Below are 57,671 nucleotides of genomic sequence, written 5' to 3' on the forward strand. Positions count from 1 at the left end.
GAATTGATCACGATAGGCCGCCAGGGTTGGCGCGACCGCTGCGTTCTGCTCGGTGCGGGTCATTTGCAGCAGGCGCTTTTCGATAATGCCGTCCAGTGCAGGCTCGGCCGCGAAGTGCACGGTATCGATATTCACCAGCGGACAATCGGGGTTGGAACAGCCGGGTTTCAGGGTTTCCGAGGCGTCGCGGGTGGTTTCCAGCGGCGTGCGGTAGTTGGGCTGGAACAGGTTGGCGCAGGCACCCAGGGTCAGGGCGATGGCGGCCACGGAGGCAATTTTGAAAAGCGACATGGGCGTCCTTTCTGAAACAGGGGAAGGCAAAAAGTTATCCGCTTCGACTCTCGCCGAGGCAGTCAGTTCGCCACTAAGCTAATTAGAGTGGGTTTCGCCGCCACCGTCCATCCCGCTGACGGTAAAGGGGCTGCATCAATCATCACCGGCGCGTTAGGATGGCGCGAAGTCGAGGTTGCCGGTCACCACAAGGCACCTCGTATCGGGATTTGCAGTAAGAGAGGATGCTCATGACAGATTTTGCCAACGCCACTCCGGCCAACGTCGACGTCGTAAAGCGCGAGCGCTGCTACGAGGGCTTCTACAAGCTCGACCGTTTGCACCTGCGCCATGAGCTGTTCGCCGGCGGCATGAGCCGCGAGATCAACCGCGAAGTCTTCGTGCGCCACGATGCCGTGTGCCTGCTGCCGTACGATCCGCAGCGTGACGAAGTGGTGCTGCTCGAGCAGTTTCGCGTCGGGGCCATGGGCAAGACCGACAACCCGTGGCTGGTTGAGCTGGTCGCCGGTCTGATCGACAAAGTTGAAGTGCCGGAAGAAGTTGCTCACCGCGAGGCACAGGAGGAAGCTGGACTGGACATCAAGGCCCTGTGGCCGATGACCAAATATTTTCCGTCGCCGGGCGGCAGCAACGAATTCGTGCATTTGTACCTGGGGCACTGCAGCACCGACGGCGTAGGCGGCCTGCACGGGCTGGAGGAAGAAGCAGAAGATATCCGCGTTACGGTCTGGGCCTTTGAAGATGCCTTGCAGGCCGTCCGTGACGGACGCATTGCCAATGCGGCGAGCATCATCGCCTTGCAATGGCTGGCGCTGAACCGCGCCGAAGTGAGGGGGTTATGGTCGTAAACAAGCTGCGCGATCGTTATCGAGTTGACCTTGCGGGGCTGCAAGCCGCCTGCGAGGCCAACTACGCGCGCCTGATGCGACTGGTGCCGGACATGCGCAACGACCCCGAAGCGCGGCGCATCGCCGTGACTCAGGGCGAGCAGATGCTCGGCGTGCTGGCCCTCGAAGTGCTGCAGACCTGCCCGTACACCACCACTTTGCAGGTGCGCCAGGAGCACAGTCTGCCGTGGTTGCCGGTGCCGCAACTGGAGGTGCAGGTCTATCACGATGCGCGCATGGCCGAGGTGATCAGCGCCGAACATGCACGACGCTTTCGTGGCATCTATCCTTACCCGAACGCCGCGATGCATCAGCCGGATGAAAAGGCCCAGCTCAATCTGTTCCTGGGGGAATGGCTGAGCCATTGCCTGGCCCTGGGGCACGAGTACGAAGTCGTACGCTAGTTGTGAACTGCGTCCGGTTCGCCGGTTTCCCCTTTGCGCCATCCCCCAGCATAATTGCGGCACTCAACCGATTCCGTGCTCTTGCCCTGGGAGAACGCCTTGCCGAGCGTATCCACATTGACCACCGCCGATCCGGCGTTGCTGGTGCAGTTATCCGACAGTCACCTGTTCGCCGAGGCGGACGGCACGCTGCTGGGCATGAACACCCGCGAGAGTCTGCAAAAGGTCATTGAACTGGTGCTCAGGCAGCAGCCGCGGATTGACCTGATGCTGGCCACGGGTGATTTGTCACAGGACGGAACACTTGAGTCGTATCAACTGTTTCGCCAGATGACCGCGCAGATCGATGCGCCGGCGCGCTGGATTCCCGGCAATCACGATGAACCGCAAATCATGGCTCAGGCCGCGGTGCAAAGTGCGTTGCTGGAATCGGTGGTCGATGTCGGTAACTGGCGCGTGACCTTGCTCGATTCGGCGGTGCCGGGCTCGGTGCCGGGTTATCTGCAGGATGATCAGTTGCAGTTGCTGGCCCGTTCGTTGAGCGAAGCGCCGGAGCGCCATCATCTGGTGTGTTTCCATCATCATCCGGTGCCGGTGGGTTGTGCCTGGGCGGACCCGATCGGTTTGCGCAATCCCGAAGCATTCTTCGACGTGCTCGATCGTTTTCCACAGGCGCGCGCGGTGCTGTGGGGGCATGTACATCAGGAAATCGACCGCGAACGCAACGGCGTGCGGCTGATGGCCTCACCGTCGACCTGCATCCAGTTCGAACCGGGCAGTCACGACTTCAAGGTCGGCGAACAGGCCCCGGGGTATCGCTGGTTGCGGCTGTTGCCGGACGGGCGGCTGGAAACCGGTGTCGAGCGCGTGACTGACTTCGAATTCACCGTCGATTACGGTTCCAACGGTTACTGAAGACCACGGCGCGGCTTTCGCGAGCAGGCTCGCTCCCACATGGGATTTACGCGCAACACAGATCCAATGTGGGAGCGAGCCTGCTCGCGAAGGTGTCCTTACAAACACCCACGACTTCCCTGACTCCCTGTAAACTCCGCTATCTTTCGCCGACACTCAGGGAGCTCAAATGTCCGGTTCGATCCTCTATATCCACGGTTTCAACAGCGCGCCGGCCTCGAAAAAGGCCTGTCAGCTGGTCGAGGTGATGGAACGGCTGGGTTTGAGCGAGCAATTGCGTGTCCCGGCGCTGCATCACCACCCGCGTGAAGCCATCGGTCAGTTGCAGCAGGCGATTGCCGAGCTGGGCCGGCCGTTGCTGGTGGGAAGCTCACTCGGCGGCTACTATGCGACTCACTTGGCTGAGCGCCACGGCTTGAAAGCCCTGCTGGTCAACCCGGCGGTCAGCCCGCACCGGATGTTCGATGGCTACCTGGGCACGCAGAAAAACCTGTATACCGATGAGACCTGGGAACTGACCCATGACCATGTGACGGCCCTGGCCGAGCTGGAAGTGCCGGCACCCGTGGATGCGCAGCGCTATCAGGTGTGGTTGCAGACCGGCGATGAAACACTGGATTATCGCCTCGCCCAGCAGTATTACCGGGCCTGCGCCTTGCGCATTCAGGCCGGCGGCGACCATGGTTTCCAAGGGTTTGCCGGACAATTGCCGGCGTTGCTGAGTTTTGCCGGCATTGGCGCCGATTTGTACCAGGCAATTGATTTCACCGCACTGTGACGTCTTGCCCCTTTTTCATTGAATCACTGACGACGAGACCCTATGGCCACTCCCAGCGCTAGCTCTTATAACGCCGACGCCATCGAAGTCCTCTCGGGCCTCGACCCGGTGCGCAAACGCCCCGGCATGTACACCGACACCAGTCGGCCGAACCACCTCGCCCAGGAAGTCATCGACAACAGTGTCGACGAAGCCCTGGCCGGCCACGCCAAATCGGTGCAGGTGATTCTGCACGCCGACCACTCGCTGGAAGTCAGTGACGACGGACGCGGCATGCCGGTCGACATTCACCCGGAAGAGGGTGTGTCGGGTGTCGAGCTGATCCTCACCGAGCTGCATGCGGGCGGCAAGTTTTCCAACAAGAACTACCAGTTCTCCGGCGGTCTGCACGGGGTGGGTATTTCCGTGGTCAACGCCTTGTCGTCCGAAGTCCGGGTACGGGTGAAGCGTGACGGCAACGAATACCAGATGACTTTCAAGGATGGCTTCAAGGCCACCGAACTGGAAATCGTCGGTACCGTCGGCAAACGCAACACCGGCACCAGCGTGTACTTCGCGCCGGATCCGAAATATTTCGATTCACCGAAATTCTCCATCAGCCGCCTCAAGCACGTGCTCAAGGCCAAGGCTGTGCTTTGCCCGGGGCTGCTGGTCAGCTTCGAAGACAAAGGCACCGGCGAGAAAGTCGAGTGGCATTACGAAGACGGCCTGCGCTCCTATCTGGTGGACGCGGTCAGCGAATTCGAACGCCTGCCGGACGAGCCGTTCTGCGGCAGCCTGGCCGGTAATAAAGAAGCGGTGGACTGGGCGCTGCTGTGGCTGCCGGAAGGTGGCGACGCGGTGCAGGAAAGCTACGTCAACCTGATCCCGACGGCGCAGGGCGGCACTCACGTCAACGGTTTGCGTCAGGGCCTGCTCGACGCGATGCGCGAGTTCTGCGAATTCCGCAGCCTGCTGCCACGCGGCGTGAAGCTGGCGCCGGAAGACGTCTGGGAACGCATCGCTTTCGTGCTGTCGATGAAGATGCAGGAACCGCAATTCTCCGGCCAGACCAAAGAGCGTCTGTCGTCCCGTGAAGCGGCGGCGTTCGTTTCCGGCGTGGTCAAGGACGCTTTCAGCCTGTGGCTCAACGCCAATCCGGAAACCGGTCTGGCGCTGGCCGAACTGGCGATCAACAACGCCGGTCGCCGCCTCAAGGCGAGCAAGAAAGTCGAGCGCAAGCGCGTCACCCAGGGCCCTGCGCTGCCGGGCAAACTGGCTGACTGTGCCGGGCAGGATCCGATGCGCTCCGAGCTGTTCCTGGTCGAAGGTGATTCCGCCGGTGGTTCCGCCAAGCAAGCGCGGGACAAGGAGTTCCAGGCGATCCTGCCGTTGCGCGGCAAGATCCTCAACACCTGGGAAGTCGACGGCAGCGAAGTGCTGGCGAGCCAGGAAGTGCACAACATTGCCGTGGCCATCGGTGTCGATCCGGGCGCCACGGACATGAGCCAGCTGCGCTACGGCAAGATCTGCATCCTCGCCGACGCCGACTCCGACGGTCTGCACATCGCCACGCTGCTGTGTGCGCTGTTTGTCCAGCATTTCCGCCCGCTGGTGGATGCCGGGCACGTCTACGTGGCGATGCCGCCGCTGTACCGCATCGACCTCGGCAAAGAGATCTACTACGCCCTCGACGAAGCCGAGCGCGACGGGATTCTCGACCGTCTGGTGGCCGAGAAGAAACGCGGCAAGCCACAGGTCACCCGATTCAAAGGCCTGGGTGAAATGAACCCGCCGCAGCTGCGCGAAACCACCATGGACCCGAACACCCGGCGTCTGGTGCAGCTGACACTGGGCGACGATTTTGCCCAAACCTCGGAAATGATGGACATGCTGCTGGCGAAGAAACGCGCCGGTGACCGCAAGACCTGGCTCGAGTCCAAGGGCAACCTCGCCGAGGTGCTGGCCTGATGCGGTTTGGCTGGGCCTTGGCGGGTGCCGTGCTGCTGAGTGCGACGAGCGTGTCGGCCGAACCGCTGCAGGAGCTGCGCGTGCTCTCCGAACACCCGGTCGACGGCATGCGCGGCGGCAACCTGTCGGGGCTGGCCATGTGTGGCAGCGAGTTGTGGGCGGTGTCGGACCGTGATGACGATCAGATCTATCGACTCAATGCCGCCGATCAGGCCTGGCAGGCCGAAGCCTTGCACATCGACGTGCCGCCGGTGCCGGAGACCGGTTTGCCGTGGGGGTTGCGCTCGCGCAATTGGGCCGCGTCGTTCGTGCGCGGTGGCGACCTGGATTTCGAAGGCATCAGTTGCGACAGCACTGGCAATCGCTACATTGTCAGCGAGGGGCACGCGGCGGTCCTGCAAGTGCCCGTCAGCGGCCCGGTCAACTGGCTGAAGATTTCGCCGATGATGGTTCGCGAAGCGCGGGCCAGTGGCATGCTCCTGCATTTCAATGCGATCTTCGAAGGTCTGGCGATCAACCCGGCGGGCGATCAGATGTGGCTGGCCGGGGAACGGCAAAACCGTGGCTTGCTGTTGATCAAGCGTCAGCAGACCGTGTGGGATTGCGACGGTCGTTGCGTGCTGCTCAGCGAGGGCGGCAAGGAGATGCAGCCGCCGCAGTTCCCGCACGCCAAAGCGGTCGACCGCGACTTTTCCGACCTTTCGTTGTTCAACGGCAAATTGTTTACCCTTGAACGCAACGCCTTCCAGATTTGTCGGCGTGATGCGCAGACCGCCAAGGTCGAGCGTTGCTGGTCGTACGCTGCTGAACTGTTGCAGGCCAACCGCCGTTATTCGCAGAACTTCGGGTTGGAAGAGGCGCTGATCGTTGATGCGGAGGGGGCGTGGGTCGGCGTCGACAATAATTTCGGCCCGCGGGCTGACGGTGAGGTTCGGCCGATCGTCTGGCGCTTCGCCGCGCCTGAAGGTGGCTGGAGCGCCAAACCGTGAGTCAGCAACCGCCGGGCAAACGCGCCGGCCGGGTGTTGATGATTCTGGCCTGGTGCGCGGGACTGTTTCTGGCCACACGGTTTTTCGGCCAGTGGGAAGAACGTCAGCAGAATCCGAACGTGGTGGTCACGTCCGAGCAGCATGACGGCGTGGTCGAAGTAAAACTGGCGGGCAATGCCCAAGGGCATTTCGTCGCCAGTGGCCAGATCAACGGTGAGCCGGTGGAGTTCATGCTCGACACCGGCGCGACCGATGTGGCGATCCCGGCGGATCTGGCCAAACGCTTGAAACTGGAAGAAGGTTTCGGTGTGACCCTGAGCACGGCCAACGGCCTGAGCCAGGGCTACCGGACAAAGATCGAGCGCCTGCAACTGGGCGACATCGTGCTGCGGGACGTCCGCGCACTGGTGGCGCCGGGGCTGCATGGCGATCAGGTGCTGCTCGGCATGAGCGCTCTGAACAAACTTGAATTCACCCAGCGCGGTGGCACCATGCTGCTGCGCCAGACAACGAACCGATGAGGCCCGCATGAGCGACTCCCTTGATCTCAGCCTGGACGGTGTAGAACGCCGCTCGCTGGCTGACTTCACCGAAAATGCCTACCTCAACTACTCCATGTACGTGATCATGGACCGTGCCCTGCCGCATATCGGCGACGGTCTGAAACCGGTACAGCGGCGTATCGTCTACGCCATGAGCGAGCTGGGGCTGGACGCCGATTCCAAGCACAAGAAATCGGCGCGTACCGTCGGTGACGTGCTCGGCAAGTTCCACCCGCACGGCGACTCGGCGTGCTACGAAGCGATGGTGCTGATGGCTCAGCCGTTCAGCTATCGCTACACGCTGGTTGACGGTCAGGGTAACTGGGGTGCGCCGGACGATCCGAAGTCCTTCGCCGCCATGCGTTATACCGAAGCGCGCCTGTCGCGCTATTCCGAAGTGCTGCTCAGCGAGTTGGGCCAGGGCACGGCCGACTGGGGGCCGAACTTCGACGGCACCTTGCAGGAACCCTTGGTTCTGCCGGCACGTTTGCCGAACATCCTGCTCAACGGCACCACCGGCATTGCTGTCGGCATGGCCACCGACGTACCGCCGCACAACCTGCGCGAAGTCGCTACCGCTTGCGTGCGCCTGCTCGATGAGCCGAAAGCCACGGTCGAACAGCTCTGCGAACACATTCAAGGCCCGGACTATCCGACCGAAGCGGAAATCATCACCCCGCGTGCCGACCTGCTGAAAATGTACGAAACCGGCAAGGGCTCGGTGCGCATGCGCGCCGTGTACCACGTCGAGGACGGCGACATCATCGTCACCGCGCTGCCGCATCAGGTCTCCGGGGCCAAGGTGCTGGAACAGATCGCCGCGCTGATGCAGGCCAAGCCATCGAAAGCGCCACAGATCGCCGACCTGCGTGACGAATCCGACCACGAAAATCCGTGCCGCATCGTGATCATTCCGGTCAACAGCCGCGTCGATCACGAAGCGCTGATGCAGCACCTGTTCGCCAGTACCGAGCTGGAATCGACCTACCGGGTCAACGTCAACATCATCGGTCTGGATGGCAAGCCGCAGCTGAAGAACCTGCGGGCATTGCTGGTCGAATGGCTGGAATTCCGCGTACTGACCGTGCGTCGTCGCCTGCAATTCCGCCTCGACAAGGTCGAGCGCCGCCTGCACCTGTTGGACGGTTTGTTGATCGCTTACCTCAATCTGGACGAAGTGATCCACATCATCCGCACCGAGGAGCATCCGAAAGCCAAGCTGATCGAGCGCTTCGCCCTCAGCGAAATCCAGGCCGACTACATCCTCGACACCCGGTTGCGGCAGTTGGCGCGCCTGGAAGAGATGAAGCTGCGCGACGAGCAGGACGAACTGCTCAAGGAGCAGGCCAAGCTGCAAGCCTTGCTGGGCAGCGAAGCCAAGCTGAAGAAGCTGGTGCGTACCGAGCTGCTGAAAGACGCTGAAACCTACGGTGATGATCGTCGTTCGCCGATCGTCGAGCGTGCCGAAGCCAAGGCGCTGACCGAGCACGATCTGCTGCCGAACGAGAAGGTCACCGTCGTGCTGTCCGAGAAGGGCTGGATCCGCTCGGCCAAGGGCCACGATATCGACGCCACCGGCCTGTCGTACAAGGCTGGCGATGGTTTCAAGACCTCGGCGGCGGGGCGCTCCAACCAGTTTGCGGTGTTTATCGATTCTACCGGTCGCAGTTATTCGGTGGCCGCGCACACCTTGCCGTCGGCTCGAGGCCAGGGGGAGCCGTTGACCGGTCGTCTGACTCCGCCGCCCGGCGCCACGTTCGAATGCGTGCTGATGCCCGAAGACGATGCGTTGTACGTGATCGCCTCCGATGCCGGTTACGGTTTCGTGGTCAAGGGTGAAGACCTGCAAGCCAAAAACAAGGCCGGTAAAGCCCTGTTGAGCCTGCCGAACAACGCCAAAGTCATCGCGCCGCGCCCAGTGGCCGATCGTGAGCAGAACTGGCTGGCCTCGGTCACGACCGAAGGTCGCCTGCTGATCTTCAAAATCAGCGATCTGCCACAATTAGGGAAGGGCAAAGGCAACAAGATCATCGGTATTTCCGGTGAGCGTGTGGCCAGTCGCGAAGAATACGTCACGGACATCGCCGTACTTCCGGAAGGCGCTACCTTGGTGCTGCAGGCCGGAAAACGGACCCTGTCGCTGAAGGCCGACGATCTCGAACACTATAAAGGTGAGCGTGGACGTCGCGGGAATAAACTCCCGAGGGGCTTTCAGCGGGTGGATGCGCTGCTCGTCGAAAACCTCAATTAGGCGAAAACGCCCCTCTAGAGGCGTCGAACTACGATTTAACGCGTAGATCGACGCTTTGGCGCTGGAGTCGGAACGCATATTCACGGATGATATGGCCTTTCCAAGCGCCGGCGTGGCCGAGCGTTCTTCATATTTATTGAGTATTTTCACTGTGGTCAGCCTTGTGGCGGCCACCTGGACGGGATGATGACTGCTCTGCGCCCTCTTATTTTCCTGCTCGCTGGCGTTTTGGGCCTGGCGGGCTGCAGCGTTCACCAGCCGGTGTCGCTGTATCAACTGGACAGCGGAAGTCCGGTTCAGCCTGCGCAAAGCGCTGGCATGGCGGTTTTGTTGGGCCCGATCGTCGTGGCCGATTACCTGCAACGAGAAACCCTGCTGCAGCGTCAGCCCGACGGCAGCCTGCAAGCCTCGACCGATGGTCGCTGGGCGGGCAGCCTTTCGTCGGATATCGATCAATTGCTGATGCGACAGGTGGCGGGTCATCTGGACAGTCAGCGTGTGGTGCTGGCACCAGCGACGTTGGGCTTCACGCCGGATGTGCAGGTATTGCTGACCATCACGCGACTGGATTCCGGTCAGAAACAACCGGCGATCCTCGATGCGCAATGGCGTCTGATCGACCGTCGTGGGCAGGTACGCGATAACCGCATCGTTCATCTGCAAGAGTTGCATGCCGGGACCACGGCTTCGCAGGTGCAAGCACAGGGGATTCTGCTGCAGCGTCTGGCCGAGCAGTTGTCGCTGGCGCTCAAGCCATTGGCCAACCAGCCGCCGGTGGCCGAAGCACCGCGCAAAGCGGCGCCAAAACCGGCCGCGCCGGCAGCGGATGCCGAGAAACAGCCAAAGATCCCGATGGCCTCGCCGATTCGTACCGATATGGAAGTGTTCCGCTTCTAAGTCTGCATCAGCGTCAAACCAGAGCCCGCCTTGTGCGGGCTTTGTTGTGTCTGGGGGCTGGAGATCTTTGCCGTCAGTGCGGGCCTCTTCGCGAGCAAGCTCGCTCCCACAGGTCTTGAAGGTGTCTGTGGCAGCCACCGTCCACTGTGGGAGCGAGCTTGCTCGCGAAAGGGCCGGTACAGGCAACAAAAAAGCCCGCAGACAATCACTTGTCTGCGGGCTTCTGTGCATCAGGCCTGAAGCTTACGCCCGGCGCTCATGCATCCGCGCCAGTTGCCGCTCGAGCATCGACGGATAAGGCTCCATCAAGCGCTCCACACAGCAAGCCCCCTCAGGGCTGGCGATCGGACGGATCCGCGCACGCTGGCGAATCAGCCCGTCGTCACCGATCTTGCGCTCGACCAGCAGCAGGTTGCGGCTGTGCTGCGACAAGGCCAGGGCATCCTGGGCCGAGTCGGTCAGCAGCAAGTCGATCTGGCTCAGACCGAACAGGTCTTCACCCAGGGTCAGGCCCAGCTGCAATTGCAAGGTGATGCCGCTGTCGGCGACTTCGATCTGCAATTGATGGCCCAGCGCCCGCAGCAATTCACCGCAGCAGATCGCATTGGTCAGGTAGTCGTCACCGCTGTCTTCGGTGTGGAACAGCATCAGCGTGCTGCCGTCGTTCAGGGTTTCGATCTCGCCCTGATACAGCGAAGCGGCCTGATCGAGGCAATCGCGATAGCGCTCCAGCAACTCTTCCAGACGGGCACGCGGCAGGCGCCGCAGTTGTTCCTGCGAGCCCAGTTGCACGGCCAGTACCGCGCTGTGCTGGGGCACGCTAGGCGTGGCCTTGCGCGTGATCGGTTGCGGCGCTGCATCCAGCGATTCGTCGCGCAGGTCAGCAAAAGCGTCGTCGTCTTCATCGTCTTCAACGGTGCTGACCACGTGGCGCGGTGCAGGTTTTTGCGCAGCCATCGGGCGGGTTTCGTCAAAGCTCGGGTCACGCAGGTTGCGCACTTCGAACTCTGGCTCATCCTCTTCTTCGAACTCGGGTTCCGGCTCGGGCTCGGGTTTGGGCGCAGGCTCTGGGGCGAAGTTGGCGTGCAGCTGACGCGCCAGATCGCCGATCTCGTCCTGACGGTCGGTGCCCGGGGTGTATTCGTCGATGTTGCGCAGCCAGACGCGCAATTGCAGCAGCGGCGTCGACAGATAGCGGCCCATGCGCAGACTCAGGGCCAGCGACAGCGCCAACAGGATCGCACTGAGAATGCCCATGCTCTGCAGACTGATGGTCATCGGCTGCTGGAACTGATCCATGTCCAGGCTGATGCGCAGTTGCCCGGCGGTCACGTCCTGGAAGGTGATCTTGCTCTCGTACATGCCTTCGGCTTCGCCCAACAGGCTGTGCTTGGGGCGCTGACCGGATTCGGCGAGGATGCGGTTGTCCACGCTATAGATGGCCGCGTGGGCCACCAGCTTGTTCTTGGTCAGGTTGTTGAGCAGCACGTTGAGGCTGAGGATGTCGTTGGACACCAACAGTTCAGTGGCGGAGGTGGCGGTCTGCGTAGTCAGGCTTTCGCCCAGCGCGTCGGCCTGCTCGTGCATGGCCTGCTTGAACTGCAAGCCCATCACCCCGGCATAGATCACCAGGGCCAGAGCGACCAGGATCACGTTATGGCTGGCAATGCGCAATGCAATCGGCACACGGCGATGACGCAGTGCACGGAAGATCAGCAGGAAGAAGTTATCGGTTTTAACTGGCGTGGGCCGGTTCACTGAGCTCGGCTCTTTTGTCCGTGAAGTTGACGCGCAGTATAGCGACAGGCCCTAGACCGGCAAAGCGCTCGCGGTGCCCGATGGTCACTGAAAGTGGGTAGAATGCGGTTTTTTTCCAGTTGCGGGGGTGCGCGTTGCGCGAAATCGTCCTGATTAACATCACGGGAGTCGACCGTCCGGGTCTGACTGCGGCCATTACTGGCGTTCTGGCACAAGGTGGTGTGAACATTCTCGACATCGGTCAGGCGGTGATCCACGACACCCTGTCGTTCGGCATCCTGGTCGAGATTCCCGACTCCGAGCAAGGCAAAGCCGTGCTCAAGGACATCCTGTTCAAGGGCTACGAGCTCGACCAGCAGGTGCGTTTCACCCCGGTGTCCGAAGAGGATTACCAGCAATGGGTGGGCAATCAGGGCAAGAAACGCCACATCGTCACCCTGTTGACCCGCAAAGTGACCGCCGGCCAATTGCAGGCGGTCAGCTCGATCACCGCCAAATATGGCTTGAATATCGACCATATCGACCGTCTGTCGGGTCGCATGCCGCTGGACACGCCGGCGGACAAGGGCAAGGGCTGCATCGAGTTCTCTGTGCGTGGCGAAGCGGCTGATCCGCAGGCGCTGCGTGCCGAATTCCTCAGCGTCGCGCAGGAGCTGAACGTCGACATCGCCTTTCAGGAAGACTCGCTGTTCCGGCGCAACCGGCGTCTGGCGGTGTTCGACATGGACTCGACCCTGATCGAAGCCGAAGTCATCGACGAACTGGCCAAGGCCGCCGGTGTCGGCGAGCAAGTCTCGGCCATTACCGAGCGGGCGATGGCGGGCGAACTGGACTTCCGCGCCAGCTTCAAGGAGCGCCTGGCGTTGCTCAAAGGCCTGGATGTCAGCGTACTGGATTCGATCGGCGCCTCGCTGCGCCTGACTGAAGGTGCCGAAACCCTGTTCGCCGAACTCAAGCGTCTGGGCTACAAGACCGCGATCCTGTCCGGCGGCTTCACGTACTTCGCCAAACAGTTGCAGGCCAAACTTGGCATCGACTACGTGTTCGCCAACGAACTGGAAGTGGTCGACGGCAAGTGCACCGGCGTGGCGATCGAACCGATTGTCGATGCCCAGCGCAAGGCGGATCTGCTGAAGGAACTGGCGCACAAGGAAGGCTTGCGTCTGGAGCAGACCATCGCCGTCGGCGACGGTGCGAATGACCTGCCGATGCTGGCGATTGCCGGTCTGGGTGTGGCATTCCGCGCCAAGCCGCTGGTCAAGCAGTCGGCGAAGCAGGCGATTTCCACGCTGGGGCTGGATGGTGTGCTGTATCTGCTGGGCTTTCGCGATCGCGACGGGCAGTTGTAATTAAAGATCAAAAGATCGCAGCCTTCGGCAGCTCCTACACTGGAATACGCGTTTTCCTGTAGGAGTTGCCGCAGGCTGCGATCTTTTGCTTTCAAAGCGATTTCCACAACGAGTCGAAATCCTCCTCGCCCCCGCCATTGCGTGCGGCTTCCAGCGAGCGATAGGCAAACTGATTGAAACTGTGTGTGCTCGCCACCCGTCGATCCAGCCCGGCGCGGTGTTCTTCGCCATGGGTGTTGATCAGTACTTTATTGCCTTCCTGAAACGGCAGGCGCGGGGCCAGCAAGGTCGCGGGCAAGTCGATGGCACTGATCTCGGGCAGCAGCAGGCCTCGCAAGTAGTGGCTGTGATCGTCCCGCGAACGCACCAGTTGCAAACCGCAGGGCTCGGCGTGCGGCGCCACCAGCTCAAGGCCCATTTGCGGTCCGCCACCGCGTACCTGACGAATCCAGCGCACCACCGCAATGCTCCAGCCTTGATTCGAACTGTCCTGAATCCCGACCATCTCCCCGGCCTGCAACTCGGCGGGCACTTCGTTCGGCCAGCCCAGGCAATAACCTCCGGGGCTATGGTTGATCACCGGCAAGGTGTAAGTCGGGTAGTGCGGAGTGTGGTCGGCTGTGCTGTCGTCTTCGCCGATATGGTCGTACTGAATCTCTTCGTACGGCAGAAATTCCTCAGCGCTGTTTTGCGGGGCGGCGTCGAACGCCTGGCTCCAACTGTCTTTTTCGCCCTTGGCCACCGCGCGGCTGAAGTTCGCCGCGCGGGCGCCGGGATGCTTGAGCAACTCACTGAAAGTGCGTTCGCCTCCCAGGTAGAAGTGCAGGGCGCTCATGCCGACGCACACGGTCAGGTTGCCCTGGCCGGGGGTGCGCTGAAAACTGCGCTCGGCGGTCTGGCCCCAACTGGCGTGCAGATGCTGCAGGGTGTCGAGGCTCAGTCCCGACGGGACGGGCAGTGGCGTCGATGTTTCCTGATGCAGTAAATGCGCTTCGATGACATTCACCAGCGGCTGCGGATTGACGCCGAGCAGGGTGCCCTGTTGTTCTTGGCGAAACATGCTGCGGTAGCGCGGGCCGGTGTCCAGATCGGCGCTGATGGCGAACAGCCCGTCGTCCGGGCTGCCGGGATGCAGTCTGAGCAGGGCGCTCCACGGCTCCAGCACCTCAGCCAGTCGGGCGATCTGGTTCTGCCGCAGTTGGTTGCAACGAGCGCTGCCCAACAGCAGCGCGGCGATGTAGGTCTGCTCCAGGCTCAGCTCGGTGGTCAGGCTCGCCAGGTCGTCGTGCACCCGACGCTGTTGCAGTTGCAAGCCGCAGGCGCAGCGATACAACTGATGCAGCTCGAACCACAGTTGCTCCGGCGCCGGGCTATACAGCTGCGCGGCGCGCAGCAGTTGTCCCTTGAGCGCATGCGCAGCGCGTTGCAGGGCCTGACTGACCAGCGCCGCACGATCCTTGTGGTATTTGGGCACGATGCGCAGCGCGATCTGTTTGTAACCGATGGCCAACTGACTTTGCAGTGCCTGACACAGGTTGCTGATCTTGCGCGAACGGTCATCGAGCATGATCGCCTGATGCAGGAAGTGCCGTTCCAGATGCTGACAGACGAAATACACCTCAGGACGCAGCAGCTCCAGCAGTTGCAAGCGATTGTCACTAGGGGTCAGCAATTGATTGAGTTCGCCCAGGCCTTGGTACAACTGGCGGGCGGTTTCGCCGATGTTCGCCTTGGGCAGGCCGGCGATCCAGCGCTTGAGGTCGCGCGGGGTGGCTTCGCAGAACGACAGGCGCGACTGCGTGGGAATCGGAGCGCTCAGCAGCGGGGGGGAAATGGTCTGGCTCATGCCAAAAACCATAGCAGCAAATGAGCATGTCGGCCTTCAACCGGTAGGAGCTGCCGCAGGCTGCGATCTTTTGATCCTGGTTTTTAAAAACAAAGTCAAAAGATCGCAGCCTGCGGCAGCTCCTACACGGGGGCGCCGATGTATCAGGCGTTTGGCAGTGCCAGAGCCTGGCCCATTTGTACTGGCGAACCGGCGACCAACTCTTCAGCCCATTTCACCTGATCCGGGCCAAACAGCACGATCGCGGTCGAACCCAGCTTGAAGCGTCCCAGTTCAGCACCTTTTTCCAGATGAATCGGCGCACGGGCAGCTTCGTCGTAGCGGAAGGTTTTCAGCTCGCGCTTCGGCGGGGTCACCAGACCGGCCCATACGGTTTCAATCGAAGCGACGATCATCGCGCCCACCAGCACCACAGCCATCGGTCCGCGCTCGGTGTCGAAAATGCACGCCACACGTTCGTTGCGGGCGAACAGTTCCGGCACGTTTTCCGCAGTGGTCTGGTTGACCGAGAAAATCCGGCCCGGGATGTAGACCATTTCGCGCAGGGTGCCGGCCAGCGGCATGTGCACGCGGTGGTAATCCTTCGGCGACAGGTAAATGGTGGCGAAGTCGCCGCCCATGAACGGTGCGGCATTCGCCGCATCACCGCCGAGCAGTTCCAGCACGCTGAAACTGTGGCCCTTGGCCTGGAACACGCGACCGTGTTCGATCGGGCCGAGCTGGCTGACCGCACCGTCGGCCGGGCTGAGGATCGCGCCCGGGGTCTGGTCCAGTGGACGCGCGCCGTCTTTCAGGGCACGGGTGAAGAACGCGTTGAAGTGCTCGTAGGCGGTCAGGTCTTCGACCAGCGCTTGCGACATGTCCACCTGATAACGCTTGGCGAACCACTGGGTGAAGGCATTCTTGAACCAGCGCACGCGGCACTCGGCAATGCAGCCGGCCAGACGCGACAGCAGGTGATGAGGCAGCAGGTACTGGCTGAGGATAAACAGACGCTCTTTCATTAGTTGTCCTTAGAACCTTGAATCTCGACAGGCGTATCAGGGTGGTTGCCCCATTCGCCCCAGGAACCGGCGTAGCCCTTGACCCGCGGATAACCGAGGGACTTGGCCACCAGATAAGTGAAGCCCGACCGGTGATGGGTCTGGCAGTGGGTAATGATTTCTTTGTCCTTGGTGATCCCGAGGTCTTCGAGGATCTGCGGCATGTCCGTGCGGATCCGCAGCTGACGCGCCTTGTCCATGCCGGCGGTCCACTCGAAGTTCACCGCGCCGGGGATGTGTCCGCCTTTGGCGGCCAGCACCTTCTCGCCGGAATATTCCAGTGGCCCACGGGCATCCCAGATCGCCAGATCGGCGGCGCCGAGACGGCTTTGCAGGTATTCGCGAGTGGCGGTCGGCCCTTCGTGCAGGGTCAGCGCCACCGGGCCGCCCACCGCAGGCGGCACCTGGATCGACATCGGCATGCCCGCTTCCAGCCACGCCGGCAGACCGCCGTCGACATAGTGGTATTTGTCGTGACCGATCACATCCAGGAGCCAGATGAAACGTCCGGCCCAACCGCCGCCCTCGTCGTCGTAGACCACGTAGACCGCATCCTGGCGATGCCCCAGCTCACCGAACAACGCCTCCAGATCGGCTTTGGCCGGCAGCAGTCCCGGCGCCGGCGGCTGGCCGAGCTGGGTGCGTTTCGGGTCGACAAAGCGTGCGCCGGGAAGATGACCTTCGGCATAGCGGGCAGGGCTGGTCAGATCCACCAGAATCAGTTCAGGGGAATCGAGACGCGGGAGCAGGTCGCTCGGCTCGATGACGAGCGGCAAGCCAGAGAAGTCAGACATGTGAGGTCTCCAGAGCACAAAGGGGGGGATTGTAGCGCAGCCTCATCGGCCACGGCTGCTAAAGCTGTGCAGGGCTTTCTCGATGCATTGTGCAGTTTTGCCGAATGCCTGAACGGTGATGTCGGCGAACGGCCCGCCGCCCTGATCGGCCACGACGATCATGATCACCCGGCCGTTATTGACCAGTGAGCGCAGGAACAGGTGCTCGCCACGGAACAGCGAACGCAGGCCCGGCGGCAACAATGCGGAAAACTGTGCGTTGTTCTCGGGGTTGATCCGTACTTGTGCCTGCTGCGCGAGTAACCGTTGCAGGACTTTGCTCTGACTGACGACAAAATTCAGCGCGGCGGCTTCCTTCGGCAAACCGAAGGTCTGGTGTACGCGCAGATTGGACTGCGTGCGGTCGGCCATCAGAATCATCACCCGACGCATGCCGCTGGCGACCAGCGCATCGCGCGCGGCGACGGTCAGGCTCATGGCATTGGTGAAGCGGCTCGGCTCGGCCAGCAGTTCGGCGCATTGCCGGCGCCATTGCGTCAGGTCCTCGGCACTCGGCGCGGCCGCTGGCAGCATCCCGGCCGGCAAACGATGGGTACCCCACGGCCACAATAATGAAACGGCCGGGTGCCACAGATCGGGCATGGCATGCTGGCGCGCACTGTTGGCGGCTTGCTGGTGCAACTGCTGCTGCACTTCATCCATCGAGATTTGCAGATAAAGGCTGGTCAGGTACTGCCAGCGCTCGCTGTGCGGACTGTCCCAGGCCTGTTGCGCCGACAGCGCCAGACCGTTGGCCAGCAATACGGTGTTGGCCGGTTGATTGAGCCAGCGGCGCAAAGTCGGATCGTCATCGAGGCGATTCTGCTGGCGCAGCGGATGCTCGCTGTCGCGGGCGATACGCAGCACTTTCACCAGTTCGCGCTGTTCGCTGAGCAGCAGTTTATAGCCTTGCTGCACCCAGATCGGCAGGTGCCAGACCTGTACCAGTGACTCGGCGATCTTCAGCAGGCGTACGCCAAACAGTTGCTTCTCGACCACCAGCGCCGATTCGCCCTTGTGGATCACCCGCAGCTCCCACTCTTCGAGCAACTCGGGAAACGTCAGCGCCAGCGGCCATAATGGCGACAGAAACAACAGGCTGCCCCAATGAATGTCCTGCCACAGGCGCGCGAGGCGACTGGCAAAAAAACCGTTGGCCTGTTGTGTGGCGTGCTGGCTGATCATTTGCAGTTGGCGCAGGGCTTTGGGGATTTGCATCTGCGGTTCGACCGGCAGGCGCGCGAGCAATTCTTCGGTACGCGCCAGGCCCAGGCGGTTGATCGCCACCTCGAGATTTTCCGCCGCAGCGGCCAGGGTGCCGTGGGTGTGACGATTCGCCTCACGGATGATGCTCAAGGCCAGTGCCGGGCTGTCCTGCATCAGGTCGGCGATGTCGCGCAGCGAACTGCGGTTGTCACGGATCGCGCGGCACACCTTGTCGTGAGCCTCTTGCGGCACGGGCAGCCGGACGCTGTCGAGCAGCTTGACCCAGCCTTCGAGGGTGGTCGGTTTTACGTGTGGGACGTTCGTTTCATTAGCCATGTCTGGACGGGATCTTCACTGACTGTAGACGCGCCCGGCATGGGCTAAATTGGCTTTTCGCCTGAACTGGCTATAGTCTGGCGCAGTTTTGCCGATAAGTAGAAGAAGAGATTTTTTAACTTCCGAATATGACCTTGAACCCGACTTAAGTAAGTACTTTCTACCTATGGCTAAAATTATCGGCATCATCGTCGTATTCGCGAGCGTGCTCGGCGGATACGTGCTCTCCCACGGCAAAATTGCCGCCCTGATCCAGCCCTTCGAGGTGATGATCATCGGTGGTGCGGCCCTCGGTGCATTCCTCCAGGCCAACCCCGGTTACATGACGATGCACGTGCTCAAGAAATCCCTGAGCATGTTCAGTTCGCGCTTCAGCCACACGTTCTATCTGGAAGTGCTGGGCCTGATCTACGAGATCCTCAACAAGAGCCGCCGCGAAGGCATGATGGCCATCGAAGGCGACATCGAAGACGCCGCTGCGAGCCCGATCTTCGCCAAGTACCCGGCCGTGCTCAAAGACGAGCGCATGACCGCGTTCATCTGCGATTACCTGCGCATCATGTCCTCCGGCAACATGGCTCCGCATGAGCTGGAAGGCCTGTTCGACATGGAGCTCTACAGCCTCAAGGAAGACCTTGAGCACCCGTCCCATGCGGTGAACGGCATCGCCGACGCCATGCCCGGTTTCGGTATCGTCGCGGCGGTACTGGGTATCGTGGTGACCATGGCGTCCCTGGGCGAAGGCGATCAGAAATCCATCGGTCTGCACGTGGGTGCGGCGCTGGTCGGTACCTTCTTCGGTATTCTCGCGGCCTACGGCTTCTTCGGCCCGTTGGCGCATTCCCTGGCGCACGATGCCAAGGAAGAGCTGAACGTCTATGAAGCCATCAAGGCTTCGCTGGTGGCGTCGGCTTCCGGCATGCCGCCATCGCTGGCGGTGGAGTTCGGGCGCAAGGTTCTGTACCCGGCGCACCGTCCAAGCTTCGCCGAGCTGGAACAAGCCGTTCGCGGTCGCTAAGCCATGGAAAATAATCAGCCGATAATCATCAAGCGCGTCAAGCGCATAGCCGGTGGGCACCACGGCGGGGCGTGGAAAATCGCCTTCGCCGACTTCGCCACGGCGATGATGGCGTTCTTCCTGGTGTTGTGGCTGCTGTCCACCGCAACCCCGGAGCAAAAGATCGCCATCGCCGGTTACTTCAAGGATCCGGTCGGCTTCTCCGAAAGCGGCACGCCGTACATCATCGATCTGGGCGGCACACCGACCCTGGCGCCGGAAAACACTCTCAACCCTGAAGTGAAATCGCAGCCGCAACCGGACAAGGTCACGGTCGACACCGAGCAGGTCGAAGGCATGGCCGAGCAGGTCGAGAAAGAACGCCTGGAACTGTTGCTGCAGGAACTGCAGAACAAGGTCGACGAGAACCCGCAGCTGCAGAAGTTCAAGGATCAGATCCTGTTCGAGATCACCCCGAACGGCCTGCGCATCCAGATCATGGACGCCGAAAACCGGCCGATGTTCGACTCGGGTTCGGCACGTCTGAAGCCGTACTTCGAAGACATCCTGCTGGCCATGGCCGACACCATCAAAGCGGTGCCGAACAAGATCAGCATCAGCGGTCACACCGATGCCAAGCCGTACACCGGCACCGGTGATTTCGGTAACTGGGAGCTCTCGGCCAACCGTGCCAACGCCGCGCGGCGTGCGCTGGTGGCCGGCAGCTATCCGGATTCGCAGGTGGCGCGGGTCGTCGGTTATGCCTCCTCGGCGCTGTTCGACAAGGAGAACCCGTTCAACCCGGTCAACCGCCGCATCGACATCGTGGTCCTGACCAAAAAAGCGCAAGCGGCCATCGAAGGCTCGCAAGGTGCCGACGCAGCCAAGCCTGCGGCCGAAGGTCAGAACGGCGCCGCTCCGGCGACGCCGGTCGATCCGAACGCGTTGCCGGCAGACCAGCAACCGGTGCCGGCCCACGAGTTGCGCGAACGCTTGAACCTGTTCGACGACGCCGCACCGAAACCGGCCGCACCGGGGGCTGCAGCGCCAGCGCCAACAGCTCCGCCAGCCGCTGCACCGGCTCCTGCGCCGAAGCAGTGACCGACAAAAAAGCCGACAGTGATGTCGGCTTTTTTGTGGCTGTTGATCGGCTTCAGAAACCGCGCCGAATCCGGTTTTTCAGTTGTTCATGGAACAGATCGGCGTTGCGCTTATAGGTGCCGCTGAAGGACTCGTTGCTCGAATCCAGCGTCATCGAGCGCTTGCTCGACACTTCTTCACGATAGGCATCGATGAAGAAATTCAGATCACTGGCTGTGCTCAGCTTCGGCCACTTGTCCAGATACTCCGGCAACCGCGCGGGCCCGGTGCGGAACGAGCAGATCCGTCGGTTGCTGATGGTCGCTTCGCCGATTTCGAACGGCACCCACCACGACAGTGCGGTTTTCTCCGAAACCACCGCCAGCAGGTGTGTGCATTCGGTGATGTTGCGGGTGATCACCCCGGTGATGTCGTCGGTGGTCTGCGATTCCGGGTCGAGTACGTCGAGGTAGGTCTTGATGTTGGCCTGCATCAATTGGGCATTGATCGCCATGGCTTGCGGACGATCGATGTGGCGGTAGCTGATGAATACGGGCATCAGAAGTGTCCTTTTATGGCGAGTTCGCGGTAATAGGCGCCGAGCGCCGTGAGGCGGCAGCCGGTGGAGTGAAGCGCGGCGTAGTACATGTGTTCGGCATCCACCGGTTCGATCAGGCTGTGGCGGTTGCACATTTGCAGTTGCTTGAAGATGTCGCCGTGCTCGGGGTCGAACAGCGCTTCGGTGGGCTCGTAGCTGGGATCGAGCCGGAAGACGAAACTTGGCTCGGGGAACCAGTCCTTGAGTTTGCGCAGGGTTTCCTCGGCAATCAGCGGCGCGACTTCGCGCAGCGGCACGAACTGCGAGACATTGGTCTTGAACACCGGACGCTGTTCCCAGGCGCCCAGCGCATTGTCGACAAACGAATAAACGCTACCGGGGGTGACTTTGCCGAGTACGTTGGCAGCGCCACCGTGCAGCGCTTGCAGCAACAGATCCGTGAAGACGCCATGACCGCGACTCTCCACAGCGTACTGTTCTTTTTTGCAGGCCGTGAGAATGGTCACGCCTTCGCCGATCACACTGCTGCCGCCACGCAGATTACGCACGGCGCCTGCTGCGCCGGCCTGGCAGCAATCGAGAATGATGATTTTGTTCTTGATGTGCGGGGCCTTGTCCGCCCACTCCAGAATGTCACTGATGCGGATCCCGTCTCCGCCAGGCTGATAGTCCTGGGGAATCAGGAGTCCTTCGTCGATGCTGGTGTCGAACTGACCATGGCCGGCGAAGTACAGCAGTGCCACGTCACAGTCGCCTGAGAACAGGCTCTGGATCTGCTGTTTCATGTGGTTGAGCGTGAGTTTTTCTTCGGCTGAAGTCAGCACTTTGCTGCTGAAGTTCGGTCGCCCGTTGGCGTGACGCTCCAGCACCGACGCCATGGCCATGGCGTCGTTGCTACAGCCGCTCAAGGGCGAGACGTGGTCGTAGTGGTTGATGCCGATAAACAGTCCTTTGCGCATGGTTACACCGCCGTGTGCAGACGAATCGCACTGACGATGCTGTTGGTGTTCCACGCGCACTCGGCGTGAGCCGCCTCACGCACGACAGTGGAAATGCGCTCGGCGCCGAACGGCTTGATCGCGATGATCACTTTGCCCATGCGTTTGGCGATCTCGATTTCCTTGTTGATCCACTTGCTGTAAGTCGAATACATCCCGGCCATGATCAGCACCGCCGAGCACGGACGAATCTTGTTTTCGATGGCTTCTTCAAGCTGCTTGTCGGTCTGCGCGCCCATGATCGGGTTGTGCGGCGGCACGGAAAAATTCTTGAAACTGAAATCCGGTCTGGCGCCGAGCAGGCGTACCAGATTGTCGTGGGCGTGGGCGTAGTTCCACGAATGGCTGATGAACAAATGGTAGGTCTGCATGGGGTTCCTCGAAGGTGCGAAGGAGGACCCCAATCTAGGCATCTGACGCGGGCCTACAAGGGCTGGGCGGTGAAAGAGAAATGTCCTGCAAACAGGTGCGGGCGGGTCCGTCAGAAGAGTCTGACGTTTAACGGAATCGGGGATTTGTCAGGCGTGGTCCGACATCCGGCAGCCCTCGGGCGAGAGGCTGCCGGTGCAGATGTTTAGTAGCCGTTTTCCGGCAGGCTGGCGATGATCGAGCGGTAGCTGTTCATCCGCTGCTGCTGCACGCGGCCGTCTTCCAGGGCCTTGAGCAGTGCGCAACCGGGTTCGCGATCGTGTTTGCAGTCGCGGAAGCGGCAGGTGCCGAGCAGGTCGTTGAACTCGATGAAACCGGCTTCGACGTCGGCGCGGCTGACGTGGCCCAGGCCGAATTCACGGATACCCGGGGAGTCGATCAGCTCGCCGCCGCCCGGGAAGTGGAACAGGCGTGCGGTGGTCGTGGTGTGCGTGCCCTGACCGGACAGCTCCGACAACGGGCCGACACGGGTTTCGACTTCCGGCAGCAGGCTGTTGACCAGCGACGACTTGCCGACGCCGGACTGGCCGACGAACACGCTGATGCGCCCGTCGAGCTGCTTCTGCAACTGTTCCATGCCATTGCCGTGATGCGCCGAGACTTCCAGCACCGGATAACCCAGCGTGCGGTACACCGCCAGCAGGGCATTGAGCGCCGGGGCGTTTTGCTCGTCGATCAGGTCGAATTTGTTCAGCAGCAGCAACGGGCGGATGCCGGCGTGTTCAGCGGCCACCAGGTAGCGGTCGATCAGGTTGGCATGCGGCTCGGGCAGTGGCGCGAAGACAATGACGATCATGTCGACGTTGGCAGCGACCGGCTTGAGCTGGCCACGACTGTCCGGGCGGCAGAGTTCGGTGGTGCGCGGCAGTTGTGCGACGATCACGCCGATGCCCTGGTTGCCGGCGCGCCAGACCACCCGATCACCGGTCACCAGCGCCGGCAGGTTGGCGCGCAGGTGGCAACGGAATACCTGACCGGCCAGATCGCCGTCCACAGCCTCGACCTCGACCTGCACCCCGAAGTGGGCGATCACCAGACCGTGTTGCTCAGGCCCCAGATCGCCGCCCTCGAGGGCTTCGACCGCCGAGGACTCGCGTTTGGCGGCGCGGGCGGCGCGCTCGCCCTGAATCTTTTCGATGCGCCAGTTTTGACGACGATTGAGTTGGCGTTTGGCCATGGGTGTTCCGTCTGAAGAATGCAGCGATTAGGTAAAACGGCCGCGAGTTTAGCACGCCCGGGCACCGGCCTAGGCTAAACTGCGCAGCATTGCCTAGGAGCCCGAATATGCAAAACCCGCAGAACCTGATCTGGATCGACCTGGAAATGACCGGTCTGGATCCGGAAAACGACGTCATCATCGAAATGGCCACCATCGTCACCGACAGTGACCTGAACACCCTGGCCGAAGGCCCGGTGATCGCCATTCACCACAGTGACGAAGTGCTCGCCCGCATGGACGAGTGGAACACCCGCACCCACGGCAACTCGGGCCTGACCCAGCGCGTACGCGACAGCCGCATCAGCATGGCCGAAGCCGAGGCCGAGACCATCGCCTTCCTGGAAAAGTGGGTGCCAAAAGGCAAGTCGCCGATCTGCGGCAACAGCATCTGCCAGGATCGGCGCTTCCTTTATACCCACATGAAGGCGCTGGAAAGCTACTTCCACTACCGCAACCTCGATGTGTCGACGCTCAAAGAGCTGGCCGCACGCTGGGCACCGGACGTGCGCGACAGCTTCAAGAAGGGCAGCACGCACCTGGCACTGGACGACATCCGCGAATCGATCGCCGAGCTGCAGCACTACCGCAAGCATTTCATCAAGTTCTGATGTCGTCCCTGTAGGAGCAGCCTGCGGCAGCTCCTACAGAGGATTGTCGTGATCGCGCCCCCTTCTGGTGCGGCCCCGAAATGGCTAGACTGCGCGCCTTCCTGCCAGGACCGCCACCATGTTGCTGATGCTCTATCTGATCGCCATTACCGCCGAAGCCATGACCGGCGCGCTGTCTGCCGGGCGGCGCGGCATGGACTGGTTCGGGGTGGTGCTGATCGCCTGCGTCACGGCGCTGGGTGGCGGTTCGGTGCGTGATGTGTTGCTCGGGCACTATCCGCTGACGTGGGTCAAGCATCCGGAATACTTGGTGCTGACTTCGGCCGCTGCAATGCTCACCGTATTCACCGCCCGTTGGATGCGTCACCTGCGCTCACTGTTTCTGGTGCTCGACGCGGTCGGCCTGGTGGCGTTCACCCTGATTGGCTGCATGACTGCGCTGGAAATGGGCCACGGCATGCTGGTGGCCTCGGTCAGCGGCGTGATCACCGGCGTCTTCGGCGGCATCCTGCGCGACATTTTCTGCAACGACATCCCGCTGATCTTCCGCCGCGAACTGTACGCCAGCGTCTCGTTCGCCGCCGCGTGGTGCTACATGCTCTGCCTGTACCTGAATGTACCAAGCGAGCAGGCGATCCTGATCACGTTGTTCGGCGGTTTTCTGCTGCGGTTGCTGGCCATCCGTTTCCACTGGGAAATGCCCAAGTTCGTCTATAACGACGAGCATTAATGCATTCCCCTGTAGGAGCTGCCGCAGGCTGCGATCTTTTGATCTTGTCTTTTAAATATCAAAGTCAAAAGATCGCAGCCTGCGGCAGCTCCTACAATTGACCGTGTTGTTTCAGCGCCCACTCAACATGCTCACGCACCAGCTCTGATGGGTAGTCACGGCGCGCCTTCAAGGCTTCCAGTACCGGAATGCTCGATGGCGCGTTGCCCAGGCCGACCGCCAGATTGCGCAGCCAGCGCTCGTAACCGGCGCGGCGCAGCGGTGAGCCTTCGGTGCTGCTGAGAAATTTGTCCTCGTCCCACATGAACAGCTCCGCCAGTTCGGCGTTGTCCAGGTTGTGCCGTGGCTTGAAATCGCTTTCCCCGGATGGGCGGGCGAAGCGGTTCCACGGGCAGACGATCTGGCAGTCGTCGCAGCCGAACACCCGATTGCCGATCAGCGGGCGCAGGTCTTCGGGGATGGCGTTTTTCAGTTCGATGGTCAGGTACGAGATGCAGCGCCGGGCGTCCAGCACATAGGGGCCGACGAAAGCATTGGTCGGGCAGATGTCCAGGCACGCGGTACAGCGCCCGCAATGTTCGCTGCTGTGCGGTTCGTCCACGGGCAGCGGCAGATCGACAAACAGTTCACTCAAGAAGAAATAGCTGCCGGCCTTGCGGTTCAGCACGAGCGTATTTTTACCGATCCAGCCCAGCCCGGCCTGCTCGGCGATGGCTTTTTCCAGCACCGGGGCGCTGTCGACGAAGGCACGGAAACCGAACGGGCCGATCTGCGACTGAATCTTGTCGGCCAATTGCTGCACACGTTTACGGATCAATTTGTGGTAATCGCGGCCCAAGGCATAACGCGAAACGTAAGCTTTCTCCGGTTGCGCCAGCATTTGTGCCATTTGCGTGTCGCCGGGCAGGTAGTCCATGCGCAGCGAAACTATACGCAACGTGCCGGGAACCAGTTCCTCCGGATGCGAGCGTTTGCTGCCGTGGGCGCCCATGTAATCCATTTCGCCGTGGTAGCCGGCGGCGAGCCAGCGCTGCAGATGCTGCTCATGCTCGGCCAGGTCCAGACCGCTGATGCCGACTTGCTGGAAGCCCAGCTCGCGGCCCCAATCCTTGATCGATTGGGCGAGGGCGGGCAGATCTGTGGTGATGGCGGACATGAGGCGAGAGAAACCGGAGCTGAGGTGCGTATAATTCTGCCAGACATCGGAGCCCGAAGACGCATGCCGCACACGAAAGATGAATTACCCGACGCGCTGTATGGCGCCGCGCAGGTGCGAGCACTCGATGCGCGGCTGATCGCTGCGGGTACGCCGGGCTTCGAATTGATGCAGCGCGCCGCTCATGCGACCTGGCGCGCATTGGTGCGACAGTGGCCTGCGGCGAATCAAATGACTGTGCTTGCCGGGCATGGCAACAACGCCGGTGATGGTTTTCTGATCGCCGCGCTGGCGCACCGTGCCGGGTGGGCGGTGCGGGTGCTGGCCGTCGGTGATCCGCAACGCTTGCAGGGCGACGCGGCGCAGGCTTATGCGCAGGCCATCAACGATGGTGTCGCCGTGCAGGGCTGGACTGCGCACAGCGAGCTGCTTGGGGTGATTGTCGATGCCTTGCTCGGCACCGGGCTGACCGGCGATGTGCGCGAGCCGTATGTCGCCGCGATCAAGGCAATCAATGCCAGTGGCCTGCCGGTGGTGGCGGTGGATATTCCTTCCGGACTGTCTGCCGATACCGGGCATGTTCTCGGCGTTGCGGTTCGCGCCGACCTTACCGTGACCTTTATCGGCTTGAAGCTCGGCCTGTTCACCGGTGATGCGGCGGATCAGGTCGGGGCGTTGGTGTTTAACGATCTGCAAGCTGCTGCCGACGTCTACCGTGACGTTCCTGCCAGCGCTGTGCGTCTCGTGACGGCTAATCTTCCGCGACTGGCTGCGCGTGCGCCCGCTGCGCATAAAGGGCGCTTCGGGCATTTGCTGTTGATCGGCGGCGATCAGGGGTTTGGCGGGGCGATTCTGCTCAGCTCCGAAACAGCCCTGCGCAGCGGCGCCGGGATGGTGTCGCTGGCAACCCGACCGGAACATGTCCCGGCAGCGCTGACGCGGATGCCGGAAGTCATGGCGCTCGGCACGTCGTCGGCCAATCAGTTGATGGGTCTACTGGAGAAGGTTTCGGTGCTGGTGGTAGGCCCGGGTCTCGGCCAAGCGAGCTGGGGCCGGGCGCTGTTGTCCGCCGCCGCCAATGCGCAGTTGCCGCAGGTATGGGACGCCGACGCGTTGAATCTGCTGGCAAGCGGTTTTGTCAGCCTGCCCAATAATTGCGTGATCACTCCGCATCCCGGCGAGGCGGCGCGCCTGCTGGGAATCGATACCGCCCAGGTGCAGGCAGACCGCCCGGCCGCCGCGCGGGCGTTGAGCAAAAAATATTCGGCCGTCGTCGTGCTCAAAGGCGCCGGCAGCCTCATCGCCCATCCCGATGGGCGTCTGGCGCTGTGTCATCAAGGCCATCCGGCCATGGCCACCGCTGGTCTGGGCGATGTACTCGCCGGGTTGATCGGGGCGCTGCTGGCGCAGGGCATGGACGGCTACGATGCCGCGTGCCTCGCAGTCTGGCTGCACGCCAATGCCGGCGCGCAGCAAGGTAAATTCGGCCGTGGGCTGGCGGCCAGTGATCTGATTCCAGTCATTCGTCAGTTGTTGGAGGAGCATGCACCGTGTCTGAAGTAACCCTGTACCTGGCCGATGAACAGGCCATGAGCGACTTTGGCGCACGGATCGCCCGCGTTACCCGGGGCCACGGCCTGATTTTTCTCGAAGGCAACCTGGGCATGGGCAAAACCACGCTGTCGCGGGGCATCATTCGCGGGCTGGGGCATGTCGGCGCGGTGAAAAGTCCGACCTTTACCCTGGTCGAGCCCTACGAGATCGGCGATGTGCGCGCCTTCCACTTCGACCTGTATCGTTTGGTCGATCCAGAGGAGCTGGAGTTTCTCGGCATCCGCGACTATTTCGAAGACGACGCCCTGTGCCTGATCGAGTGGCCCGATAAAGGTGCAGGCTTTTTGCCAAAGCCTGACCTGACCATTACCATTAGCCCGCAAGACAGCGGGCGTTCGCTGAAAATGTTATCCCAGGGCTCGCGTGGCGAGGCCTGGTGTGCCGCTTTGGCATTGGAATCCAATTAAATGATGGGGTTAGGTATGCGCTTTCGCGCGTTGGTGGCTGCCGTTGGACTGATGTTGATGGCAGTGACCGTCAACGCTGTGGCCGAGACAAAGGTCAACAGCGTGCGCCTGTGGCGGGCGCCGGACAACACGCGACTGGTCTTCGACCTGAGCGGCCCGGTGCAGCACAGCGTCTTCACCCTGACCGCACCGGATCGGCTGGTGATCGACATCAACGGCGCTACCCTGGGTGCGCCGCTGAAAGTCTCGACCGCCAACACGCCAATCACCGCGATGCGTTCGGCCCAGCGTACGCCGACCGACCTGCGGGTGGTCATCGACCTGAAAAAAGCCGTCACCCCGAAAAGCTTCTCGCTGGCGCCGAACGCGCAATACGGTAACCGTCTGGTGGTCGACCTGTTCGACAACCCGGCCGATGCGGCGCCGCCGCCAGCTCCGACGCCATCGGTCGCCACCGTGCCGGCAGTGCCGGTGACACCGTCGGAACCGGCGATCAAACTGCCACCGGCCCCGGCCGGCAAGCGCGACATCATTGTGGTGATCGACGCCGGCCACGGCGGCGAAGACCCGGGTGCGTCCGGCTCGCGCGGCCAGCGTGAGAAAGACGTGGTGCTGCAGATCGCCCGCGAACTGCAGCGTCAGGTCAACGGCATGAAAGGCTTCCGCGCCGAACTGACCCGGACCGGCGACTACTTCATCCCGTTGCGCGGCCGTACCGAAATCGCCCGCAAGAAGGGTGCCGATCTGTTTGTTTCGATCCATGCTGACGCCGCGCCATCTGCAGCAGCCTTCGGTGCCTCGGTGTTTGCCCTGTCCGATCGCGGCGCGACATCGGAGACTGCCCGTTGGCTGGCCGACAGCGAAAACCGTTCCGACCTGATCGGCGGTGCCGGCAACGTCAGCCTCGACGACAAGGACCGCATGCTCGCCGGTGTGTTGCTCGACCTGTCGATGACCGCGTCGCTGACGTCCAGCCTCAACGTCGGTCAGAAAGTCCTGACCAACATTGGCCGCGTGACCCCGCTGCACAAGCAGCGCGTGGAGCAGGCCGGCTTCATGGTGCTGAAGTCGCCGGACATCCCGTCGATCCTCGTCGAAACCGGATTCATCTCCAACGCCAACGAAGCGAACAAACTCTCGGCATCGAGCCACCAGCAGGCGCTGGCGCGCTCGATCAGCAGCGGCGTGCGCCAGTTCTTCCAGCAGAACCCGCCACCGGGCACCTACATTGCCTGGCTGCGTGACTCCGGCAAGATCGCCCAAGGCCCGCGTGATCACCGCGTAAGCCCGGGCGAAACGCTGGCGATGATTGCGGTGCGTTATCAGGTATCCCCCGCGACGCTGCGTAGCGCCAACAACCTCAGCAGCGATGAGCTGAAGGTCGGTCAGCACCTGACCATCCCTGGCACCGAACTGGCGTCCAAAGAATGAACCAGGTGTTGAACGCCGCACGCATCGAACTGCTCAGCCCGCGGCTGGCGAACCAGATCGCCGCCGGTGAGGTGGTCGAGCGCCCGGCTTCGGTGATCAAGGAATTGCTGGAAAACAGTCTCGACTCCGGTGCCAAGCGCATCGACGTCGATGTCGAGCAGGGCGGCGTCAAGTTGCTGCGGGTGCGTGACGACGGCAGCGGCATTTCCGCCGACGACCTGCCGCTGGCGCTGGCCCGTCACGCCACCAGCAAGATTCGCAACCTCGAAGATCTGGAGCAGGTGATGAGCCTGGGCTTCCGTGGTGAGGCACTGGCGTCGATCAGCTCCGTGGCGCGCCTGACCCTGACCTCGCGCACCCGCGATGCCGATCAGGCCTGGCAGGTTGAAACCGAAGGTCGCGACATGGCGCCTCGGGTGCAGCCGGCGGCGCATCCGGTCGGTACCTCGGTGGAAGTGCGCGACCTGTTCTTCAACACGCCGGCGCGGCGCAAGTTTCTCAAGACCGAAAAAACCGAATTCGATCACCTGCAAGAAGTGATCAAACGTCTGGCGCTGGCGCGTTTCGACGTCGCCTTCCATCTGCGCCACAACGGCAAGACCATCCTCAGCCTGCACGAGGCCCACGATGATGCGGCCCGCGCCCGGCGGGTGGCGGCGATTTGTGGTTCGGGCTTTTTGGAGCAGGCGCTGCCGATCGAGATCGAGCGCAACGGCTTGCACCTGTGGGGCTGGGTCGGGTTGCCGACCTTCAACCGCAGCCAGGCGGACTTGCAGTATTTCTTTGTGAATGGCCGTGCGGTGCGCGACAAACTGGTGGCCCACGCGGTGCGTCAGGCTTATCGCGATGTGCTGTTCAACGGTCGTCATCCGACGTTTGCGCTGTTTTTCGAGGTTGATCCGGCGGCGGTGGACGTCAACGTGCACCCGACCAAACACGAAGTGCGCTTCCGTGACGGGCGCATGGTGCATGACTTCCTTTACGGCACGCTGCACCGTGCGCTGGGCGATGTGCGTCCCGAGGATCAATTGGCCGGCTCCGTGACGACCGCTGTCGTTCGGCCAACGGGCATCGAGGCCGGCGAGTTCGGCCCGCAGGGCGAAATGCGTCTGGCAGCCAATGCGCTGCTCGAGCAACCGCAGGCGCAACCGGCGTTCAACACGTCTTCGGGTGCCAGCGCTGGCGGCGCTTATCAGTATCAGTACACGCCACGTCCGCAGTCGGCGATGCCGCCGGCCGCCGAGGCTCAAGCCGCTTACCGCGAGTTCTTCGCACCGTTGCCGGAAGCGAATGCCAACGCACTGCCGGCCGGTCAGGAAGATATTCCGCCGCTCGGTTACGCACTGGCGCAGCTCAAGGGCATCTACATCCTGTCCGAGAACGCCCAGGGTCTGGTGTTGGTGGATATGCATGCCGCGCACGAACGGATCATGTACGAACGCCTGAAGATCGCCATGGCCAGCGAAGGTCTCAGCGGTCAGCCGCTGCTGGTGCCGGAGTCGCTGGCGGTCAGTCAGCGTGAAGCCGATTGTGCTGAAGAACACGCTGCATGGTTCCAGAAGCTGGGCTTCGAGCTGCAGCGTCTGGGCCCGGAAACGTTGGCGATCCGCCAGATTCCGGCGCTGCTCAAGCAGGCCGAGGCTAACCGGCTGGTGGGCGATGTACTGTCGGACCTGATGGAATACGGCACCAGCGACCGGATTCAGGCACACCTGAACGAACTGCTCGGCACCATGGCCTGCCACGGTGCGATCCGCGCCAACCGGCGCCTGGCCCTGCCAGAAATGAACGGCCTGCTGCGCGACATGGAAAACACCGAGCGCAGCGGTCAATGCAACCATGGCCGACCGACCTGGACCCAACTGGGCCTGGACGATCTGGACAAACTGTTCCTGCGCGGTCGTTGATGAGCCAGCTTCCTCCAGCGATTTTCCTGATGGGCCCGACCGCTGCGGGCAAGACCGACCTGGCCATCGAGCTGACCAAGGTCCTGCCGTGCGAGCTGATCAGCGTCGACTCGGCGCTGGTCTATCGCGGCATGGACATCGGCACCGCCAAGCCTTCCAAAGAATTGCTGGCCGAGTTTCCGCACCGGCTGATCGACATTCTCGACCCGGCTGAAGCCTATTCGGCTGCGGATTTCCGTCGCGATGCCCTGCAAGCCATGGCCGAGATCACCGCGCGCGGGAAAATTCCGCTGCTGGTCGGCGGCACCATGCTCTATTACAAGGCGTTGGTTGAAGGCCTGGCGGACATGCCGGCGGCGGATCCCGAAGTCCGCGCACAGATCGAAGAAGAGGCTGCGCGCCTTGGCTGGCAAGCCCTGCACGAGCAACTGGCGATCATCGATCCGGTGTCGGCGGCACGCATTCACCCGAACGATCCGCAGCGCCTGAGTCGGGCGCTGGAGGTTTATCGGGTCAGTGGCCAGAGCATGACCGCCCTGCGTCAGCAACAATCTGCGCAAAGTACTGAAGCAGCCGCTTCGGGACGGCAACAATTGCCCTATACTGTCGCGAACTTGGCGATTGCTCCGGCAAATCGCCAGGTACTGCACGAACGCATTAAACAAAGATTCACAAATATGCTGGAACAGGGATTCATCGACGAGGTCGTAGCCCTGCGTAAAAGAAGTGACCTGCATGCCGGGTTGCCGTCTATACGTGCGGTAGGCTACCGCCAAGTCTGGGACTACCTGGATGGCAAGCTGTCGTTAGCTGATATGCAGGAACGCGGCATCATTGCCACGCGTCAATTGGCCAAGCGCCAGTTCACCTGGCTGCGCAGCTGGGAAGAACTGCACTGGCTGGACAGTCTTGATTGCGACAATCTGCCACGCGCCTTGAAATACCTTGGGACCATCTCCATATTGAGCTGAGTCCTTGCAATTGCCGTCTATCCTTGGGGGTGTGGCGGCCAAAGCCATCTGAATTACCTATTTTTATTATTGAATCCTTAAAGGAGTGCGGCACATGTCAAAAGGGCATTCGCTACAAGACCCTTACTTGAATACTTTACGTAAAGAGAAAGTTGGGGTTTCCATCTACCTGGTCAACGGTATCAAACTGCAAGGCACGATCGAGTCCTTCGACCAGTTCGTTATCCTGCTGAAAAACACCGTCAGCCAGATGGTTTACAAACACGCTATCTCGACAGTCGTGCCAGTACGTCCAATTCGTCTGCCTAGCGCAACCGAATCCGATGCAGGTGACGCTGAGCCAGGTAACGCCTGATAGGAGTCTCCTTTGTTCTTTGAGCGCCACGGTGGTGGTGAGCGAGTCATCCTCGTTCACTTGGAAGGTCAGGACCCTGAGGCGCGCGAAGATCCGCAGGAGTTTCAGGAATTGGCTAATTCGGCGGGCGCCGAGACCGTTGCGTTTTTTAACGTACCGCGTCATCGGCCAACCGCCAAATTCCTGATTGGCAGCGGCAAGGTCGAAGAATTACGCGACCTGGTCCATGCCGAGAAGGCCGATCTGGTGATTTTCAATCACATTCTCACGCCCAGTCAGGAACGTAACCTCGAACGTGTTTTCGAGTGTCGCGTGATCGACCGTACCGGCCTGATTCTCGATATCTTTGCCCAGCGCGCGCGTACCCATGAAGGCAAGCTCCAGGTCGAACTGGCCCAGCTTGATCACATGAGCACCCGTCTGGTTCGCGGCTGGACTCACCTTGAGCGTCAGGGTGGCGGTATCGGCATGCGCGGCCCGGGTGAAACCCAGCTCGAAACCGACCGGCGTCTGCTGCGGGTACGTCTGCGTCAGATCAAGGGTCGTCTGGAAAAAGTGCGCAGCCAGCGCGAGCAATCGCGACGTGGCCGCTCCCGTGCGGATATCCCTACCGTGTCTCTGGTGGGCTATACCAACGCCGGCAAATCCACGCTGTTCAATAACGTGACCAAATCCGAGGTGTACGCGGCCGACCAGTTGTTCGCCACGTTGGACCCGACCCTGCGCCGTCTGGAACTGGACGACCTGGGGCCGATTGTTCTCGCGGACACGGTAGGGTTCATTCGGCACTTGCCGCACAAGCTGGTCGAGGCATTTCGGTCTACGCTCGAAGAGTCGAGCAACTCCGACCTACTGTTGCACGTGATCGACGCGGCCGAGCCGGATCGCATGTTGCAGATCGAGCAGGTGATGGTGGTGCTGGGCGAGATCGGGGCGCAGGACTTGCCGATCCTCGAGGTATACAACAAACTCGATTTGCTTGAAGGCGTTGAGCCACAGATCCAGCGCGATGCCGATGGCAAGCCACAGCGGGTCTGGCTGTCGGCGCGTGATGGCACGGGTCTGGAATTGCTTGAGCAAGCCATTGCCGAGTTGCTGGGCAGTGATTTGTTTGTGGGGACATTGCGCTTGCCGCAACGGTTCGCTCGACTGCGTGCGCAGTTCTTCGAACTCGGCGCGGTACAGAAAGAAGAACACGACGAAGAAGGCATCTGCCTGCTGGCCGTTCGTTTGCCCCGGGTCGAGTTGAATCGACTGGTAAGCCGCGAAGGATTGCAGCCGATGGAATTCATCGAGCAACACACTTTGCAATAAAAGCCTGGCAAAGCGGTTGTGCCGCAACGGCAGGCATTCTGTAGCATTGGTCGGCGCGCCGTGGGTGCGTCTTTGCTTTATCAGATGGAGAGCGCTATGGCTTGGAATGAGCCGGGTGGCAACTCGAATAATCAGGATCCTTGGGGTGGCAAGCGCCGCAATAACGGCGACCGCAAGGGGCCACCGGATCTCGACGAGGCCTTCCGAAAGCTGCAGGAAAGCCTGAACGGGTTGTTCGGTGGTGGTAAGAAACGCGGTGGTGACGACGGCGGTGGTTCGGGCAGGAGTGGTGGCGGCTTCGGCGGTCTGCTCGGCATCGGCCTCGTCGTGCTGGCGGCTGTCTGGCTGTACAGCGCGGTCTATGTGGTCGACGAGCAGGAGCAAGCCGTGGTGCTGCGCTTCGGCAAGTACTACGAGACTGTCGGCCCCGGCCTGAACATCTACTTCCCGCCGATCGACAAGAAGTACATGGAGAACGTCACGCGTGAGCGTGCCTACACCAAGCAGGGCCAGATGCTGACCGAAGACGAAAACATCGTCGAAGTGCCGCTGACCGTGCAGTACAAGATCAGCAACCTGCAGGATTTCGTGCTGAACGTCGATCAGCCGGAAATCAGCCTGCAGCATGCGACCGACAGTGCTCTGCGCCACGTGGTGGGTTCGACCGCCATGGACCAGGTGCTGACCGAAGGTCGTGAACTGATGGCCAGCGAAATCAAGGAGCGTCTGCAACGTTTCCTCGATACCTATCGCACCGGTATCACCGTCACTCAGGTCAACGTACAGAGCGCAGCGGCACCGCGCGAAGTGCAGGAAGCCTTTGACGACGTGATCCGCGCCCGGGAAGACGAGCAGCGTTCGCGCAACCAGGCGGAAACCTACGCCAACGGCGTCGTGCCGGAAGCCCGTGGTCAGGCCCAGCGTATCCTCGAGGATGCCAACGGTTACCGTGACGAAACGGTCTCGCGCGCCAAGGGTGAGGCAGACCGCTTTACCAAACTGGTCGCGGAATATCGCAAGGCCCCTGAAGTCACCCGCCAGCGTCTGTACCTGGACACCATGCAGGAAGTCTTCAGCAACACCAGCAAGGTACTCGTGACCGGCAACAAGAACGGCCAGAGCAACCTGCTTTACCTGCCGTTGGACAAGATGATCCAGAACAGTTCGGGCAGCAATGCACCGGTGACCGGTTCGGCCGCCGCCAGCAACAACACGGACGTCGCGCCGCATGTCACTGACCTGCCGCAGACACGTACAAGGGAGAGCCGCTGATGAGCAATAAATCGCTGATCGCCCTGATCGTTGGCGTTGTCGTGGTGCTGGTGGGCTGGAACTGCTTCTACATCGTCGCTCAGACCGAGCGTGCGGTGCTGCTGCAATTCGGTCGTGTGGTTCAGGCTGATGTTCAGCCGGGCCTGCATGTGAAAGTGCCTTACGTTAACCAGGTGCGTAAATTCGACGCACGTCTGATGACGCTGGATGCACCGACACAGCGCTTCCTGACCCTGGAAAAGAAAGCCGTGATGGTCGATGCCTACGCCAAGTGGCGCGTGAAAGATGCCGAGCGCTTCTACACCGCGACTTCCGGCCTCAAGCAAATCGCCGACGAGCGTCTGTCCCGTCGTCTGGAATCCGGTCTGCGTGACCAGTTCGGCAAACGCACCCTGCACGAAGTGGTGTCGGGTGAGCGTGATGCGCTGATGGCTGACATCACCGCGTCGCTGAACAAGATGGCGGAAAAAGAGCTGGGTATCGAAGTCGTCGATGTCCGGGTCAAGGCCATCGATCTGCCGAAAGAAGTGAACCGCAGCGTGTTCGAGCGCATGAGCACCGAGCGTGAGCGTGAAGCTCGCGAGCACCGCGCCAAGGGTAACGAGCTGGCCGAAGGCATCCGTGCCGACGCCGATCGTCAACGCCGCGTGCTGTTGGCTGAGGCCTATCGTGAATCCGAAGAGATTCGCGGTGACGGCGATGCCCAGGCTGCTGCGATCTACTCCAAGGCCTACGGTCAGGATCAGGAGTTCTACGGTTTCTACCGTAGCCTGCGTGCCTACCGTGACAGCTTCGCGAACAAATCCGACGTCATGGTTCTCGACCCAAGCAGCGACTTCTTCCGTTACCTGGAAAAGTCCAAGCCTTGATACGACGTTGACCTGAATCATTCCGCCCGGCGGCTAAAACCTCGGGCGGGGTGATCCTTTGGGAAAACGTGTGTATGATGCGGCAGCCGGGAAATTCCCGGCTTTTTTGCGTCTGCACGTTTGATTGCTGTTTTTTGTTGCAGGCATCGGGTTGAATGGCCCGAGCGTTTTTCGAGGAAAGTGATGGGCGAAGCCGGTAACAGGCCTTTCGCCGCGTCGTTCATGCGCGTGCGTTTTGAACGGTTTGGTCATTTTCTGCTTCACTCAAGGCTCGCCCGCAGGCTGGCCGCCCGGATCAAAGGGGAATGGCGTAATGGCAACGGTAGACCGCTGGCTGCTGCCAGATGGCATCGAAGAAGTACTGCCACCGGAAGCGGCGCGCATTGAAGTCGCGCGTCGTCAGGTGTTGGATCTGTTCCAGAGCTGGGGTTACGAGTTTGTCGTGACTCCCCATATCGAGTACCTGGAATCCCTGCTGACCGGTGCGGGCCAGGACCTGGATCTGCGTACCTTCAAGGTCATCGACCCGCAGTCGGGTCGGCAGATGGGATTCCGTGCCGACATCACGCCGCAAGTGGCGCGTATCGATGCGCACACCCTGCGTCGCGAAGGCCCGAGCCGTCTGTGCTACGCCGGCAGCGTGCTGCATGCCCAGCCGCGTGCACTGTCGTCCTCGCGCAGCCCGATCCAGTTGGGTGCCGAGTTGTACGGCGATGCCAGCCCGAGCAGCGACGTGGAAGTCATCAGCCTGATGCTGGCCATGCTGCAACTGGCCGATGTGCCGGATGTGCACATGGACCTTGGCCATGTCGGCATCTACCGTGGTCTGGCGCGTGCCGCCGGTCTGTCCGGTGAGGTTGAGCAGCAGTTGTTCGATGCGTTGCAACGCAAGGCCATCGACGAGGTCATTAGCTTGACCGAAGGCCTGCCGGCCGATCTGTCCGGCATGCTGCGGGCACTGGTCGATCTGTGTGGTGGCCGTGAAGTATTGAGCGCTGCCCGTGAGCGTCTGGCCAATGCGCCAGCGCCAGTGCTGGCGGCGCTGGAAGATTTGCTGGAGATCGCCGAGCGTCTGGCGACGCGTTTCCCGGATCTGCCGCTGTACTTCGATCTGGGCGAGCTGCGTGGCTACCACTACCACACCGGTGTGGTGTTCGCGGTGTTTGTCCCGGGCGTGGGTCAGTCCATCGCTCAGGGCGGTCGTTACGACGACATCGGCGCCGACTTCGGTCGTGCCCGTCCGGCGACCGGCTTCTCTACCGATTTGAAAACCCTGGTGACCCTGGGGCGTGCTGAGATCGAGCTACCGTCTGGCGGTATCTGGATGCCTGACAGTACGGATGCGGCACTCTGGCAGCAGGTTTGCCAGTTGCGCAGTGAGGGTCAGCGTGTCGTTCAGGCGTTGCCTGGACAACCTTTGGCCGCCGCCCGTGATGCGGACTGCGACCGGCAATTGATTCAGCAGAACGGGCTTTGGCAAGTATCGCCACTGGCTTCTTGAGTTTTCCTGCCGGCCATCGCCGGCACCAAGTTTGCGCGAATGAGGACAAGTGTTATGGGTAAGAATGTCGTAGTCCTGGGCACCCAATGGGGTGATGAGGGCAAAGGCAAGATCGTTGATCTGCTGACCGAACATGCTGCCGCCGTAGTGCGCTACCAAGGTGGCCACAACGCTGGCCACACCCTGGTGATCGACGGCGAAAAAACCGTCTTGCACCTGATCCCGTCGGGCGTGCTGCGCGAAGGCGTGCAGTGCCTGATCGGCAACGGCGTGGTGGTTGCACCTGACGCCCTGCTGCGTGAGATCACCAAGCTGGAAGAGAAAGGCGTACCGGTGCGCGAGCGTCTGCGTATCAGCCCGTCCTGCCCGCTGATCCTGTCCTTCCACGTGGCGCTGGACCAGGCCCGTGAAAAAGCCCGTGGCGAGCTGAAGATCGGTACCACCGGTCGCGGCATCGGCCCGGCTTACGAAGACAAGGTTGCACGCCGTGGCCTGCGCGTCGGCGACCTGCTGAACATGCCGCGTTTCGAAGACAAGCTGCGTGAACTGGTGGATTACCACAACTTCATGCTGGTGGGTTACTACAAAGAGCCGGCCATCGAATTCGAAAAGACCCTGGCCGAGTGCAAGGAATACGCCGAGCTGCTCAAGCCGCTGATGCTCGACGTGACTGCCGAGCTGCACGACCTGCGTCGCGCCGGCAAAGACATCATGTTCGAAGGTGCTCAGGGTTCGCTGCTCGACATCGACCACGGTACCTACCCGTACGTGACCAGTTCCAACACCACCGCCGGTGGCGTGGCGACCGGTTCGGGCGTTGGCCCGATGTTCCTCGACTACATCCTGGGCATTACCAAGGCTTACACCACTCGCGTCGGTTCGGGTCCATTCCCGACTGAGCTGTTCGACGAAGTGGGCGCGCACCTGGCCAAGCAAGGTCACGAGTTCGGTGCGACCACCGGCCGTGCTCGTCGTTGCGGCTGGTTCGACGCCGTTATCCTGCGTCGCGCCATCGATGTGAACAGCATCTCGGGCATCTGCCTGACCAAGCTGGACGTCCTCGATGGTCTGGAAACCATCAACATCTGCACCGGCTACAAGGACGCGCAAGGCAATGCCGTGGCGCCGACCGACGCTGACAGCTACGTGGGCCTGCAGCCTGTGTACGAAGAAGTGCCGGGCTGGACCGAATCGACCGTGGGTGCCAAAACCCTGGAAGAGCTGCCAGCTAACGCTCGTGCCTACATCAAACGCGTTGAAGAGTTGATCGGCGCGCCGATCGACATTATTTCGACGGGCCCGGATCGCAACGAAACCATCGTTCTGCGTCATCCGTTCGCTTGATAAGTCGTTGATGTAAAAAACAAAGGCCCCTTAATCGGGGCCTTTGTCGTTTATGCCTGTTGGACGGCATGACCTTTGCTGTAAATCTTCCTACAAGAGTGCCATCAAATTAATGGCGTCAGACGTAGAGGGATTCACAGTGTCGGCCGTTCTCTCACTGTTACAAAGCCGTTTGTTGCGGCCCGTGTTCGTTACCCTTGGTATCGCCCTTTTGGTGCAAGTGCTGGTGGCAGTCGCCCTGACACGAAGCACGGTCACGGCGCTGGAGGCTGATCTCGGCACTCGTCTGGGCGCTGACAGCCAAAAGCTCTCCGGCGAGCTGGAGCAGGCCGGGCGCGAAGTCACCTCAAGCCTCGATAACCTTTCCTCAAGTACCCGGCAACGTCTGACCGCTGGTCTGTCCGCGCGTCTGAAGGATGAGCAGGCACAACTGCGTGCGACGCTGGAAAAAGACCTGAAGGATTCGGCCAATGACATGGCCCAATTGCTCGCCTCGGTGGCGCCGCGCGCCATGTGGGACAGCGACGTGCCAACCCTGTCGGAATTTGCCCGTCGCGCCCAGCGTAACCCCAACGTGTTGTTCGTGGTTTACGATGACGCCACCGGACAACACCTGACGCGTTATCTCAATCGCGAAAACCCGATCAACAAGGCCTTGCTGGAAAAGGGCCAGGGCGAACGCGCGCTGGATAAAGTGCTGGACGCGGCGAAAAACGATCCGTCGGTCTACTACCTCGAGGCCTCGATCAATCCCAACGGCGTGGAAATCGGCAAGGTGCTGATGGGGGTGTCCACAGCCTCGGTGGAAACCGATCTGGCGGCACTGGACAAGCGCTTCTCGGCGCTGATCGCCAGCAGCGATCAACTGGTGGGCGATAGCCTCAAGGGCGCCGCCGCCGACAGCGCGACAGCAATGCAGGCGCGCCTGCAGTCGGCGCAATCCACCGCGACCGAGATGAAAGCAAATACCAGCAGCACCGTGCAGGAAGCCGCCGCGACCTTGCGCTGGCGTATCGGCATGGGCCTGGCACTCGTCGGTTGCGGCGTGCTGCTGTTGCTGGCGGTGGTGCTGGGGCACCGGGTGGTCAATCGCTTGAAGATGCTTAACGCGGCGATGGACGATCTGGCGGCGGGCGAGGGCGACCTGACCAAGCGCGTGCAGATCAACAGCAAGGACGAAATCGGCGACATGGCCTCGGCAGTCAATCGCTTTGTGGATAAGTTACAGCCGATCGTGCGCGAGGCGGGCGATGTGGCCCAGCGTACCGGCGTGGAAATCGGCGCCATGACCCTGCGCAATGCCGGTGCCGACGCCGCGGCCGGGATGCAGCGTGATGAAGTGGCGGAGAGCCTGCGCGCGCTGTCGCAAATGGCAGACGAGGCGCAATCGGAAAGCCATGCCATGCAGGCGGCGTTGAAGCAGGTGGTGGATATTCGCCAGGCCACCGATGAAAATACTCGCACCTCGGCGAAGGTCGGCAGTTTGATCGAGGCGCTGGCCGGGCAGGTCGATACCGGGGCGAAAGTCATCGAGCGACTGGCGCAGCAGAGCGAACAGATTGAAGTGGTGTTGACGGTGATTCACGGCATCGCCGAGCAGACCAACCTGTTGGCCTTGAACGCGGCGATCGAAGCGGCGCGGGCCGGTGAGACCGGGCGCGGTTTTGCGGTGGTCGCCGATGAAGTGCGCGCCCTGGCGAGCAAGACGCAAAGCTCGACGGGCGATATCCAGGCGCACATCGTCGCGTTGCAGCAAGGTGCGCGTGAGGCGGTCGAGGCGATTGGTCAGGCCGGGCGGCAGGCCAGCGAAGGATTGCTGGTGTTGCGCGACAGTGCGCGGTTGCAGCAGTCGGTGCAGGCTTCGGTCGAGCAGGTGCACGCGGCGATCGGTCTGGCGACGCAGGCAGCGGCGCATCAGGCGCAGGGTGCGCAGGCAGTGCGCGGGCGGGTCGAGACGATCCATGCTCAGGCCGAGAAAGCGGCGCAAGCGGTGGTGGAAACCACGGCCAGTGGCAAGGTGCTGGATGGGTTGGCGGCGCAGTTGAAGGCCAGCCTGGGACAGTTCAGGGCCTGAGGTTGCCCCCTTCGCGAGCAGGCTCGCTTCCACATTCGATCGCATCCCTTTGGCGGGACTCGGTCAAAATGTGGGAGCGAGCCTGCTCGCGAAAGCGGTGTCAGCGGCTCAGATACATCCGCGTCGTCAGCAGATACACCGGCAACCCCGACACCACAATCAACAGCGCCGCATAAGGCGCCGCCGCCGCAAATTCGACATTCGCGGTATGCGCCCAGACCTCGGTTGCCAACGTGTTAAGCCCGGTAGGGCTCAGCAGCAGCGTCGCCGTCAGTTCCTTCATCGCATCCAGAAACACCAGCGCAAACGCCGCGCCCAGTGCCGGGAAAATGATCGGCAGGGTCACCCGGCAAAACGCGGTGAACGACGAGGCCCCCAGCGTGCGTGCCGCTTCTTCCAACTGCGGCGCGGCCTTGTTCAGTGCCGTGCGAATCGGCGCCTGTGCCAATGGCAGGAACAGCAGCGCATAAGCGATCAGCAGCAATGCCGAGGTCTGGTACAGCGCCGGCACGTAGTGCAGGGCGAAATACACCAGCGTCAGCGCGATTACCAGGCCCGGCAAGGCGTGGAGCAGATACGGCAAGCGTTCGGCCCAGATCGCCAGTTGGCCCTTGTAACGCACCACCAGCAGCCCGACCGGCACCGCCAGCAGCAGGCACAGCGCCGCGCCACCGAGCGACAAGGCCAGCGAAGACAGCAGCGCCTCTGTGATCGCTGCGACCGGGAAGGCTGCCGATGAGCCAACCGCCAGCCAGTACGCGAGCATGGCCAGCGGAATTCCGCTGCCGACAATCGCCAGCAACAGGCAATACAACTGACCGACAATAGCCCACGGCCCCAATCGCACTTGCTCGGCCTGACGTGCCGCGCCCTGGCCTGTGCGCACATGGCGACCCTTGCCGCGGACACGCAACTCCAGCCACAGCAGCATCAGACAAAGCGCGAGCAGCACCGCCGAAAGCATCGCCGCGTTGGCGTTGCTGAATTCCAGTTCGAATTGCTGATAGATCGCGGTGGTGAAGGTTTGCAGGCCGATGATCGACAGCGCGCCGAACTCGACCAGCATGTGCAGGGCAATCAGCAGCGAACCGGCCAGCAGCGATGGCCAGAGCAACGGCAGGGTGACGCGGAAAAACACGCCCCAGCGGTTCTGTCCCAAGGTGCGAGCCGATTCTTCAAGGGACGGATCAAGGTTGCGCAGAGTTGCCGCGACCGGCAGAAAGATCAACGGATACTTCGACAGGCTCATCACCAGAATCGCCCCGCCGAGGCCTTCGAACTGCGCGCTCAACGACACCCAGGTAAAGCTGCTGACGAACGCCGGCACCGCGAACGGCAGGCACAGAATCACGCCCCATAGGCGTCGTCCCGGCAAATTGCTGCGCTCCAGCAGCCACGCCAGTGACAGGCCGATCACGCCGCACGTCAGCGTCACGCCAACCATCAACGCCAGCGTGTTGCGCAGCAGGCCAAACACATAGGGGCGCCACAGCAAGTGCAGCGCCTCGGCCCAGCCGGCCTGCCAGGCTTTCAGCCCGACGTAGGCCAGCGGCAACAGGCTCAGCACCACCAGTAATAAAACCGGCAGCACCAGCCAGATCGATGGCCGTTTGCGTCGTGGCACGTAACCCCCGCGCGCGGCGGGGGCGGATAACGATGCGGCCATCAGTTCAGGCCAACTTCACGTTCCAGCTCCAGGGCTTCCTCGGCGTTGCCCAAATCGGCCGGGGTCACGTTCGGCGCTTGCAGTTCGCTGAATGGCTTGAGGCCGCGATCCGATTCCATGCCCTTGTGCAGCGGGTATTCGGCGGTGGTCTGGGTGATCACGCGCTGACCTTCTTCGCTGGCCATGTAGGCAAGGAATTGCTGAGCTTCTTTTGGGTGTTTGCTGGATTTCAGTACGGCAGCACTGGACACGGTGATCAGTCCGCCGACATCGCCGCCGGTGAAGTAATGCAGTTTCGAGTCGAGTTTGCCTTTCTCACGCTGCAGGGCGAACCAGTAGTAGTTGTTCACCAATACGGTGGCGACCTCACCATTTTCCACGGCTTTGAGGGCGACCATGTTGTTGCTGTAGGTCTTGCCGAAAGCGCGCAGGCCGGTCAGCCATTCCTCGGCGGCGTCGCGACCGTGCAGCTTGATGATCGCCACGGCTTGTTCCTGGAATGCGCCGCTGGTCGGGACGAATCCGACTTTGCCTTGCCACTTCGGATCGGAGAACTCCATCACCGACTTCGGCAGGTCTTTCTCATCGACCAGTTTCGGGTTGTAGGCCACTACGCGAACCCGCGCGGTGACACCGATCCAGGTGCCGTTGCCGGCAACGTATTGTTTCGGTAGCACGGCCAGCGTGGCGTCATCGGTCCTGGCTAGCAGGCCTTGTTCGCCAAGGTTGTTCAGTGGTGGGGATTCTTCGGTGTAGATCACGTCGGCGGGGGAGCGGTCGCCTTCTTCGATGACCTGGCTGGCGAGCTGGTTGCTGCTGCCTTTGCGTACATTGACGTGAATGCCGGTCTTGGCTTCGAAAGCCTTGGCGATCGCATCGCCGACTTCCTTGTGTTGACCGTTGTAGAGCGTCAGGGAAACCGCATCGGCTGCCTGGGTGAGGGGAGTGGCGAGTGCCAGGCCGAGCAGGGTGAAGGTCAAGCCGCGGCGCAGGGTATTTCGAAACATCATTCGCAGGGTTCCTCACTGTCGCATTGCAAAAACTTGCAACAATGATAAACGATATTGTTTCTCAAGTGCGCCTTGCGGTCTGTCGCCAGCTCTGGTACGGCGCATTCGCAGAAATGTAGGAGCTGCCGAAGGCTGCGATCTTTTGATCTTTTTTTAAAAGCAAAGATCGCAGCCTTCGGCAGCTCCTACAGGGGCGGGGCGCAAGTTTTCAAACGCCAGAAACGCGAAAACCCGCTTTCGCGGGTTTTCGGGAAACTCAACGTCGTAACCTTGAGTTTGAATTGGTGCCCAGAAGAAGACTCGAACTTCCACGACCGTAAGGTCACCAGCACCTGAAGCTGGCGTGTCTACCAATTTCACCATCTGGGCATTCATCGCGAGCGTTGCCGCTGTTGATGTGGCGCACTATACGGAGCGCTTTTTGATCTGTAAACCCCTGATTTAATTTTAATTAATCGGGTTTGACAAAACCGTTCCCCGGAATGCAAAAAACCCGCTTTCGCGGGTTTTTGTGTGAGTCTTGAAACTGTTCTAGTCTCAATCTCGAAATTGGTGCCCAGGAGAAGACTCGAACTTCCACGACCGTAAGGTCACCAGCACCTGAAGCTGGCGTGTCTACCAATTTCACCACCTGGGCATCTCGTCAACGTGTGTACGTCGTCGATGGCGCGCACTATACGGAGCGCCTTTTTAACTGTAAACCCCCGGCAGCAAAAAAAATGATTTTTTTTACCGGCGGTGTTCAAAAGGGCTTTCAGGCGTCGATACAAGGCTTCAGAAGGGCCTTATAGAGTCGGAAATTTCCCGTTTGATGACGCCTATGCCAAACTAACCCGCATATAGACAAGGTGAAAACTCTCTAATGGCCGATTGGCAGTCCCTCGATCCCGAGGCCGCTCGTGAAGCGGAAAAATATGAAAACCCTATTCCCAGCCGCGAACTGATCCTTCAGCACCTTGCTGATCGGGGTTCGCCTGCTGCCCGCGAGCAACTGGTCGAAGAGTTTGGTCTGACCACAGAAGACCAGATCGAAGCCCTGCGCCGCCGCCTGCGCGCCATGGAGCGCGACGCTCAACTGATCTACACCCGCCGTGGCACCTATGCACCGGTAGACAAACTCGATCTGATCCTCGGTCGCATCAGCGGTCACCGCGACGGCTTTGGCTTCCTGGTGCCGGACGACGGCAGCGACGATTTGTTCATGAGCCCGGCGCAAATGCGTCTGGTGTTCGACGGTGACCGTGCCCTGGCTCGGGTTTCCGGTCTCGACCGTCGCGGTCGCCGGGAAGGCGTGATCGTCGAAGTGGTGTCCCGTGCCCACGAGAGTATCGTTGGTCGCTACTTCGAAGAAGGCGGCATCGGTTTCGTCGTGGCCGACAATCCGAAGATTCAGCAGGAAGTGCTGGTGACTCCGGGTCGCAACGCCAACGCGCAAATCGGTCAGTTCGTCGAGGTGAAAATCACCCACTGGCCGACGCCGCGCTTCCAGCCGCAAGGCGATGTGATCGAAGTGGTCGGCAACTACATGGCGCCGGGCATGGAAATCGATGTCGCGCTGCGTACCTACGACATTCCGCACGTCTGGCCTGAAGCGGTGCTGAAAGAAGCCGCCAAGCTCAAGCCTGAAGTCGAAGAAAAAGACAAAGAGAAGCGTGTCGATCTGCGCCATCTGCCGTTCGTCACCATCGACGGCGAAGATGCACGCGACTTCGACGACGCGGTCTACTGCGAAGCCAAGCCGGGCAAACTGCGTCTGTTCTCCGGCGGCTGGAAGTTGTACGTGGCAATTGCCGACGTTTCCAGCTACGTGAAGATCGGTTCGGCGCTGGACAACGAAGCCCAGGTGCGCGGCAACTCGGTGTACTTCCCCGAGCGCGTGGTGCCGATGCTGCCTGAGCAGCTGTCCAACGGCCTGTGCTCGCTGAACCCGCATGTCGACCGTCTGGCCATGGTTTGCGAGATGACCATCTCCAAGTCCGGCGAAATGACCGACTACTGCTTCTACGAAGCGGTGATCCATTCCCACGCCCGTCTGACCTACAACAAGGTCAGCGCGATGCTGGAAACCCCGAAAGCCACCGAAGCGCGCAAGCTTCGCGGCGAATACACCGACGTGGTGCCGCACCTCAAGCAGCTCTATGCGCTGTACAAAGTGTTGCTGGCTGCCCGTCACGTGCGTGGCGCGATCGATTTCGAAACCCAGGAAACCCGGATCATCTTCGGTTCCGAGCGCAAGATTGCCGAAATCCGTCCAACCACCCGCAACGATGCGCACAAGCTGATCGAGGAATGCATGCTGGCGGCCAACGTGGCCACCGCCGAATTCCTCAAGAAGCACGAAATTCCTGCGCTGTACCGTGTCCACGACGGCCCGCCACCGGAGCGTCTGGAAAAACTGCGCGCCTTCCTCGGCGAGCTCGGCCTGTCCCTGCACAAAGGCAAGGAAGGACCGTCGCCGAAGGACTATCAGGCCCTGTTGGCGAGTATCAAGGACCGTCCGGACTTCCATCTGATCCAGACCGTGATGCTGCGCTCCCTGAGTCAGGCGGTGTACAGCGCCCAGAACGAAGGTCACTTCGGTCTGAACTACGAGGCCTATACCCACTTCACCTCGCCGATCCGTCGCTATCCGGACCTGCTCACGCACCGCGCGATCCGCAGCGTGATCCATTCGAAGCAGGACACGCCGCACGTTCGCCGTGCCGGGGCGATGACCATTCCGAAGGCGCGCATCTATCCGTACGACGAGGCGGCGCTGGAGCAACTCGGCGAGCAGTGCTCGATGAGCGAGCGCCGTGCCGACGAGGCCACCCGCGACGTGGTGAACTGGCTCAAGTGCGAGTTCATGAAGGATCGCGTCGGCGAATCGTTCCCGGGCGTGATCACGGCGGTGACCGGTTTTGGTCTGTTCGTCGAGCTGACCGACATCTATGTCGAAGGCTTGGTGCACGTCACCGCGCTGCCGGGCGATTACTACCACTTTGATCCTGTGCATCACCGCCTGGCGGGCGAGCGCACCGGTCGCAGCTTCCGTCTCGGCGATACCGTTGAAGTGCGCGTGATGCGCGTCGACCTCGACGAGCGCAAGATCGACTTCGAGATGGCCGAAAAAACCATCAGCGCGCCGATTGGTCGTAAGAAGCGCGGCAGCGAAAGCACCGCTCCGGCTGCGACCAAGGCTGTGGAAGACAAGGCTCCGGCGAAAACCGCCAGCCGTCGTCCAGCCAAAGAGAAAGCCGTCGAGGCCTATCGCCCGAGCGATGCCGTGGCGAAAAACGCCGAGCTGCGCAAAAGCCGTGAATTGAAGAAGGCCTTGCTGGCCGAAGCCAAAAGCGGTGGTAAAGCGGCGTCTGGGGGAAAGACCGGACGGTCGGCGCCTGACAAGGCCGTCGGCGGCAAACCAGCCAAACCGAGCAAACACCGTAAAGGCCCGCCGAAAGCGGGTTCGGCTCCAGCCAAAAGTGGCGGGTCGCGTAAACCGAAGGCGAAGTCATGAGTCAGTTGGAAAAGATCTACGGCGTTCACGCGGTAGAAGCGTTGCTGCGTCACCACCCGAAACGCGTCAAGCAGATCTGGCTGGCCGAAAGCCGCAATGATCCGCGCGTGCAGACCCTGATCGAACTGGCCAACGAAAATCGTGTGCAGATCGGCCAGGCCGAGCGCCGCGAAATGGACGCCTGGGTTGAAGGCGTACACCAGGGCGTGGTCGCGGAGGTCAGTCCGAGCCAGGTCTGGGGCGAGGCGATGCTCGACGAGCTGCTCGACCGCACCGAAGGCGCACCGTTGTTGCTGGTGCTCGACGGCGTGACCGACCCGCACAACCTCGGCGCCTGCCTGCGTTCGGCGGATGCTGCCGGCGCGCTGGCGGTGATCGTGCCCAAGGACAAGTCGGCAACCCTGACGCCCGTGGTGCGCAAAGTGGCCTGCGGCGCGGCGGAAGTCATTCCGCTGGTGGCGGTGACCAACCTGGCACGCACTCTGGAAAAGCTCCAGCAGCGCGGTCTGTGGGTCGTCGGCACCGCGGGTGAGGCCGAGGTCAGCATTTATGACCAGGACTTGACCGGCCCGACCATCCTGATCATGGGCGCCGAAGGCAAAGGCATGCGTCGCCTGACCCGTGAGCACTGTGACTATCTGGTGAACCTGCCGATGGCTGGCAGCGTCAGCAGCCTTAACGTGTCCGTGGCCACCGGTGTGTGCCTGTTCGAAGCGCAGCGTCAACGCGGCGCCAAGGCCAAAGGTGCCGCGAAGAAGTAGTCTTGAGCTGAAATCGGTTCAAATGTGGGAGCGAGCCTGCTCGCGAAAGGGGTGTGTCAGGCGACAATAATGTTGCCTGATAGATCGCATTCGCGAGCGGGCTCGCTCCCACAGTGTTTTGTTTCAGGTCGAAGATCGGTGATTGTTCAAATAATCACCAATTGCCTTGCACCTCTGCAGTCCCTTCTCTACAATTGCGCCCCTTGCTGTGACGGCAGGCACGCATGTGCCCCGCGCCAGCAAGTCCATAAGTGTCATTCACTCCTTGTCTGACCGTTTTTGAGCGGCAGGCTACAACCCGTAAGGAGCATTCATGCGTCATTACGAAATCATCTTTCTGGTCCATCCTGACCAGAGCGAGCAAGTCGGCGGCATGGTTGAGCGTTACACCAAGCTGATCGAAGAAGACGGCGGCAAAATCCACCGTCTGGAAGACTGGGGCCGTCGTCAACTGGCCTACGCAATCAACAATGTTCACAAGGCTCACTACGTGATGCTGAACGTTGAGTGCACTGGCAAGGCCCTGGCCGAGCTGGAAGACAACTTCCGCTACAACGATGCTGTGATCCGTAACCTGGTCATCCGTCGCGACGAAGCCGTTACCGGCCAGTCCGAGATGCTCAAGGCTGAAGAAAACCGCAGTGAGCGCCGTGAGCGTCGCGACCGTCCTGAGCACTCCGACGCTGATGGCGTTGAGGGTGATGACAGCGACAACAGCGATAACGCTGACGAGTAATCCACGGACCTTTTAAGGAGCCTATCAAATGGCACGTTTCTTCCGTCGTCGTAAATTCTGCCGCTTCACCGCTGAAGACGTGAAAGAGATCGATTACAAAGATCTCAACACTCTGAAAGCCTACGTATCCGAGACCGGCAAAATCGTTCCAAGCCGTATCACCGGTACCAAAGCTCGTTATCAGCGTCAGCTGGCCACCGCTATCAAGCGCGCCCGCTTCCTGGCCCTGCTGGCCTACACCGACAGCCACGGCCGCTGAGACCGGGCAGTCGACAAGTAGCAAAGGATTGAATGCATGCGTGCCTTAGCTGAGTTCATCATGCGCGGCCGTATGCAGGCCACTCTCGTAGTGGCCGGGTGTGCAACATTGCCGTTGTTGTATTGGTTGGGTGCTGCCGCCGGGAGCCTGGTGCTTCTGCGGCGCGGACTGACGGACGCCATTGGCGTCCTGTCCCTGGGGCTGCTGCCGGCATTGATCTGGTGGCTGTATGCCGATGATCCGCGGGCACTTCTGGTGCTGCTGGGGTCTTCGGGGCTTGCGTTGGTGTTGCGCGCAAGCGAATCCTGGGTCCGCACGCTGCTGGTCAGCGTAGTGATGGGAGTGGTGTTTTCTGTGGTGCTCGGGGCAGCGTTTGCGGCCCAGATCGAGATGCTCGCGCAGGCCTTGATAAAGGTCATGCCGGCGCTTCTTGGTGAAACCTACAAGCAATTGTCGGTCGATGAGCAAGCGCGTTTCGCGTCCCTGATTGCACCGGTCCTGACCGGACTGATTGCGGCCTTGTTGCAGATCGTCAGCGTGCTGAGCCTGATTATCGGGCGTCATTGGCAGGCGTTGTTGTACAACCCGGGTGGTTTTGGTCGCGAGTTTCGCGCCATCCGGATCCCGCTGGGGCCGGCGATGTTGCTGCTGGCGTTGATGCTTCTGGGCCCGAATCTCGGTGCACAGATGGCCATGTTGACGCCGTTGTGCAGTGTACCGCTGGTGTTCGCCGGACTGGCCCTGATTCACGGGCTGGTCGGGCAGAAGCGACTGGCCGGTTTCTGGCTGGTGGGGTTGTACGTCACGCTGCTGTTGTTCATGCAGCTGCTCTATCCGTTGCTCGTGGTTCTGGCCATTGTCGACAGCCTGATTGATTTTCGCGGTCGTCACGTGTCGAAAGGCACCGATAACGCGAACGGTGAAGGTTAAAAGTTAAGAGGATTTCCACATGCAACTGATCCTTCTGGAAAAAATCGCCAACCTGGGCAACCTGGGCGACAAAGTAAACGTTAAGGCCGGTTACGGCCGTAACTACCTGCTGCCTTTCGGCAAAGCTACCGCTGCGACCGCTGCCAACCTGGCTGCGTTCGAAGAGCGTCGCGCTGAGCTGGAAAAAGCCGCCGCAGACCGTAAAGCATCGGCTGAAAGCCGTGCTGCCCAACTGGCCGAGCTGGAAGTGACCATCACTGCCACCGCTGGCGACGAAGGCAAGCTGTTCGGTTCGATCGGTACTCACGACATCGCTGACGCACTGACCGCCTCCGGCGTTGAAGTTGCGAAAAGCGAAGTTCGTCTGCCGAACGGCACCATCCGCAACGTGGGTGAATTCGACGTGGCTGTGCACCTGCACGCCGAAGTTGAAGCCACCGTACGCGTTGTCGTGGTAGCAGCTTAAGCAATACTTGTCGGCTGGCACCCTCGGGTGCTAGCCGGTAACATCGGGCACGATCCTGTTTACAGGTCGTGCCCTTTGTCTTTCTGGTACTCCCGTTTTCAACCCTGACTCCAAGTGGCCATGAACGAAATCACCGCTCCCGAGCAATACGATCTGCAAACCGCCGCGCTGAAAGTGCCGCCGCATTCCATCGAGGCCGAACAGGCTGTACTCGGTGGTCTGATGCTGGACAACAACGCCTGGGAACGCGTGCTCGATCAAGTCTCCGACGGCGATTTCTACCGGCATGACCACCGCCTGATCTTCCGTGCGATCGCCAAACTGGCCGATCAGAACATGCCGATCGACGTCGTGACCCTTGCCGAGCAACTGGACAAGGAAGGTCAGACGTCTCAGGTCGGCGGCCTCGGTTACCTCGGCGAGCTGGCGAAAAACACGCCGTCCGTCGCCAACATCAAGGCCTATGCGCAGATCGTTCGCCAGCGGGCGACGTTGCGTCAGTTGATCGGCATCAGCACCGAAATTGCCGATGCCGCGTTCAACCCGGAAGGTCGTACCGCCGAAGAGATCCTCGATGAGGCCGAACGGCAGATCTTCCAGATCGCCGAGGCGCGCCCCAAGACCGGCGGGCCGGTGGGCGTCAACGAACTGTTGACCAAGGCCATCGATCGCATCGACACCCTGTTCAACACCGCCGACTCGATCACCGGTCTATCCACCGGTTATACCGACCTTGACGAGAAGACCAGCGGCCTGCAACCGGCCGACCTGATCATCGTCGCCGGCCGTCCGTCGATGGGTAAGACCACCTTCGCCATGAACCTGGTGGAAAACGCCGTACTGCGCAGCGACAAGGCGGTGCTGGTGTACTCCCTCGAGATGCCAGGCGAATCGCTGATCATGCGTATGCTTTCGTCCCTGGGGCGTATCGATCAGACCAAGGTGCGTTCCGGCCAGCTGGAAGACGACGACTGGCCGCGCCTGACCTCGGCGGTCAATCTGCTCAACGACCGCAAGCTGTTCATCGACGATACCGCCGGCATCAGCCCGTCGGAAATGCGTGCGCGAACCCGGCGCCTGGTTCGCGAACATGGCGATATCGGTCTGATCATGATCGACTACCTGCAACTGATGCAGATTCCCGGCTCCAGTGGCGACAACCGGACCAACGAGATTTCCGAGATCTCGCGATCCCTGAAAGCCCTGGCCAAGGAATTCAACTGCCCGGTGGTGGCGCTGTCGCAGCTCAACCGCTCCCTGGAACAACGTCCCAACAAGCGTCCGGTGAACTCCGACTTGCGGGAATCCGGAGCGATCGAGCAGGACGCCGACGTCATCATGTTCGTGTACCGGGACGAGGTGTATCACCCGGAAACCGAGCACAAGGGCATCGCCGAAATCATCATCGGCAAGCAGCGGAACGGCCCGATCGGCTTTATTCGCCTGGCGTTTATCGGTAAGTACACCCGCTTCGAAAACCTCGCGCCGGGCAGTTACAACTTCGACGACGACGAGTAACGTCGAGCACTTGTGGCGAGGGAGCTTGCTCCCGATCGGCTGCGCAGCAGTCGAATTCTAGGGGCTGCTTCGCAACCCGGCGGGAGCAAGCTCCCTCGCCACAGGTAAAGCACAATTTCCGACCATAGCCGTCGGAATTGGTCAAAATTTGTGCTATATTCCGCGCCCGCGAAATTCAATGAAAGCCAACACCGGTTATCGACATGCAAGCAGCCAAGCCGTTATTTGACTATCCAAAGTACTGGGCCGAATGTTTCGGGCCAGCGCCATTCCTGCCGATGAGCAGGGAGGAGATGGATCAGCTTGGCTGGGATTCCTGCGACATCATCATCGTCACCGGTGATGCCTACGTCGATCACCCGTCGTTCGGCATGGCGATTATCGGCCGGCTGCTGGAGTCCCAGGGCTTCCGCGTCGGGATCATCGCCCAGCCGAACTGGCAGTCCAAAGACGATTTCATGAAGCTCGGCGAGCCGAACCTGTTCTTCGGCGTCGCGGCCGGCAACATGGACTCGATGATCAACCGTTACACCGCGGACAAGAAAATCCGTTCCGACGACGCCTACACGCCGGGTGGCATGGCGGGCAAACGTCCGGACCGCGCGAGCCTGGTCTACAGCCAGCGTTGCAAAGAGGCGTACAAGCATGTGCCGATCGTTCTCGGCGGCATCGAGGCGTCCCTGCGTCGCATCGCCCACTACGACTATTGGCAGGATCGCGTGCGCAACTCGATCCTGATCGACGCCAGCGCTGACATTCTGCTGTACGGCAACGCCGAGCGGGCCATTGTCGAAGTGGCCCAGCGCCTGTCCTACGGGCACAAGATCGAAGACATCACCGACGTGCGCGGCACCGCATTCATCCGCCGTGATACGCCGCAAGGCTGGTACGAAGTCGACTCCACGCGCATCGACCGTCCGGGCAAGATCGACAAGATCATCAACCCGTACGTGAACACCCAGGACACCCAGGCCTGCGCCATCGAGCAAGAAAAAGGCCCGGTGGACGATCCCGAGGAAGCCAAGGTCGTACAGATTCTGGCCAGCCCGAAGATGACCCGCGACAAGACCGTGATCCGCCTGCCGTCGATGGAAAAGGTGCGTAACGACCCGGTCCTGTACGCCCACGCCAACCGCGTGCTGCACCTGGAAACCAATCCGGGCAACGCCCGCGCGCTGGTGCAGAAGCATGGCGAGATCGACGTCTGGTTCAACCCGCCGCCGATTCCGATGACAACTGAAGAAATGGACTACGTGTTCGGCATGCCTTACGCACGGGTTCCGCACCCGGCGTACGGCAAGGAAAAGATCCCGGCCTACGACATGATCCGTTTCTCGGTGAACATCATGCGTGGCTGCTTTGGCGGCTGCACGTTCTGCTCGATCACCGAGCACGAAGGCCGGATCATCCAGAACCGTTCCGAAGAGTCGATCATTCGCGAAATCGAAGAGATCCGCGACAAGGTTCCTGGCTTCACCGGCGTGATCTCCGACCTTGGCGGCCCGACCGCGAACATGTACCGCATCGCCTGCAAGAGCCCGGAAATCGAATCCGCGTGCCGCAAGCCGTCCTGCGTGTTCCCCGGCATCTGCCCGAACCTGAATACCGACCACTCGTCGCTGATTCAGCTGTACCGCAGCGCCCGCGCCTTGCCGGGTGTGAAGAAGATCCTGATCGCCTCCGGCCTGCGTTACGACCTCGCGGTCGAGTCGCCGGAGTACGTCAAAGAGCTGGTGACCCACCACGTTGGTGGTTACCTGAAGATCGCCCCGGAACACACCGAGGAAGGTCCGCTCAACCAGATGATGAAACCGGGGATCGGTACTTACGACCGCTTCAAGCGCATGTTCGAGAAGTACACCAAGGAAGCCGGTAAAGAGCAGTACCTGATCCCGTACTTCATCGCTGCGCACCCGGGCACCACCGATGAAGACATGATGAACCTGGCGCTGTGGCTCAAGAGCAACGGGTTCCGTGCCGACCAGGTGCAGGCGTTCTATCCGTCGCCGATGGCCACCGCCACCGCGATGTACCACTCGGGCAAGAACCCGCTGCGCAAGGTCACCTACAAGAGCGACGGTGTGACTATCGTCAAGAGCGAGGAGCAGCGTCGTCTGCACAAGGCGTTCTTGCGTTATCACGACCCGAAAGGCTGGCCGATGCTGCGCGAAGCGCTGACCCGCATGGGCCGCGCCGACCTGATCGGGCCGGGCAAGAACCAGTTGATCCCGCTGCATCAGCCGGCCACCGACAGCTACCAGAGCGCCCGTCGCAAGAACTCGACGCCGGCTGGCAGTCACAAGGTCGCGAAAGAGAAGACCACCAAGATTCTCACCCAGCACACCGGCCTGCCGCCGCGTGCCAGTGACGGTGGCAACCCTTGGGACAAGCGTGAACAAGCCAAGGCTGCGGCGTTTGCCCGCAACCAGCAGGCGGCCAAGGAGCGCAAGGAAGCGGCCAAGGGCAAGGGGCCGAAACCGGCACGCAAGCCCGTCGTTCCGCGCTAAACCAAAAAACGCCAACCTTCGGGTTGGCGTTTTTTTTTAAGATCAAAAGATCGCAGCCTGCGGCAGCTCCTACAGAGGTTCGTGCGTTTCCCTGTAGGAGCTGCCGAAGGCTGCGATCTTTTGATCTTCGCCACATTTAGGCGCAACTTCCTCAATCCATTTCCCCGCATCGCCCGATTTTGGTGCTGTACTGCCTTGAGCATTCCGGGAAAGCGCCCAAGCCTCTGCATGGCATAAGTCTTGCGCGCTTTCGAATACGCTTAGGCTCGCAGGAGGCACGCCGTGTCGATTCATGTCGCATTGCATCACGTCACGCATTACCGCTACGACCGCGCTGTCGAACTCGGCCCGCAGATCGTACGCCTGCGTCCGGCCGCCCACAGCCGCACGCGGATCTTGTCGTATGCGCTGAAGGTCTCGCCCGAGCAGCACTTCATCAACTGGCAGCAGGATCCTCAGGGCAATTACCTCGCGCGTCTGGTGTTCCCCGAGAAAACCAACGAATTGCGCATCGAGGTCGATCTGCTGGCCGAGATGGCGGTGTTCAATCCGTTCGACTTCTTCCTCGAACCCTATGCCGAGAAAATCCCCTTCAGTTACGCCGCAGATGAGCGCAAGGAATTGGCGCCGTACCTCGAAACCCTGCCGCTGACCCCAGCCTTCAAAGCCTATCTGGATAGCATTGATCGCACGCCGCTGCCGGCGGTGGATTTCCTGGTGATGCTCAACCAGCGTCTCAGCGAAGACATTCGCTACCTGATCCGCATGGAACCGGGCGTGCAAACCCCGGAACACACCCTCGAACAGGCGTCCGGCTCCTGCCGCGACTCAGCGTGGCTGCTGGTGCAGTTGCTGCGCAACCTCGGGCTGGCCGCGCGGTTTGTCTCCGGCTACCTGATTCAACTGACCGCCGACGTGAAAAGCCTCGACGGCCCGTCCGGCACCGATGTCGATTTCACCGACCTGCACGCGTGGTGCGAGGTTTACCTGCCGGGCGCTGGCTGGATCGGTCTGGATGCCACGTCCGGGCTGTTCGCCGGTGAAGGGCATATCCCGCTGGCCTGCAGTCCCGATCCTTCCTCTGCTGCGCCGATCAGTGGTCTGGTCGAGCCGTGCGAATGCCAGTTCAGCCACGAAATGTCGGTCGAGCGGATCTGGGAAGCGCCACGGGTGACCAAGCCCTACACCGATGAGCAGTGGCTGGCGATTCAGGCGCTGGGGCGGCAGATTGATGCCGACCTGCTGGAAGGCGATGTGCGCCTGACCATGGGCGGCGAGCCGACCTTCGTTTCCATCGACGACCCGGACGGCGCCGAATGGAACACTGCAGCGTTGGGCCCGGATAAGCGTCGCCTCTCCGCCGAATTGTTCCAGCGCATGCGCCAGCACTATGCGCCGAAAGGTCTGGTGCATTTCGGTCAGGGCAAGTGGTACCCGGGCGAGCAATTGCCGCGCTGGTCGCTCAATTGTTATTGGCGCCGTGACGGCGTGCCGATCTGGCACAACAGCGCGCTGATCGCCGATGAACAGCAGGACTACGGCGCCGATGGCGAACTGGCGGGACGCTTTCTCGCGAGTGTTGCCGAACGCTTGAAACTGCCTGCACGTTTCGTGTTTCCGGCCTACGAGGACAATTTCTATTACCTCTGGCGCGAAGGCGCATTGCCGAGCAACGTCAGCGCTGAAGATTCGCGTCTTGAAGAACCGCTGGAGCGTGCACGCCTGCGCAAGGTCTTCGCTCAGGGCCTGGATAAAGTGATCGGCCAGGTGCTGCCGCTGGCGCGCACCGCCAAGGGTGATCAATGGCAGAGCGGGCGCTGGTATCTGCGCGACGAGCATTGCCGATTGGTACCGGGGGACTCGCCGCTGGGTTACCGTCTGCCGCTCGGTTCGCAGCCGTGGGTGAAGGCCGCCGAGTATCCGTTCATTCATCCCAACGATCCGAATCAGGACTTCCCCGAGCTGCCGGACACCACTCGGCTCAACAGTCATGCCGAACCCGCCACGGCCGACGAACGTGCGCCGACAATCGACGAGTCCGCCGACTGGCTGACCCGCACCGCGTTCTGCGCCGAGGCGCGCGAAGGGCGCCTGTATCTGTTCATGCCGCCACTGGAGCGGCTCGAGGATTATCTGGAGCTGGTGGCGGCCATCGAGGCTACCGCCGAAGAGCTGCATTGCCCGGTGCTGCTGGAAGGTTACGAGCCGCCCAGTGACCCGCGCCTGAGCAACTTCCGTATCACCCCGGATCCGGGGGTGATCGAGGTCAACGTGCAGCCGTCCGCGACGTGGGACGAACTGGTCGAACGCACCGAGTTCCTCTATGAACAGGCGCGGCAAACCCGCCTGACCACCGAAAAATTCATGATCGACGGGCGCCATACCGGCACCGGCGGCGGCAACCATTTCGTCCTCGGTGGCGCGACGCCCGCCGACTCGCCATTCCTGCGCCGCCCGGATCTGCTGCGCAGTCTGATCAGCTACTGGCACAACCACCCGTCGCTGTCCTACCTGTTTTCCGGGTTGTTCATCGGCCCGACTTCGCAAGCGCCGCGTGTTGATGAGGCCCGCAATGACGCCTTGTACGAACTGGAAATCGCCTTCGCGCAGATGCCTGAACCGGGCGAAGCGTGCGCGCCGTGGCTGGTGGATCGCCTGCTGCGCAACCTGCTGATCGACGTCACCGGCAACACTCACCGCGCCGAGTTCTGCATCGACAAACTGTATTCGCCGGATGGCGCTACCGGGCGTCTGGGCCTGCTGGAGCTGCGCGCGTTCGAGATGCCGCCCCACGCGCGCATGAGCCTGGCCCAGCAGTTGTTGCTGCGCGCGCTGGTCGCACGCTTCTGGCGCGAGCCGTATGCGCCGCCAAAACTGGCGCGCTGGGGCACCGAGCTGCACGACCGTTTCATGCTGCCGCACTTTATCGAGCAGGACTTCGCCGACGTCATCGTCGAACTGAACAATGCCGGTTACCCACTGCGCGCCGAATGGTTCGCCGCGCACCTGGAATTCCGTTTTCCCAAGGTCGGCGATTACGCCGTCAACGGCATCGAACTGGAGCTGCGTCAGGCGCTGGAGCCTTGGCATGTGCTGGGCGAGGAAGGTACGGGGGGCGGCACGGTGCGCTATGTCGACTCGTCGCTGGAGCGTTTGCAGATCAAACTCAACGGCCTGCCGCCGCAGCGTTATCTGCTGACCTGCAACGGCGT

The 57,671-nt window shown here is 61.4% G+C and carries 48 protein-coding genes and 2 tRNA genes (2 of these 50 cut by a window edge); 35 read left to right on the forward strand and 15 right to left on the reverse strand.

The features are described 5' to 3' along the window. Positions 1 to 291 carry the beginning of an RsiV family protein gene (locus tag ACYZUM_RS29530; RefSeq protein ID WP_041065775.1) on the reverse strand. Its footprint begins 456 nt before the window's first position, so 291 of the gene's 747 nt are visible here — the first part of the coding sequence; its start codon is at positions 289 to 291; its stop codon lies beyond the left edge, outside the window. A 230-nt stretch (positions 292 to 521) separates the two neighbouring features. Here ACYZUM_RS29530 and ACYZUM_RS29535 point away from each other — a divergent pair, with 230 nt between their 5' ends. From ACYZUM_RS29535 to ACYZUM_RS29575, 9 genes are all read left to right on the forward strand, one after another. Beyond that, entirely contained in the window at positions 522 to 1,139 is a 618-nt protein-coding gene (locus ACYZUM_RS29535; RefSeq protein ID WP_041065772.1) for an NUDIX domain-containing protein, read from the forward strand. Next, positions 1,130 to 1,582: a DUF1249 domain-containing protein gene (locus ACYZUM_RS29540; RefSeq protein WP_007967395.1), complete on the forward strand. Its 453-nt coding sequence runs from the start codon at positions 1,130 to 1,132 to the stop codon at positions 1,580 to 1,582. Before ACYZUM_RS29535 ends, ACYZUM_RS29540 begins: the two co-directional genes overlap by 10 nt. Before the next feature lie 99 nt (positions 1,583 to 1,681). Then, entirely contained in the window at positions 1,682 to 2,497 is an 816-nt protein-coding gene (gene cpdA / locus ACYZUM_RS29545) for a 3',5'-cyclic-AMP phosphodiesterase (protein ID WP_108181500.1), read from the forward strand. Positions 2,498 to 2,666: 169 nt separating this feature from the next. Continuing rightward, on the forward strand, positions 2,667 to 3,275 hold the full coding sequence (locus ACYZUM_RS29550; protein ID WP_047290961.1) for a YqiA/YcfP family alpha/beta fold hydrolase: 609 nt from the start codon (positions 2,667 to 2,669) through the stop codon (positions 3,273 to 3,275). Between the two features lie 42 nt (positions 3,276 to 3,317). Beyond that, the gene (gene parE, locus ACYZUM_RS29555) at positions 3,318 to 5,225 is read left to right on the forward strand and encodes a DNA topoisomerase IV subunit B (RefSeq protein WP_142579699.1); all 1,908 of its coding nucleotides are present in this window, start codon (positions 3,318 to 3,320) and stop codon (positions 5,223 to 5,225) included. Next, the gene (locus ACYZUM_RS29560) at positions 5,225 to 6,214 is read left to right on the forward strand and encodes an esterase-like activity of phytase family protein (RefSeq protein ID WP_108181501.1); all 990 of its coding nucleotides are present in this window, start codon (positions 5,225 to 5,227) and stop codon (positions 6,212 to 6,214) included. Before parE ends, ACYZUM_RS29560 begins: the two co-directional genes overlap by 1 nt. Next, positions 6,211 to 6,735 (forward strand): retropepsin-like aspartic protease family protein, encoded by a 525-nt coding sequence (locus ACYZUM_RS29565; protein WP_041065757.1) that lies wholly within the window; start codon positions 6,211 to 6,213, stop codon positions 6,733 to 6,735. Before ACYZUM_RS29560 ends, ACYZUM_RS29565 begins: the two co-directional genes overlap by 4 nt. Positions 6,736 to 6,742: 7 nt before the next feature. Continuing rightward, positions 6,743 to 9,007, forward strand: a complete 2,265-nt coding sequence (gene parC, locus ACYZUM_RS29570) for a DNA topoisomerase IV subunit A (RefSeq protein WP_003221074.1) — start codon at positions 6,743 to 6,745, stop codon at positions 9,005 to 9,007. A 186-nt stretch (positions 9,008 to 9,193) separates the two neighbouring features. Then, complete coding sequence (locus ACYZUM_RS29575; RefSeq protein WP_108181502.1) at positions 9,194 to 9,904, forward strand: PqiC family protein; 711 nt, start codon at positions 9,194 to 9,196, stop codon at positions 9,902 to 9,904. 243 nt (positions 9,905 to 10,147) lie between these two features. On the opposite strand, the gene ACYZUM_RS29580 is transcribed toward ACYZUM_RS29575, so the two are convergent. Next, entirely contained in the window at positions 10,148 to 11,662 is a 1,515-nt protein-coding gene (locus ACYZUM_RS29580) for an AhpA/YtjB family protein (protein ID WP_041065751.1), read from the reverse strand. A gap of 134 nt (positions 11,663 to 11,796) precedes the next feature. Between ACYZUM_RS29580 and serB the strand changes: the two genes are divergently transcribed. Next, complete coding sequence (gene serB / locus ACYZUM_RS29585) at positions 11,797 to 13,011, forward strand: phosphoserine phosphatase SerB (RefSeq protein ID WP_007967407.1); 1,215 nt, start codon at positions 11,797 to 11,799, stop codon at positions 13,009 to 13,011. Positions 13,012 to 13,102: 91 nt separating this feature from the next. On the opposite strand, the gene ACYZUM_RS29590 is transcribed toward serB, so the two are convergent. From ACYZUM_RS29590 to ACYZUM_RS29605, 4 genes are all read right to left on the reverse strand, one after another. Further along, positions 13,103 to 14,857 (reverse strand): molecular chaperone, encoded by a 1,755-nt coding sequence (locus tag ACYZUM_RS29590; RefSeq protein WP_108181503.1) that lies wholly within the window; start codon positions 14,855 to 14,857, stop codon positions 13,103 to 13,105. A gap of 143 nt (positions 14,858 to 15,000) precedes the next feature. Then, the gene (gene asd / locus ACYZUM_RS29595) at positions 15,001 to 15,861 is read right to left on the reverse strand and encodes an archaetidylserine decarboxylase (protein WP_041065746.1); all 861 of its coding nucleotides are present in this window, start codon (positions 15,859 to 15,861) and stop codon (positions 15,001 to 15,003) included. Beyond that, a complete protein-coding gene (rhdA, locus tag ACYZUM_RS29600; RefSeq protein WP_047290968.1) occupies positions 15,861 to 16,694 on the reverse strand; it encodes a thiosulfate sulfurtransferase in 834 nt (277 codons plus the stop codon). The genes asd and rhdA overlap by 1 nt, the downstream gene beginning before the upstream one ends. 42 nt (positions 16,695 to 16,736) lie before the next feature. Beyond that, positions 16,737 to 18,275 (reverse strand): HDOD domain-containing protein, encoded by a 1,539-nt coding sequence (locus ACYZUM_RS29605; protein ID WP_108181504.1) that lies wholly within the window; start codon positions 18,273 to 18,275, stop codon positions 16,737 to 16,739. Positions 18,276 to 18,441: 166 nt separating this feature from the next. Here ACYZUM_RS29605 and motA point away from each other — a divergent pair, with 166 nt between their 5' ends. Both motA and motB read left to right on the forward strand, forming a co-directional pair. After that, entirely contained in the window at positions 18,442 to 19,293 is an 852-nt protein-coding gene (gene motA / locus ACYZUM_RS29610; protein WP_007952169.1) for a flagellar motor stator protein MotA, read from the forward strand. Positions 19,294 to 19,296: 3 nt separating this feature from the next. Then, positions 19,297 to 20,373, forward strand: coding sequence for a flagellar motor protein MotB (gene motB, locus ACYZUM_RS29615; RefSeq protein WP_007967412.1), 1,077 nt, complete (start codon positions 19,297 to 19,299; stop codon positions 20,371 to 20,373). Between the two features lie 52 nt (positions 20,374 to 20,425). Here the strand turns inward: motB and ACYZUM_RS29620 are convergent, their stop codons facing one another. The 4 genes from ACYZUM_RS29620 to rsgA all read right to left on the reverse strand — a co-directional run bounded on the left by ACYZUM_RS29620 (position 20,426) and on the right by rsgA (position 23,515). Beyond that, the gene (locus tag ACYZUM_RS29620; protein WP_041065725.1) at positions 20,426 to 20,911 is read right to left on the reverse strand and encodes a toll/interleukin-1 receptor domain-containing protein; all 486 of its coding nucleotides are present in this window, start codon (positions 20,909 to 20,911) and stop codon (positions 20,426 to 20,428) included. Next, positions 20,911 to 21,870, reverse strand: coding sequence for a caspase family protein (locus ACYZUM_RS29625; RefSeq protein ID WP_108181505.1), 960 nt, complete (start codon positions 21,868 to 21,870; stop codon positions 20,911 to 20,913). Before ACYZUM_RS29625 ends, ACYZUM_RS29620 begins: the two co-directional genes overlap by 1 nt. A gap of 2 nt (positions 21,871 to 21,872) precedes the next feature. Further along, entirely contained in the window at positions 21,873 to 22,280 is a 408-nt protein-coding gene (locus ACYZUM_RS29630) for a TIR domain-containing protein (protein ID WP_041065719.1), read from the reverse strand. 203 nt (positions 22,281 to 22,483) lie between these two features. Continuing rightward, positions 22,484 to 23,515 carry a small ribosomal subunit biogenesis GTPase RsgA gene (gene rsgA, locus ACYZUM_RS29635; protein WP_041065716.1) on the reverse strand — a complete coding sequence of 344 codons (1,032 nt, stop codon included), beginning with the start codon at positions 23,513 to 23,515 and terminating at the stop codon, positions 22,484 to 22,486. A 107-nt stretch (positions 23,516 to 23,622) separates the two neighbouring features. Between rsgA and orn the strand changes: the two genes are divergently transcribed. Continuing rightward, positions 23,623 to 24,165, forward strand: coding sequence for an oligoribonuclease (gene orn / locus ACYZUM_RS29640; RefSeq protein WP_003221098.1), 543 nt, complete (start codon positions 23,623 to 23,625; stop codon positions 24,163 to 24,165). A 118-nt stretch (positions 24,166 to 24,283) separates the two neighbouring features. After that, on the forward strand, positions 24,284 to 24,895 hold the full coding sequence (locus ACYZUM_RS29645; protein ID WP_047290974.1) for a trimeric intracellular cation channel family protein: 612 nt from the start codon (positions 24,284 to 24,286) through the stop codon (positions 24,893 to 24,895). A gap of 91 nt (positions 24,896 to 24,986) precedes the next feature. Here the strand turns inward: ACYZUM_RS29645 and queG are convergent, their stop codons facing one another. Further along, complete coding sequence (gene queG / locus ACYZUM_RS29650; protein WP_108181506.1) at positions 24,987 to 26,051, reverse strand: tRNA epoxyqueuosine(34) reductase QueG; 1,065 nt, start codon at positions 26,049 to 26,051, stop codon at positions 24,987 to 24,989. A 63-nt stretch (positions 26,052 to 26,114) separates the two neighbouring features. On the opposite strand from queG, the gene ACYZUM_RS29655 reads away from it, so the two are divergent. From ACYZUM_RS29655 to ACYZUM_RS29710, 12 genes are all read left to right on the forward strand, one after another. Then, positions 26,115 to 27,614, forward strand: a complete 1,500-nt coding sequence (locus ACYZUM_RS29655) for an NAD(P)H-hydrate dehydratase (protein ID WP_108181507.1) — start codon at positions 26,115 to 26,117, stop codon at positions 27,612 to 27,614. Then, complete coding sequence (gene tsaE, locus ACYZUM_RS29660) at positions 27,602 to 28,072, forward strand: tRNA (adenosine(37)-N6)-threonylcarbamoyltransferase complex ATPase subunit type 1 TsaE (protein ID WP_108181508.1); 471 nt, start codon at positions 27,602 to 27,604, stop codon at positions 28,070 to 28,072. Before ACYZUM_RS29655 ends, tsaE begins: the two co-directional genes overlap by 13 nt. 51 nt (positions 28,073 to 28,123) lie before the next feature. Next, positions 28,124 to 29,503, forward strand: coding sequence for an N-acetylmuramoyl-L-alanine amidase (locus tag ACYZUM_RS29665; RefSeq protein ID WP_373557748.1), 1,380 nt, complete (start codon positions 28,124 to 28,126; stop codon positions 29,501 to 29,503). Between the two features lie 5 nt (positions 29,504 to 29,508). Beyond that, positions 29,509 to 31,410: a DNA mismatch repair endonuclease MutL gene (gene mutL / locus ACYZUM_RS29670; protein WP_186448485.1), complete on the forward strand. Its 1,902-nt coding sequence runs from the start codon at positions 29,509 to 29,511 to the stop codon at positions 31,408 to 31,410. Continuing rightward, complete coding sequence (gene miaA / locus ACYZUM_RS29675) at positions 31,410 to 32,381, forward strand: tRNA (adenosine(37)-N6)-dimethylallyltransferase MiaA (protein WP_108181510.1); 972 nt, start codon at positions 31,410 to 31,412, stop codon at positions 32,379 to 32,381. Before mutL ends, miaA begins: the two co-directional genes overlap by 1 nt. Positions 32,382 to 32,475: 94 nt before the next feature. After that, on the forward strand, positions 32,476 to 32,736 hold the full coding sequence (hfq, locus tag ACYZUM_RS29680; RefSeq protein ID WP_003221112.1) for an RNA chaperone Hfq: 261 nt from the start codon (positions 32,476 to 32,478) through the stop codon (positions 32,734 to 32,736). A 12-nt stretch (positions 32,737 to 32,748) separates the two neighbouring features. Next, complete coding sequence (gene hflX, locus ACYZUM_RS29685; protein ID WP_003221114.1) at positions 32,749 to 34,050, forward strand: ribosome rescue GTPase HflX; 1,302 nt, start codon at positions 32,749 to 32,751, stop codon at positions 34,048 to 34,050. A gap of 96 nt (positions 34,051 to 34,146) precedes the next feature. Next, a complete protein-coding gene (hflK, locus tag ACYZUM_RS29690) occupies positions 34,147 to 35,322 on the forward strand; it encodes an FtsH protease activity modulator HflK (RefSeq protein ID WP_041065698.1) in 1,176 nt (391 codons plus the stop codon). Continuing rightward, positions 35,322 to 36,191, forward strand: a complete 870-nt coding sequence (gene hflC, locus ACYZUM_RS29695; RefSeq protein WP_041065696.1) for a protease modulator HflC — start codon at positions 35,322 to 35,324, stop codon at positions 36,189 to 36,191. The genes hflK and hflC overlap by 1 nt, the downstream gene beginning before the upstream one ends. Before the next feature lie 313 nt (positions 36,192 to 36,504). After that, positions 36,505 to 37,692, forward strand: a complete 1,188-nt coding sequence (locus ACYZUM_RS29700; RefSeq protein WP_108181511.1) for an ATP phosphoribosyltransferase regulatory subunit — start codon at positions 36,505 to 36,507, stop codon at positions 37,690 to 37,692. A 54-nt stretch (positions 37,693 to 37,746) separates the two neighbouring features. Then, positions 37,747 to 39,036 carry an adenylosuccinate synthase gene (locus ACYZUM_RS29705; RefSeq protein ID WP_085711159.1) on the forward strand — a complete coding sequence of 430 codons (1,290 nt, stop codon included), beginning with the start codon at positions 37,747 to 37,749 and terminating at the stop codon, positions 39,034 to 39,036. Between the two features lie 139 nt (positions 39,037 to 39,175). After that, entirely contained in the window at positions 39,176 to 41,110 is a 1,935-nt protein-coding gene (locus ACYZUM_RS29710; RefSeq protein ID WP_108181512.1) for a methyl-accepting chemotaxis protein, read from the forward strand. 100 nt (positions 41,111 to 41,210) lie between these two features. On the opposite strand, the gene ACYZUM_RS29715 is transcribed toward ACYZUM_RS29710, so the two are convergent. The 4 genes from ACYZUM_RS29715 to ACYZUM_RS29730 all read right to left on the reverse strand — a co-directional run bounded on the left by ACYZUM_RS29715 (position 41,211) and on the right by ACYZUM_RS29730 (position 44,423). Then, positions 41,211 to 42,776, reverse strand: coding sequence for an ABC transporter permease (locus ACYZUM_RS29715; protein ID WP_108181513.1), 1,566 nt, complete (start codon positions 42,774 to 42,776; stop codon positions 41,211 to 41,213). Next, positions 42,776 to 43,786, reverse strand: a complete 1,011-nt coding sequence (locus ACYZUM_RS29720; protein ID WP_108181514.1) for an extracellular solute-binding protein — start codon at positions 43,784 to 43,786, stop codon at positions 42,776 to 42,778. Before ACYZUM_RS29720 ends, ACYZUM_RS29715 begins: the two co-directional genes overlap by 1 nt. Before the next feature lie 282 nt (positions 43,787 to 44,068). Next, positions 44,069 to 44,155, reverse strand: a tRNA-Leu gene (locus tag ACYZUM_RS29725). A gap of 181 nt (positions 44,156 to 44,336) precedes the next feature. Beyond that, positions 44,337 to 44,423, reverse strand: a tRNA-Leu gene (locus ACYZUM_RS29730). A gap of 225 nt (positions 44,424 to 44,648) precedes the next feature. On the opposite strand from ACYZUM_RS29730, the gene rnr reads away from it, so the two are divergent. The 9 genes from rnr to ACYZUM_RS29775 form a co-directional block, all read left to right on the forward strand. Beyond that, complete coding sequence (rnr, locus tag ACYZUM_RS29735) at positions 44,649 to 47,282, forward strand: ribonuclease R (protein ID WP_041065679.1); 2,634 nt, start codon at positions 44,649 to 44,651, stop codon at positions 47,280 to 47,282. Next, positions 47,279 to 48,043: a 23S rRNA (guanosine(2251)-2'-O)-methyltransferase RlmB gene (gene rlmB / locus ACYZUM_RS29740; RefSeq protein WP_108181515.1), complete on the forward strand. Its 765-nt coding sequence runs from the start codon at positions 47,279 to 47,281 to the stop codon at positions 48,041 to 48,043. Before rnr ends, rlmB begins: the two co-directional genes overlap by 4 nt. Positions 48,044 to 48,356: 313 nt before the next feature. Beyond that, complete coding sequence (gene rpsF, locus ACYZUM_RS29745) at positions 48,357 to 48,779, forward strand: 30S ribosomal protein S6 (protein ID WP_003221133.1); 423 nt, start codon at positions 48,357 to 48,359, stop codon at positions 48,777 to 48,779. 28 nt (positions 48,780 to 48,807) lie between these two features. Further along, positions 48,808 to 49,038 carry a 30S ribosomal protein S18 gene (rpsR, locus tag ACYZUM_RS29750; protein WP_002551829.1) on the forward strand — a complete coding sequence of 77 codons (231 nt, stop codon included), beginning with the start codon at positions 48,808 to 48,810 and terminating at the stop codon, positions 49,036 to 49,038. Positions 49,039 to 49,074: 36 nt separating this feature from the next. Beyond that, on the forward strand, positions 49,075 to 49,968 hold the full coding sequence (locus ACYZUM_RS29755; protein WP_108181516.1) for a hypothetical protein: 894 nt from the start codon (positions 49,075 to 49,077) through the stop codon (positions 49,966 to 49,968). A gap of 19 nt (positions 49,969 to 49,987) precedes the next feature. Next, on the forward strand, positions 49,988 to 50,434 hold the full coding sequence (rplI, locus tag ACYZUM_RS29760; RefSeq protein ID WP_003186385.1) for a 50S ribosomal protein L9: 447 nt from the start codon (positions 49,988 to 49,990) through the stop codon (positions 50,432 to 50,434). 120 nt (positions 50,435 to 50,554) lie between these two features. Further along, positions 50,555 to 51,952 (forward strand): replicative DNA helicase, encoded by a 1,398-nt coding sequence (gene dnaB / locus ACYZUM_RS29765; protein WP_041065665.1) that lies wholly within the window; start codon positions 50,555 to 50,557, stop codon positions 51,950 to 51,952. Positions 51,953 to 52,155: 203 nt separating this feature from the next. Then, complete coding sequence (locus tag ACYZUM_RS29770; protein ID WP_108181517.1) at positions 52,156 to 54,459, forward strand: YgiQ family radical SAM protein; 2,304 nt, start codon at positions 52,156 to 52,158, stop codon at positions 54,457 to 54,459. A 282-nt stretch (positions 54,460 to 54,741) separates the two neighbouring features. Beyond that, on the forward strand, positions 54,742 to 57,671 hold the 5' portion of the coding sequence (locus ACYZUM_RS29775) for a transglutaminase family protein (protein WP_108181518.1). It continues 346 nt past the right edge of the window; only the first 2,930 of its 3,276 coding nucleotides appear in the window; its start codon is at positions 54,742 to 54,744; the stop codon falls past the right edge of the window.

The organism is Pseudomonas sp. m6p (genome assembly GCF_055760375.1).

Bases quoted from the DNA above. Each gene is read 5' to 3' on its own strand.
- ACYZUM_RS29535 (WP_041065772.1), top strand. From the start codon at position 522: ATGACAGATTTTGCCAACGCCACTCCGGCCAACGTCGACGTCGTAAAG.
- ACYZUM_RS29540 (WP_007967395.1), top strand. From the start codon at position 1,130: ATGGTCGTAAACAAGCTGCGCGATCGTTATCGAGTTGACCTTGCGGGG.
- ACYZUM_RS29550 (WP_047290961.1), top strand. From the start codon at position 2,667: ATGTCCGGTTCGATCCTCTATATCCACGGTTTCAACAGCGCGCCGGCC.
- parE (WP_142579699.1), top strand. From the start codon at position 3,318: ATGGCCACTCCCAGCGCTAGCTCTTATAACGCCGACGCCATCGAAGTC.
- ACYZUM_RS29560 (WP_108181501.1), top strand. From the start codon at position 5,225: ATGCGGTTTGGCTGGGCCTTGGCGGGTGCCGTGCTGCTGAGTGCGACG.
- parC (WP_003221074.1), top strand. From the start codon at position 6,743: ATGAGCGACTCCCTTGATCTCAGCCTGGACGGTGTAGAACGCCGCTCG.
- ACYZUM_RS29575 (WP_108181502.1), top strand. From the start codon at position 9,194: ATGACTGCTCTGCGCCCTCTTATTTTCCTGCTCGCTGGCGTTTTGGGC.
- ACYZUM_RS29590 (WP_108181503.1), bottom strand. From the start codon at position 14,857: ATGAGCCAGACCATTTCCCCCCCGCTGCTGAGCGCTCCGATTCCCACG.
- asd (WP_041065746.1), bottom strand. From the start codon at position 15,861: ATGAAAGAGCGTCTGTTTATCCTCAGCCAGTACCTGCTGCCTCATCAC.
- rhdA (WP_047290968.1), bottom strand. From the start codon at position 16,694: ATGTCTGACTTCTCTGGCTTGCCGCTCGTCATCGAGCCGAGCGACCTG.
- ACYZUM_RS29605 (WP_108181504.1), bottom strand. From the start codon at position 18,275: ATGGCTAATGAAACGAACGTCCCACACGTAAAACCGACCACCCTCGAA.
- motA (WP_007952169.1), top strand. From the start codon at position 18,442: ATGGCTAAAATTATCGGCATCATCGTCGTATTCGCGAGCGTGCTCGGC.
- motB (WP_007967412.1), top strand. From the start codon at position 19,297: ATGGAAAATAATCAGCCGATAATCATCAAGCGCGTCAAGCGCATAGCC.
- ACYZUM_RS29620 (WP_041065725.1), bottom strand. From the start codon at position 20,911: ATGCCCGTATTCATCAGCTACCGCCACATCGATCGTCCGCAAGCCATG.
- ACYZUM_RS29625 (WP_108181505.1), bottom strand. From the start codon at position 21,870: ATGCGCAAAGGACTGTTTATCGGCATCAACCACTACGACCACGTCTCG.
- ACYZUM_RS29630 (WP_041065719.1), bottom strand. From the start codon at position 22,280: ATGCAGACCTACCATTTGTTCATCAGCCATTCGTGGAACTACGCCCAC.
- rsgA (WP_041065716.1), bottom strand. From the start codon at position 23,515: ATGGCCAAACGCCAACTCAATCGTCGTCAAAACTGGCGCATCGAAAAG.
- orn (WP_003221098.1), top strand. From the start codon at position 23,623: ATGCAAAACCCGCAGAACCTGATCTGGATCGACCTGGAAATGACCGGT.
- ACYZUM_RS29645 (WP_047290974.1), top strand. From the start codon at position 24,284: ATGTTGCTGATGCTCTATCTGATCGCCATTACCGCCGAAGCCATGACC.
- queG (WP_108181506.1), bottom strand. From the start codon at position 26,051: ATGTCCGCCATCACCACAGATCTGCCCGCCCTCGCCCAATCGATCAAG.
- ACYZUM_RS29655 (WP_108181507.1), top strand. From the start codon at position 26,115: ATGCCGCACACGAAAGATGAATTACCCGACGCGCTGTATGGCGCCGCG.
- ACYZUM_RS29665 (WP_373557748.1), top strand. From the start codon at position 28,124: ATGTTGATGGCAGTGACCGTCAACGCTGTGGCCGAGACAAAGGTCAAC.
- miaA (WP_108181510.1), top strand. From the start codon at position 31,410: ATGAGCCAGCTTCCTCCAGCGATTTTCCTGATGGGCCCGACCGCTGCG.
- hfq (WP_003221112.1), top strand. From the start codon at position 32,476: ATGTCAAAAGGGCATTCGCTACAAGACCCTTACTTGAATACTTTACGT.
- hflK (WP_041065698.1), top strand. From the start codon at position 34,147: ATGGCTTGGAATGAGCCGGGTGGCAACTCGAATAATCAGGATCCTTGG.
- hflC (WP_041065696.1), top strand. From the start codon at position 35,322: ATGAGCAATAAATCGCTGATCGCCCTGATCGTTGGCGTTGTCGTGGTG.
- ACYZUM_RS29700 (WP_108181511.1), top strand. From the start codon at position 36,505: ATGGCAACGGTAGACCGCTGGCTGCTGCCAGATGGCATCGAAGAAGTA.
- ACYZUM_RS29705 (WP_085711159.1), top strand. From the start codon at position 37,747: ATGGGTAAGAATGTCGTAGTCCTGGGCACCCAATGGGGTGATGAGGGC.
- ACYZUM_RS29715 (WP_108181513.1), bottom strand. From the start codon at position 42,776: ATGGCCGCATCGTTATCCGCCCCCGCCGCGCGCGGGGGTTACGTGCCA.
- ACYZUM_RS29720 (WP_108181514.1), bottom strand. From the start codon at position 43,786: ATGATGTTTCGAAATACCCTGCGCCGCGGCTTGACCTTCACCCTGCTC.
- rnr (WP_041065679.1), top strand. From the start codon at position 44,649: ATGGCCGATTGGCAGTCCCTCGATCCCGAGGCCGCTCGTGAAGCGGAA.
- rlmB (WP_108181515.1), top strand. From the start codon at position 47,279: ATGAGTCAGTTGGAAAAGATCTACGGCGTTCACGCGGTAGAAGCGTTG.
- rpsF (WP_003221133.1), top strand. From the start codon at position 48,357: ATGCGTCATTACGAAATCATCTTTCTGGTCCATCCTGACCAGAGCGAG.
- rpsR (WP_002551829.1), top strand. From the start codon at position 48,808: ATGGCACGTTTCTTCCGTCGTCGTAAATTCTGCCGCTTCACCGCTGAA.
- ACYZUM_RS29755 (WP_108181516.1), top strand. From the start codon at position 49,075: ATGCGTGCCTTAGCTGAGTTCATCATGCGCGGCCGTATGCAGGCCACT.
- rplI (WP_003186385.1), top strand. From the start codon at position 49,988: ATGCAACTGATCCTTCTGGAAAAAATCGCCAACCTGGGCAACCTGGGC.
- dnaB (WP_041065665.1), top strand. From the start codon at position 50,555: ATGAACGAAATCACCGCTCCCGAGCAATACGATCTGCAAACCGCCGCG.
- ACYZUM_RS29770 (WP_108181517.1), top strand. From the start codon at position 52,156: ATGCAAGCAGCCAAGCCGTTATTTGACTATCCAAAGTACTGGGCCGAA.